The 44103-nt window shown below is 61.0% G+C and carries 38 protein-coding genes and 4 pseudogenes; 20 read left to right on the plus strand and 22 right to left on the minus strand.

The features are described from left to right. A partial coding sequence (locus tag BG61_RS30130) for a SulP family inorganic anion transporter (protein ID WP_035942518.1) occupies positions 1 to 856 on the plus strand: 856 nt, incomplete at its 5' end. 707 nt (positions 857 to 1563) lie between these two features. Beyond that, positions 1564 to 1800 (plus strand): hypothetical protein, encoded by a 237-nt coding sequence (locus tag BG61_RS30135; protein WP_035938415.1) that lies wholly within the window; start codon positions 1564 to 1566, stop codon positions 1798 to 1800. A gap of 145 nt (positions 1801 to 1945) precedes the next feature. On the opposite strand, the gene BG61_RS30140 is transcribed toward BG61_RS30135, so the two are convergent. Further along, positions 1946 to 2425 carry a hypothetical protein gene (locus BG61_RS30140; RefSeq protein WP_051672880.1) on the minus strand — a complete coding sequence of 160 codons (480 nt, stop codon included), beginning with the start codon at positions 2423 to 2425 and terminating at the stop codon, positions 1946 to 1948. 189 nt (positions 2426 to 2614) lie between these two features. Next, on the minus strand, positions 2615 to 2890 hold the full coding sequence (locus BG61_RS30145; RefSeq protein WP_035938413.1) for a hypothetical protein: 276 nt from the start codon (positions 2888 to 2890) through the stop codon (positions 2615 to 2617). A gap of 161 nt (positions 2891 to 3051) precedes the next feature. On the opposite strand from BG61_RS30145, the gene BG61_RS42250 reads away from it, so the two are divergent. Further along, entirely contained in the window at positions 3052 to 3270 is a 219-nt protein-coding gene (locus tag BG61_RS42250) for a hypothetical protein (protein WP_129572286.1), read from the plus strand. Positions 3271 to 3895: 625 nt separating this feature from the next. Then, positions 3896 to 4168: a hypothetical protein gene (locus BG61_RS30150; protein ID WP_035938429.1), complete on the plus strand. Its 273-nt coding sequence runs from the start codon at positions 3896 to 3898 to the stop codon at positions 4166 to 4168. Positions 4169 to 4334: 166 nt separating this feature from the next. On the opposite strand, the gene BG61_RS30155 is transcribed toward BG61_RS30150, so the two are convergent. Together BG61_RS30155 and BG61_RS30160 are read right to left on the minus strand one after the other, a co-directional pair. Beyond that, positions 4335 to 5528, minus strand: coding sequence for a multidrug effflux MFS transporter (locus BG61_RS30155; protein WP_051672881.1), 1194 nt, complete (start codon positions 5526 to 5528; stop codon positions 4335 to 4337). A gap of 29 nt (positions 5529 to 5557) precedes the next feature. Further along, positions 5558 to 6505 carry a quinone oxidoreductase family protein gene (locus tag BG61_RS30160; RefSeq protein ID WP_035938409.1) on the minus strand — a complete coding sequence of 316 codons (948 nt, stop codon included), beginning with the start codon at positions 6503 to 6505 and terminating at the stop codon, positions 5558 to 5560. A 116-nt stretch (positions 6506 to 6621) separates the two neighbouring features. On the opposite strand from BG61_RS30160, the gene BG61_RS30165 reads away from it, so the two are divergent. Further along, positions 6622 to 7539 (plus strand): LysR family transcriptional regulator, encoded by a 918-nt coding sequence (locus BG61_RS30165; RefSeq protein WP_035938407.1) that lies wholly within the window; start codon positions 6622 to 6624, stop codon positions 7537 to 7539. A 34-nt stretch (positions 7540 to 7573) separates the two neighbouring features. Here the strand turns inward: BG61_RS30165 and BG61_RS30170 are convergent, their stop codons facing one another. Further along, the gene (locus BG61_RS30170; protein ID WP_035938405.1) at positions 7574 to 8362 is read right to left on the minus strand and encodes a hypothetical protein; all 789 of its coding nucleotides are present in this window, start codon (positions 8360 to 8362) and stop codon (positions 7574 to 7576) included. A gap of 515 nt (positions 8363 to 8877) precedes the next feature. After that, the gene (locus BG61_RS30175) at positions 8878 to 9861 is read right to left on the minus strand and encodes an aldo/keto reductase (protein WP_035938403.1); all 984 of its coding nucleotides are present in this window, start codon (positions 9859 to 9861) and stop codon (positions 8878 to 8880) included. Positions 9862 to 9965: 104 nt separating this feature from the next. Between BG61_RS30175 and BG61_RS45230 the strand changes: the two are divergent. Beyond that, positions 9966 to 10171: pseudogene (locus tag BG61_RS45230) on the plus strand (LysR family transcriptional regulator); the annotation flags it as partial. Positions 10172 to 10220: 49 nt separating this feature from the next. Here BG61_RS45230 and BG61_RS30180 read toward each other — a convergent pair. The 6 genes from BG61_RS30180 to catA all read right to left on the minus strand — a co-directional run bounded on the left by BG61_RS30180 (position 10221) and on the right by catA (position 15384). After that, positions 10221 to 10619: a RidA family protein gene (locus tag BG61_RS30180; protein ID WP_035938401.1), complete on the minus strand. Its 399-nt coding sequence runs from the start codon at positions 10617 to 10619 to the stop codon at positions 10221 to 10223. A 38-nt stretch (positions 10620 to 10657) separates the two neighbouring features. After that, entirely contained in the window at positions 10658 to 11434 is a 777-nt protein-coding gene (gene benD / locus BG61_RS30185) for a benzoate diol dehydrogenase BenD (protein WP_035938399.1), read from the minus strand. Next, positions 11431 to 12453, minus strand: a complete 1023-nt coding sequence (benC, locus tag BG61_RS30190; RefSeq protein ID WP_035938396.1) for a benzoate 1,2-dioxygenase electron transfer component BenC — start codon at positions 12451 to 12453, stop codon at positions 11431 to 11433. The genes benD and benC overlap by 4 nt, the downstream gene beginning before the upstream one ends. A 38-nt stretch (positions 12454 to 12491) precedes the next feature. Continuing rightward, on the minus strand, positions 12492 to 12980 hold the full coding sequence (benB, locus tag BG61_RS30195) for a benzoate 1,2-dioxygenase small subunit (RefSeq protein WP_035938394.1): 489 nt from the start codon (positions 12978 to 12980) through the stop codon (positions 12492 to 12494). Then, entirely contained in the window at positions 12977 to 14335 is a 1359-nt protein-coding gene (locus BG61_RS30200; protein ID WP_035938393.1) for a Rieske 2Fe-2S domain-containing protein, read from the minus strand. Before BG61_RS30200 ends, benB begins: the two co-directional genes overlap by 4 nt. Before the next feature lie 113 nt (positions 14336 to 14448). Beyond that, positions 14449 to 15384: a catechol 1,2-dioxygenase gene (catA, locus tag BG61_RS30205; RefSeq protein WP_035938390.1), complete on the minus strand. Its 936-nt coding sequence runs from the start codon at positions 15382 to 15384 to the stop codon at positions 14449 to 14451. Positions 15385 to 15561: 177 nt separating this feature from the next. Between catA and BG61_RS30210 the strand changes: the two genes are divergently transcribed. From BG61_RS30210 to BG61_RS30225, 4 genes are all read left to right on the plus strand, one after another. Further along, a complete protein-coding gene (locus tag BG61_RS30210) occupies positions 15562 to 16485 on the plus strand; it encodes a LysR family transcriptional regulator (RefSeq protein WP_035938387.1) in 924 nt (307 codons plus the stop codon). A gap of 105 nt (positions 16486 to 16590) precedes the next feature. Next, the gene (locus BG61_RS30215; protein ID WP_035938385.1) at positions 16591 to 17745 is read left to right on the plus strand and encodes a muconate/chloromuconate family cycloisomerase; all 1155 of its coding nucleotides are present in this window, start codon (positions 16591 to 16593) and stop codon (positions 17743 to 17745) included. Positions 17746 to 17816: 71 nt separating this feature from the next. Further along, the gene (catC, locus tag BG61_RS30220) at positions 17817 to 18095 is read left to right on the plus strand and encodes a muconolactone Delta-isomerase (protein ID WP_035938384.1); all 279 of its coding nucleotides are present in this window, start codon (positions 17817 to 17819) and stop codon (positions 18093 to 18095) included. A 14-nt stretch (positions 18096 to 18109) separates the two neighbouring features. Further along, positions 18110 to 19321: a benzoate/H(+) symporter BenE family transporter gene (locus BG61_RS30225; RefSeq protein WP_035938382.1), complete on the plus strand. Its 1212-nt coding sequence runs from the start codon at positions 18110 to 18112 to the stop codon at positions 19319 to 19321. A gap of 472 nt (positions 19322 to 19793) precedes the next feature. Here the strand turns inward: BG61_RS30225 and BG61_RS30230 are convergent, their stop codons facing one another. From BG61_RS30230 to BG61_RS30245, 4 genes are all read right to left on the minus strand, one after another. After that, a complete protein-coding gene (locus BG61_RS30230; RefSeq protein ID WP_035938380.1) occupies positions 19794 to 21167 on the minus strand; it encodes an MFS transporter in 1374 nt (457 codons plus the stop codon). A gap of 295 nt (positions 21168 to 21462) precedes the next feature. Then, complete coding sequence (locus tag BG61_RS30235; protein ID WP_051672882.1) at positions 21463 to 22803, minus strand: MFS transporter; 1341 nt, start codon at positions 22801 to 22803, stop codon at positions 21463 to 21465. 517 nt (positions 22804 to 23320) lie between these two features. After that, on the minus strand, positions 23321 to 25531 hold the full coding sequence (locus tag BG61_RS30240; protein ID WP_035938376.1) for a xanthine dehydrogenase family protein molybdopterin-binding subunit: 2211 nt from the start codon (positions 25529 to 25531) through the stop codon (positions 23321 to 23323). Between the two features lie 2 nt (positions 25532 to 25533). Then, positions 25534 to 25995: a (2Fe-2S)-binding protein gene (locus BG61_RS30245; protein WP_035938374.1), complete on the minus strand. Its 462-nt coding sequence runs from the start codon at positions 25993 to 25995 to the stop codon at positions 25534 to 25536. Between the two features lie 872 nt (positions 25996 to 26867). Here BG61_RS30245 and BG61_RS30255 point away from each other — a divergent pair. Next, on the plus strand, positions 26868 to 27317 hold the full coding sequence (locus BG61_RS30255; RefSeq protein WP_035938373.1) for an ester cyclase: 450 nt from the start codon (positions 26868 to 26870) through the stop codon (positions 27315 to 27317). Between the two features lie 251 nt (positions 27318 to 27568). Next, positions 27569 to 28273: a hypothetical protein gene (locus BG61_RS30260; protein WP_051672884.1), complete on the plus strand. Its 705-nt coding sequence runs from the start codon at positions 27569 to 27571 to the stop codon at positions 28271 to 28273. A 222-nt stretch (positions 28274 to 28495) separates the two neighbouring features. Here the strand turns inward: BG61_RS30260 and BG61_RS30265 are convergent, their stop codons facing one another. Next, positions 28496 to 29092, minus strand: a complete 597-nt coding sequence (locus BG61_RS30265; protein ID WP_035938371.1) for a DJ-1/PfpI family protein — start codon at positions 29090 to 29092, stop codon at positions 28496 to 28498. An 89-nt stretch (positions 29093 to 29181) separates the two neighbouring features. On the opposite strand from BG61_RS30265, the gene BG61_RS30270 reads away from it, so the two are divergent. Both BG61_RS30270 and BG61_RS30275 read left to right on the plus strand, forming a co-directional pair. After that, on the plus strand, positions 29182 to 30513 hold the full coding sequence (locus BG61_RS30270) for an aminotransferase-like domain-containing protein (protein ID WP_035938369.1): 1332 nt from the start codon (positions 29182 to 29184) through the stop codon (positions 30511 to 30513). A gap of 673 nt (positions 30514 to 31186) precedes the next feature. After that, positions 31187 to 31969, plus strand: a complete 783-nt coding sequence (locus tag BG61_RS30275) for a bestrophin-like domain (RefSeq protein ID WP_081868226.1) — start codon at positions 31187 to 31189, stop codon at positions 31967 to 31969. 115 nt (positions 31970 to 32084) lie between these two features. Here BG61_RS30275 and BG61_RS30280 read toward each other — a convergent pair whose 3' ends face one another. Next, positions 32085 to 32387: a hypothetical protein gene (locus BG61_RS30280; protein WP_232256408.1), complete on the minus strand. Its 303-nt coding sequence runs from the start codon at positions 32385 to 32387 to the stop codon at positions 32085 to 32087. 496 nt (positions 32388 to 32883) lie between these two features. Here BG61_RS30280 and BG61_RS30285 point away from each other — a divergent pair, with 496 nt between their 5' ends. Both BG61_RS30285 and BG61_RS30290 read left to right on the plus strand, forming a co-directional pair. Continuing rightward, a complete protein-coding gene (locus BG61_RS30285) occupies positions 32884 to 34176 on the plus strand; it encodes a cytosine permease (protein WP_035938364.1) in 1293 nt (430 codons plus the stop codon). A 5-nt stretch (positions 34177 to 34181) separates the two neighbouring features. Next, positions 34182 to 36611 carry a hybrid sensor histidine kinase/response regulator gene (locus BG61_RS30290; RefSeq protein WP_035938363.1) on the plus strand — a complete coding sequence of 810 codons (2430 nt, stop codon included), beginning with the start codon at positions 34182 to 34184 and terminating at the stop codon, positions 36609 to 36611. Here the strand turns inward: BG61_RS30290 and BG61_RS30295 are convergent. Beyond that, positions 36560 to 37285, minus strand: coding sequence for a response regulator (locus BG61_RS30295; protein WP_035938422.1), 726 nt, complete (start codon positions 37283 to 37285; stop codon positions 36560 to 36562). The two genes, BG61_RS30290 and BG61_RS30295, sit on opposite strands and share 52 nt — an antisense overlap. A 184-nt stretch (positions 37286 to 37469) precedes the next feature. Here BG61_RS30295 and BG61_RS30300 point away from each other — a divergent pair, with 184 nt between their 5' ends. Then, on the plus strand, positions 37470 to 38930 hold the full coding sequence (locus tag BG61_RS30300) for an amidase (RefSeq protein WP_233469245.1): 1461 nt from the start codon (positions 37470 to 37472) through the stop codon (positions 38928 to 38930). A 20-nt stretch (positions 38931 to 38950) separates the two neighbouring features. Further along, positions 38951 to 40267, plus strand: coding sequence for a purine-cytosine permease family protein (locus BG61_RS30305; RefSeq protein WP_035938359.1), 1317 nt, complete (start codon positions 38951 to 38953; stop codon positions 40265 to 40267). Positions 40268 to 40631: 364 nt separating this feature from the next. Here the strand turns inward: BG61_RS30305 and BG61_RS44860 are convergent. From BG61_RS44860 to BG61_RS44220, 3 pseudogenes are all read right to left on the minus strand, one after another. Beyond that, positions 40632 to 41003, minus strand: a pseudogene (locus BG61_RS44860) (MBL fold metallo-hydrolase); the annotation flags it as partial. Positions 41004 to 41145: 142 nt separating this feature from the next. Then, positions 41146 to 41418, minus strand: a pseudogene (locus BG61_RS30315) (alpha/beta hydrolase fold domain-containing protein); the annotation flags it as partial. Between the two features lie 40 nt (positions 41419 to 41458). Beyond that, positions 41459 to 41602: pseudogene (locus BG61_RS44220) on the minus strand (aldehyde dehydrogenase family protein); the annotation flags it as partial. Between the two features lie 345 nt (positions 41603 to 41947). Here BG61_RS44220 and BG61_RS42265 point away from each other — a divergent pair. Beyond that, entirely contained in the window at positions 41948 to 42268 is a 321-nt protein-coding gene (locus tag BG61_RS42265; protein ID WP_129572285.1) for a hypothetical protein, read from the plus strand. Then, complete coding sequence (locus BG61_RS30320) at positions 42243 to 43628, plus strand: UbiD family decarboxylase (RefSeq protein WP_051672886.1); 1386 nt, start codon at positions 42243 to 42245, stop codon at positions 43626 to 43628. The genes BG61_RS42265 and BG61_RS30320 overlap by 26 nt, the downstream gene beginning before the upstream one ends. Positions 43629 to 44103 lie beyond the last annotated feature (475 nt).

Genomic DNA, 44103 nt, shown 5'->3' on the forward strand with positions numbered 1-44103 from the left:
AAGATGCCATCACCGGGCGCTTACGATCATCTTTCCGTATTCGCTTGCCATCGCGGTGGTCGGTCTTCTTGAGTCGCTCATGACAGCCGCAATCGTCGATGACTTCACGGACACACCCAGCGACAAGAATCGTGAATGCCGCGGTCAGGGTTTGGCGAACATTGTGGCAGGCTTTCTGGGCGGCATGCCCGGTTGCGCAATGATCGGCCAAACCGTCATCAACGTAAAATCCGGGGGGCGCGGCCGCCTGTCTACATTTGTTGCGGGTGCCTTCCTGCTGGTGCTCGTTGTTTTCCTCGGACCCTGGGTCAGGCAGATACCGATGCCTGCGCTTGTTGCGGTGATGATCATGGTGTCGATCAGCACCTTTAGCTGGCGTTCGATCCGCAACCTGCGGACTCATCCAATAAGCTCGTCTGTCGTGATGCTGGCAACGGTCTCGGTCGTCGTGGCAACGGGAAACCTGGCGATAGGCGTGCTTATCGGCGTCCTGCTAAGCGCGCTCTTTTTCGCCTCGAAGGTACGTCAGGTATTGATCGTTGAATCGACACTAGACGAAGCACACAATCAACGCCGCTATCTTGTGCGTGGACAGGTTTTCTTCGCCTCCTCCGAAATGCTTGTATCGGAGTTCGACTTCAAGGAACTGGTCCAGTCGGTGCGTCTCGATCTGTCACATGCGCATTTCTGGGATATCACGGCAATCGACGCGCTCGACCGGATCGTGAACAGGTTCCGTCGTAACGGCATCGCCGTCAACGTTACAGGCCTGAATCGAGCAAGCGCCAAAATGATTGAGCAATACGCGACGCACGACAAAGATGGCGCGTCAGCAGACTTCGAAACTTCTCACTAGGCCGCCATCCACGGAGACATGCCTATTCGAGCATGTGGTGATGGACCTGAACAGATACGCCCCTAATTCGCTTAACCATTCGCGTGACAATGACGCACCTTACAGCAGTTATACGCCCGTATAACCAGGTAATGCTAACGCGGTATCTCCGTATCCGAGCATAGAGTAGATTCGCCCTTCGGCAAAACCTATTCTTCTTTCATCGAGAAAGCGTTCGCTGCTTGCACATGGTGCGAGTACGAGTCAGTGGCGGTTGATCAACGCCTCCGAATCACCGACGAAGCGCGCCGGGCTCGCTGATAGGGAATGCCACAGGAGATTGCCATGTTCATCTATTCGATCCGATATCGCGATGGCTTCGGCCGTTGGACGGTTGGCTTCGCACAGGCCGCTTCACAGTCAGACGCTGAAGGGATTGCAACCTGCCGTTATGGCGTTTTCCATTCAGTGAGCCGGGTCAGATTGGCCCCTTCACATGCTTAGCCTGGTAACTCCGACAGCCAAGCTGGGATGAAGCGGCGATCTAGCGCATCGCGTCGCGTGCAAGAGTTCCTGGACCGTTGTTTTCGAGACGTCACAAGGAACGCCTTTAATCACCACCATTAGTGCGTCAGGCGCTGAGCGCCAATAGACACAAGGACGCCCTCCAGCGCCGAGGCGCATTCAGATGCTGGAGTGGTACAAGCGAAAGCCACTGGAGAATCAGCATGACCGTTGAGATCATCGTCCGTGAAACGAAAACCGGCCTCGAAATCGTCAGTGGCCAACGGCGGCTCGATGCGCTGCTCGCCTTGCGTGACGAAGTCGTGGTGATGAGCCCCGGCATCGGCGAGATCGTCATTGCGCGCCTTCCGGACGGGCGCCTGCAGGCCTCGGCGAATCCGGAGCACGTCAGGCTGTTCCGCCAGCCGGAAGCGGCGTCGGGCCACAAGAGTTTCGCCTGAGCGGTTCATTGCCCTCATGGTATCGGACGTCGAACGCCGCCCGCTGTTTCACATATTCATCCAAGGGCCGGTCTTGTCGACGACATGAACAGTGCGGACGCAGGACAATCGTCTGACCTTTCCCGCCGAAAAGCGTCGAGAGCGTTCATTCGGGGCGGTCATCGTATTTGCGCTCGTCGTCCTCTCCGGAGTCAGGCGGCGCTGGCGGTCGCGGCCGGAACCCTGCCAGTTGCGTATGCGCCTCGGCCATAAACACCTTGGGCCAAGTGCCGACGAGGATATCGAGCGCTGCACACGCATCAAGTAACAGCGTGGAGATCCGCGCATCATCCAGGCCTTCACCCCACAGCGCACGCTGCACCATCTCGACCGCGCCGCAGTCCGCGATGCACTCTATTACCGGGATGAAGCGCTCGTCCGTGAGTGACGAGCCGTACACATGCGCCAGCGCGGTTAGCACCGCGAGTTCGGTGCGCGTCGGCTTGATCGGCCGATTGGGTGCCGCCCCGCAGTACGTAGAAAGCCTCGCAGCGCTGGCACGTCGGCGCTGGGTGACGGCGTCGTCGAGCAGCAGCGTGACGCGTGCGACTTCCGCATCAGAAAACCGGCTGTTCCCAGGTGACACGTGCGCTCCTCTCTCCGTGAATTTTGTACTCTCCGATAATAGGCCCAAACGCGACCAAGCTTCGGCCCATTCTCGCTATTCACTCGAGCGGTCGCGCAACGCGTGTTCCACCGCTTAAGGATTGAACTGAAAGTGTGCCGCATCTCGCATGACGGAGCCGCGAGGTCAGCCCCGCCGCGGGTTGCCGGATTAGCCTTCCTGGCTGGTGAATGGTCCACTAAAGAGGTCCGACGTTATGTCGAGCGCCTGCTGCGGAACCAGCACCGAGCCGCTGCGGACTTGCGAGAGAATATCCGGCGGCAGCCAAGTGTCTTCGATGGCACCGATGCCGCTCTCGATCATCTGCTGCAGGAAGAACGACTGCTTGCGCCCCGTGACTTCTGCCAACAGTCGCAGTCTCTGCTCAATCTGAGGATCGATCCGTACCGCAACCACCTTCAGCTTGTTTTCGGCGGTCCTTCTCACTGAATGCTCCTGTAACCTGTGCCGCGCCGGAACCGGGCGTGTCCGCTCGGTGCCTATGTCATCTTGACGTGCGGCCTCTCTATTCGTTAAAGAATGGCGCTCTCCCACCACGTATTGATTTCGTCCGCGGCGGCGCCGAGCGTCGCGAGAGCGGATTTCTGATGCATGTCGGCACAACGTCAACGCCTCGCAAAGGCTGGGATCAGTTGGCTTCCCGCGTGCGCGGCCCTGCCGCCGGTCCGCGCGGTGAGCGCTTTTCCGGTACCTTTGTATTTTACGATCAGTTCGCCCGCAGTCATTTTGGTCAGCGCGAGCACGCCGCGGCGATGAACGGGAGAATTGCGAACTACGATACGACGCATGACCGTGCAGTGTGGTGATTGCTATCAGATGAACGGGATTCCCCGGAAGGGCGTGGTCCCGCTACGATGACGGCATCATGAATTGCTGGGACGTACCGATGGCCTTCCCTCCCCTTCGTAAGCATGAAGCGCAAAACCGTGCGCGGCACTCTTGCGCGATTTGAGGTGCGTATCGTCGAAGTGCTCGGCGGCGCGCGGTCAGCGTGTGATGATTCGCTCGCTGCACCCGGACGGCGTCGAGCGTCAAACCGCTGTGAAGTGTCCATGGGACGGCCAATTGTTTCATGTGACCGGCGCACGCTGGCCTACGTCCCGGAGTGCACGGGCCTGCAGCTGCGCTGCTCCGTGTAAACCCCATCCGAGAGGACGGTTCTGTTCACTCTCAGTTCGGCAGCTCACCTTGTGTCAAGCTGGCGTGGGCCGCGCCGCTGACCGCGCCTGCCTCAGACCCCACTCCGAAGGATCTTTCAAGCCAACGTGGTGTCCCGCTCAGTCTGATGTACAGTTATCGCCTGATCTTTGCTAATCTTCATCCGGTGGTACGAAGAAAGTGCTGTCGGAGGCCAGCCGGCTCGTGACCTCCGCGTCATGTATTCAATATCGGCTAAGGGATCGGATCGTCGGGCGACCGGAGGGCTACACCATGCTGCGGTGGATCACAAATTGGGCGATACATAACGCACCCACTCCCGAGAAGCAGGCAGACAAGGCGCTGGGCGAAATGCGCCTCCTCCTTTTCCAGGCGGAGCAGCGTGTGCTCGATGCACAACTGCAAGCCGATTACTACCGGGCTCGGCTGGCCTTTCTGGAGGAAGTCACGAAACGTGGCATCGAGCACGTCTCTGATCAACGCAAGGCTCAGCAGGAAACCTCACAGGCGTTGCGTCCGTCAGTCAAGCTCACGGCAGCGCAATAGCTCGAATCGCGGGTTCGTTGGTGCGATCGGGCGGCGATGCATGAATTCCATCGCTGCGTCGGAGGTATGCCGTCGCTTCTGCTCATCGGCAATACGGTTTGTCATCTGCCGGAGTCGGCAGGGATCTGCTTGCGATCGAGCGTCTCCCGTAGAGCCCGACTGATACTCACTCCATGGCCGGAGATCTGGATGATCGGACGCGGCCGACTTTTGCCGACAGCACGACCAGCATCGCAAGCGCCGCGCACGCGGTCATTACGCCGCTCATCGCCAGCAGTCCCACGGCGGGAAACAGGATCGCTACAAGCGAACTCGACGCCGCGCCGCACAGCATCTGCACTGACGTCAGCAGGCCACCCGCCGCGCCCGCAAGCTCGGGTAGCGGATCGAGTGCGCCACGTGCGGCGCTAGGGGCGGCAAGTCCGAAGCAGAACGTGCTCGCGACCAGCAACGGCATCACACTTTCGAGAGATACCCATCCGAGTAGTTCGAGCGCGATCAACCCGGACGTCGACAGCGTTGCGAGCGCAATTGCGATTGCCAATAGTCGCGGGCCCGACACGCCGCGTCCTGCCATGAATGCGTTAAACGATGCGCCCGCTACGATCCCTCCTCCCGTGATGGCGAACATCGCGGCGTAAATTGCCGGGCTCACGTGCAGCAACTTCAGCAGCACAAGCGGCGAACCGGCGACATACGCAAACATCCAGCCGAAGCCCAGGCCGTTGATCACGATCGAGCGGGCGACGCTGCGGTGCCGGAATAACGCCGCATAGTCCCGTCGAACACGCGAGAACGCGAAGCCGGTCTTCGGGCCGTGCACTGACTCCTGCAAGCCGATACACGTCACCAGCGCGGCGAGCAATCCACAACCGGCCATCACACCGAAAAGGCCGCGCCAGTGAGTGGCCGCGAGCAGCGCAACGCCGACGGAAGGCGCGACGATCGGTGCGACGTTCGCGACTACGGTGATCGCGGCGATCCGCCGCTGCATCGCCGCGCCTTCGAACAGATCGCGCACGATCGCAAGCGCGATCGTCATGCCCGCGCCCGCGCCAAGGCCTTGTGCGAAGCGTGCGAAAAGCAGCTCGCTGATGGCAGGCGCAAGCCCCGCGACCAAGCCGCCGCCGGTGAAAAACGCGAGGCCCAGCAGCAGCGTGGGCTTGCGTCCTTGCGCATCGGACAGCGGCCCGTAGACGATCGGCCCAATCGCGAATCCCGCCATGAACAGGCTCAGCGTCAGGCCGGCTTGACTGCTGGTCGCGTGCATCGTGCCGCCGATCTCGGCAAGAGCGGGCAACGTCATGTCGATCGAGATCGGTGGAAGTGCGGCAAGCACGCCCAGAAAAATCGTGAACATGACCGTACGGGGTGCGAGAAAGCCACGTTTCATGGTGTCAGCACGACACGGCCCGCCGGTTTGGCGAGCACGGCCCGATAAGCGGCCGGTGCATCGACGAGCGAAAAGCGTTCGGCAATCGCCGGCGGCCGATAGCTGCCGTCGTCGAAACCGGGACGCAACGCTTCGAGAATCGCCGCGGTGGCAGTCAGATCACGCTTTAGCGTATCGACGCCGATCAGGCGGCTTTCATTGTGATAGAAATCGGCGAGGTCGAAGGTGACGAGACGGCGATCGGTGGCCGATATTTCCACCAGACGTCCACGCACTGCCAGCATCTTGTGCGCGGTCTCGAACATCGATCCGCCGACTGTATCGAATACCACGGTTGCGCCGCCCCCAGTCAGCGTACGCACGTATTCGATTGCGTCGTCCTCGCGATTGTCCACGATCGCATCGACGTACGGATTGGGTTGTGACCCGCGCGTCATGCCGATCACCTTGGCGCCAATACGCCGCGCAATCTGTGCCGCCGCGCCGCCGACGCCGCCGAGTCCAATGATCGCCACAGTGTCGCTGGCCGTGACCCGAGCCGCTTCGACAAGCGCGCACCACGCGGCAACGAAGTTCACCCCGATCGACGCCGCCTGTTCATGCGAAAGCGTGTGCGGCATTCTTCGAAGACTCGCGACGGGCACCGAAATTTGTTCCGCGTGCGACCCATCGCGCGTGAAGCCGGCATCGCCGCCGGACCCCCAGACAGCTGCGCCCAGCCATTCGGCCGGACCCTCGATCACGACGCCCGAATAGTCGCGTCCCGGCGTGCGCGGCAGCGTCGTTTGACGCATCTGGCCGGCGACGTTCTTTACGTCGCTCGGATTGATCGACGCGGCGAGCACCTTGACGATCGCGGTGTCGGCGGTGGCCGCACGTGCTGGTATGTCAGCGGTAAAAAGTACGCCTGGCTCCCCGTGCTGTTCGAATCTCAATGCTTTCATGATGGTTTCCGAAAGAGTCCCTAAAGGGTATGGAGGCATTATTCGCGACGCATGGGTCCTCGAACAGCCGTCGAGCCGGATAGAATCGTTGCGTCAACCGGAAAGATGAGGCCGACATGGTCGATGAGGTGAACGATATGCGCGTTTTCGCGCAGATGATCGAGGCGGGAAACCTGTCGGCTGCCGCACGGGCGTTCGATTCGTCAACGGCCGCAATGAGCCGGCGACTCGCCGCGCTCGAGCGACGCCTCGGCGTGCGGCTCGTGACACGCACGTCGCGCCGTTTCGAATTGACCGTTGAAGGGGCGCAGTTTTACGAGCGGGTGCTTGCCATCCTGAGCGCAATCGAGGAGGCCGAAGCCGAGGCCAGCGCGCAATCGCAGATGCCGCGGGGTTTGCTGTGTGTCGGCGCGCCGTCCGAGATCGGCCGCAAGCAGATTGCGCCGATGATCACGGCGTTCTCCGATCGTTACCCGGAGGTTGAAGTGCGGCTCGTACTGTCGGATATCGGTATCGACGTGATCGACGATAACCTCGACGTCGCGTTGCGGATCGGCTTGCCCCCAGACACCGGAGTGATTGCGAAAAAGCTGTTGTCGAGCCGACGGGTCGTGGTTGCATCACCAGATTATCTGGCGCGTCGTGGTACTCCGCATTCGCCTGCCGATCTGGCCGAGCACGACTGCATCAGGCTGGTACGTGGTCAGCGCGTCTTTGATCGCTGGCGTTTGCTGGAAGAGGGTCAGCCGCGTGATGTGCCGGTCAGCGGCACGCTGTCAACTGCGAACGGGGAAGTGCTGCATGACTGGGTTCTTCAGGGGCGCGGGCTGGCGCTAAAGGCACTCTGGGATATTCAGGAAGATCTGCGCAGCGGCGCTCTCGTCGAATGCATGCCCGAGCATCAGTGTGACCAGATTGAACTTTACGCGGTGTTTGCCAGCCGTCGTCACCTTGCGCCGCGAGTCAGGGTGTTTCTTGATTTTGTCCAGCAGGCATTTGAGCACTCCTGCTCGCACGGCGGGCAACCAGATTGACGGTAACGAAGAGAGATTGCTGAACTGCACGCGTCTAGCCCGCGATAATGTCCCCGAGATTCGTGAAACCATTATTGTCTTTGCGGAGAAATCCCAATAAGGACGTGGCGTCGATAGCTTTTCCATCGACCAATAAGCCATGAGGAATTAATTTGCGAAGAATTTCCGTCAATTCACCAAACAATAACTGAATTATATTCAGATCGTTCTTGATTTTCAGAAATTTTTCGCTATTAGTGTCTTTCACCATTTTCAGGACTCCCGGAGCAATCGGCCCGCTCTGGAACAGGACTTTGAGCGCTGCAGCCTGATAGCAATAGGTGGCAAACGAAGAACAAGTCCAACCCTTGATGCTCACAGGAACGCCTGACTCGTGCCTTGCGAGGACGCGCAAGGCACGGAACAACGAACGGACATCCCAGTCATCGAAGTTCTGGGCTCTGTCATGTACCAACCGACCCTGGTTAAACGGGATTTTCAGATTAAAAGCATCGCCGCTGGCTTTGCCGACGGTGAACAGGTCGTCCGATTTGCTCGTGGCCCATTCAATTGCAAATTCAGCAGCCTGCTTTGCTATACGGGTGTCTTCGCAGCGAAATACCGCGAAGTGCGTCATCTCGCCCTCGGAATCATCGTCGGAGTTATTTTCACCGTTAATTCTTTTAGTAATTTTGCTTTTTGAATGCCGAAATATACCCGCATAATCGCCTGTATCGACATTCTCGACAATTTCCTCGTTACCACCGACCCAGATCATGAAGTGATCGTCATCATCCAGGTCGGAGATCAAATCGCCGGGCTGCATCTCGCTTAATTTGGGCATGAGTCGTCCTTCATCATTTGATCAGCCTCACACGTAGCATTCGTCAGCAAGACAATTGGTTACCGATACTATTTAGAGGCGCTGCTGTAACGGGAACAGATTCCGCTATGTGCTTCTTTGATGAGCAAATACACCATGCCCTGTTATGCGTTCCAGCTCGTCACCCGCGCCATGCAGGCGTTTGGAACGCCTGACAGTTCTTGGGTGTCAGTACTTTTTCAACTACCTGGCACGGATTTCATTTTATATGGCATCCGACAGCAATACTTCAATTTTTCCTCGAATCGTTTTCACCAATGAAAGTGCAGCGTCCGGGTTGTCTTGCCTTATGGGATCGAGGTTGTCCAAAAGGTCGGCCGCTGCGAGCGGTCGCCATTCAAGCCTTAGCACGCTTGGCCCTTCGCATCGCGTGTATGCACCGCCCTCCGTCTCGCTTTAGGTGCGGTTTCATACTGAATTGCGCCACTCAGCGCCGACACGGCACTCGCGAGCGCCGCGCCGAGCGTACCCGCACGTTACCGATCCACACGCTTCTGAAGATGCGCCGGATAGCGATCGCCCACCACCTCGATCTGCTGCAATGCCGCCTCGATGGCGCCCAGGTCATCCGCCGACAACTCCACCGCCGCCGCGCCGACATTCTCTTCCAGCCGATGCAGCTTCGTGGTTCCCGGAATCGGCACGATCCACGGCTTGCGCGCGAGAAGCCACGCAAGCGCGATCTGCGCGCGCGTCGCGCCCTTCCCCGCGGCGATCTTGCCCAGCACCTCGACGAGCGCCGCGTTCGCCTTGCGGTTCTCCTCGGAGAAGCGCGGCACCACGTTGCGGAAGTCGGATTTGTCGAAGGTGGTGTTCGCGTCGATGGCGCCCGTCAGGAAGCCCTTGCCGAGCGGACTGAACGGCACGAAACCGATGCCAAGTTCTTCGAGCGTCGGCAGCACGGTCTGCTCCGGCTCGCGCCACCACATCGAGTATTCGCTTTGCAGTGCCGTAACGGGTTGCACGGCGTGCGCCCGGCGGATCGACTGCGCGCCCGCCTCCGACATGCCGAAGTGCTTCACCTTCCCTTCCGCGATCAGATCCTTCACGGTGCCGGCCACATCCTGGATCGGCACGTTCGGATCGACGCGATGCTGATAGAACAAGTCGATGCGATCCGTCTTGAGCCGCTTGAGCGATGCCTCCGCGACAGCGCGAATGCGCTGCGGGCGGCTGTCGAGAGGTTTCCTGGAGTCGCCGTCCTCAAAGCCGAACTTGGTCGCGATCACGATCTGGTCGCGAAATGGCGCGACGGCCTCCCCGACCAGCTCCTCGTTGGCGAATGGGCCGTAGCACTCGGCGGTATCGAAGAAGGTGACGCCCCGTTCGAACGCAGCGCGGATCACCTTGACGCCTTCGCTCTTTTCAGTCGCCGGTCCGTAGCCGAAGCTCAGGCCCATGCAGCCGAGTCCGATCAGCGACACTTCCAGGCCGCCGTTTCCCAGTTTGCGTCTTTCCACGTTGCTTTTCCTTGCTTGCCGATGAACAAAGATGAAGCTTAGGTTGTTGTAGCGCGCTCAACAATGCGTCTTGAATTGCATGAGGTATTGAGAGAAATTCATCTATGTCGCGTGCGAGCTGGTCTGCACTGAACGTTGTGTCGCGATCGCCGGGCAGCGCGGCCGCGCGCACGCCGGGCGTGTCGCCCTCGGCGCTCAATCCCGCGTTGCGCGGTTTCGAAGCGCGGCGCGTCGTCCGGTTGCGTTGACCGAAGCGGGCGAGCGGTTCCCGCGCCGCGTCCGGCCGGCCATAGCCGACCTCGAGACCGCTCACGAAGGCCGTTTTTCGCAATTGAAATGACCCGAAGAAATCGGGCAGGTCACTCAGCCAATACAGCCACAGCCTTGACCTCGACGATATAACCCGCCGAACCGCCGAGCATATGAGCGCCCACCGCCGTCCAGGCCGGCAGCGGGTCCGTCGTGAGGTAGCGGTCACGCACCTGCATGAACAATGGCAAGTCGCGCATGTCAGTGTGAAACGTGGTCAGGTCAACCACATCACTCAGTGATGCACCTGCAGCTTCCAGTACCAGCTTGAGATTCTCGAATGCCTGCACGATCTGCGCTTCGCGTCCTTCGACCAGTTGCATCGACAGGTCACGGCCGATCTGCCCGGACACGTAAATCGTATTGCCAACCTTGAGCGCAGGCGCGTAGCGAATCTTTTCGTACACGGCTTCCATTCCGACGGGAACGATGGCTTTGCGTTCATTCATGAAAAGCGTCTCCTCAAAATCTCGATGATATTCATAGCTCAGCCCGTATCCCCGCCAGCTACTGGCAACACAGTTCCTGTGATATAGCCTGCCTCGTCTGACGCGAGGAACAGAATCGGCGCGACCTGCTCGTCGATGCTGCCGTAGCGCTTGAGAAAGGTCGATTCAGTGACCTGCTTCACCGCTTCGCCCATCCAGGCCATTTCCTGCTCGGTGTCGCCAGCAGTATTGCGCGGGACGCGTCGTGGAGGCGCGTCGGTTCCACCTGGCGCTGTCGCCACCACGCGGATGTTGTGCTCCGCGTATTCCATCGCCAATGACTGCGTCATGGCGTTGACACCGCCCTTGGCCGCCGAATAGGGCACGCGACGGATACCGCGCGTGGCGTTCGACGAGACGTTGACGATGGTTCCGCCGCCGCGCTCGATCAGGTGTGGCAACACCGCATGGCACGCGTACAGCGTGGGCATCAGGGAACGGCGAATTTCCGCGTCGATCTGTGCAGGTTCGAACTCGGCGAACGGACGCATCCGAATCGCGCCACCGACGCCGTTGATCAGAATGTCGACGCCACCGAATTTCCGCGCCGCACATTCCATCGCGGATCTCGCGCCTTCGTACGTTTCAAGGTCGGCGACGAAACCCGCCGTGTCCGCGTCCTTTGCTTCGGCGGCAACTTCGGAAACAAAGTCCGCGCGATCGACGAACAACACCTTGCCGCCTTCGGCGGCCGCACGCAGCGCCACACCACGACCGATGCCCTGCGCCGCGCCGGTCACGACGATGACCTTGCCAGCAAATCGTTGCGTGTTCATGCGGTCCTCGGTGCTGCGTTGGGTGTGAACTTCTCGTAGTGGAAGCTGTTGGGCTTCACGCCGTTGTCGTCGAAATGCCTGCGCACCGCATCGACCATCGGCGGCGGCCCGCACAGGTACACGTCGACATCGCCGTCATTCAAGGCTTCGGCCGGCATGTGCTGCGTCACCCAGCCCTTGTGTGGATGGTTCGAATCCGCATCCGCCACGACGGTGGTGTAGGTGAAGTTCGGAAGCTTCGCCACGTAGGCTTCGATGGCATCGACCTGCACCAGGTCGAGGTCGCGTGTCACGCCGTAGATCAGGTGGACCTTCTGCTGGGAATCAGTACGCGCCAGCACTTCCAGCATCGAGAGGAACGGTGCCAGGCCGGTGCCGCCAGCAAGGAACAGCAGCGGCCGCTCCACGGCGCGCAGATAGAAACTTCCGAGCGGTCCGGCTAGCTCCACCTTGCTGCCCGGCTGTGCGGACTCGAGCCAGGTGCTCATCACGCCGCCGGGGATCTTCTTGATCAAAAAGCTGATCTTCGATTCGCCCGGCGCCGATGAAAACGAATACGAGCGATATTGGCCGCTTCCGGGAACGTCGATGTTGATGTACTGGCCCGGCAGGAACACGGGCGCAGTTGCATCCACGTTCATGTCGAGCACGACGGCTGCATCGTTGTGCTGCTCGATCCTGGACACCGTCGCCGCGAACTTGCTCTGCTCGGTCTTGCATACAGTGGAAGATGCCGGCACTGCAATCACGCAATCGCTTGTCGGCACCATCTGGCAGGTGAGCACGAGGCCGCTGTCTTTCTCGTCTTCGCTCAGCGCGTCTTCGATGTACTCGTCGCCAAGGTCATAGCTGCCGCTCTCGGCGCGGCATTTGCAGGTGCCGCACACACCATCGGAGCAATCCATTGGCAGGTTGATTTTGGCGCGAAAGGCGGCGTCGAGCACCTTCTGGCCCGGCTTGCATTCGACGAAGCGGGTCACGCCGTCCTCGAAGTTCAGTGCAATGTTGTAGCTGGACATGTTGTCTCCTGCTTCCAGTTTCCTTCCTACACTCGACGTCACACGTGGTAGACGTCGAGCACCTGGCGGATGTAGTCGTTCTTCAGCACGATTCTCTTGCTGGAAATCAACAAGCCATCGTCGACCTTTCTCAAGGTGACGAACATCGTGCCGAAAAATTGATCGGTCATTTTGTAGCGGTGGCTGAGCGTGTTGAAGTTGTAGCGCACGTCCACCTCGTTATCGCGTTCGGCCAGCACTTCCACGTTGGTGACGTTGTGGCTGGTACGCGGCTCAGGCATCGAAGCGCCGCTGCGTTCGGTCTTGATGCGAAACACACGGTCTTCCAGGCCGCCACGGTCCGGGTAGTACATGAGCGAGATCTGGCTCTCGTGGTCGTCGATAAGCTGGTCGTCGTCATCCCACGCCGGCATCCAGTAGGTCACGTCCCCGGCATAGCAGGCAAGCCAATCGTCCCACTGGCGGTCATCAAGCAGACGCGCCTCGCGGTACAGCACCGCGCAGATCTTTTGGTAGTCGAAGCTCATGCCAGTGCCTCCGCCTGTTCCTTCTTCAGTGCATCGCGCATCACATGCACCCAGTATTCGTGCTGGCACACGAACAGGCCTTCGTCTTCGCTGCGCTCGCCCGAGATCAGCGGCTTGAGGCCCATGTTCTTCGCGTTCGCGTCCGGGCCTTCGACCCACAGCGGCGCTCCGCGTGAAAGGTCGTTCCACAGCGCGGTGGTGCCGGCGTAGCCAACCTGGCAAGCGCGGAACTCTTCCAGGTCGTCTGCGGTGCCCATTCCAGAGACGTTAAAGAAATCCTCGTATTGGCGGACGCGGGTAGCGCGGTCCGCCGCGCTCTCCCCCTTCGGTGCGAAGCAGAAGATGGAGACTTCGGTCTTGTCGACGCTGAGCGGGCGCACCACGCGAATCTGCGTGCTGAACTGGTCCATCAGGAACACGTTCGGATACAGGCACAGGTTGCGCGTCTGGTTGACGATGAAATCCGCCTTGACTTCGCCGACACGCGCCTTGATTTCATCGCGGTATTGATAGACCGGCCGCACTTCCGGATTCATCGTCTTGGTCCACAAGAGAATGTGGCCGTGGTCGAACCCGTACACGCCTGCTACCGACTTGCTCCAGCTGTTCGCATCCACCGCCTTGGTGCCGTCGACCTTGCGACGGTCCATCGTCGCGGCGTAGTTCCAGTGCACGGTGCTGACGTGGTAGCCGTCGCAGCCGTTTTCCATCTGCATCTTCCAGTTGCCGTCGTAGATGTACGAGGAATTGCCGCGCAACACTTCCAGGCCGTCCGGCGCCTGGTCGACGATCTGGTCGATGATGACCTTGGTCTCGCCGAGATAGTCTTCCAGCGGCATCGCGTCCACGTTGAGGCTGCCGAAGAGGAAGCCGCGATAGCTCTGAAAGCGCGCGACTTTTTTCAGGTCATGCGATCCGTGAGTATTGAATTGCACCGGATATTCCGTGGTCTTCACATCCTTCACTTTCAGGAGCTTGCCGGTGTTGGAGAAACTCCAGCCATGGAACGGGCAGGTGAAGCTGCCTTTGTTGCCGTGCTTGCGCCGGCAAAGCATTGCACCCTTGTGGGCGCAGGCGTTGATGACCGCATGCAGTTCGCCATTCTTGTCGCGAGTGACGACGATGGGCTGACGGCCGATCCACGTTGTGTAGTAGTCGTTGTTGTTGGGAATCTGGCTTTCATGCGCCAGGTACACCCAGTTGCTCTCGAAGATGTGCTTCATCTCCAGTTCGAACAAGTCGGCGTTCGTGAAGATGTCGCGGCGGCAACGGAATACGCCGGCTTCCTTGTCATCCTGGACGGCTGTATGCAGCAGTTCATCCAGTTGCGTGGCTTTGTCGGTAATGACGGACATGTGTGCTCTCCCCATGCGTGCCCCAAACGATGGAGCCCTTGCATTGATATCGGATGATTCTTGCGAAGAATTGGGCGGCGGCAGTGTGACGACGCAGCCGCCGCGTCGGGCGGTTACGCCGTGGCTGACGCACGCAGGCGATGGACAAGCTGGTTGTCCTTGCCCTGCACCAGCGGAGTCAACTCGATGTTGAACTCGATGTCCTTGTACGTATCGGCCTTCATGCCGAGCGCAGTGCCGCCGGTCTTTTCGACCACATGCGGAATCAGGTCTTCGCGAGTGGCGTAGGCGAAGTCGTCCCAGATCAGCGGATCGCCTTCGATGTTGATCTGCGTCGTCAGCTTGCGGTACTTGTCGCTGGTGACGAAGAAGTGCACATGCGCCGGACGGTTGCCGTGGCGGGCGAGCGCGTTCAACAGTTGCTGGGTCGCGCCCTGGGGCGGGCAGCCGTAACCTACCGGCATGAGCGTGCGGAATTCGTACTTGCCATCGGCATCCGTTCGCACCGCACCGCGCAGATTGAAGCTGCTTTGCGCGCCGGTCGGGTCGAAGTGCGAATAGAAGCCCTTCGAGTTGGCGTGCCAGCATTCGACCAGCGCATTGGCAACGGGCTTGCCGTGCGTGCCGGTTACGGTGCCGCGGATGATCAGCGGGCCGGAATCCGCATCGGGGTCGAGATCGATCTTCGATACGCCCTCGCGCTCCGGCGCACCGGCGACATACAGCGGGCCTTCGATGGTACGCGGCGTGCCGCCGTTGATGTCGGCTTCCCGGTCCGCTGCATCCATGCGAATGTCGAGATACTTCTCCAGCCCGAGGCCGGCGGCGAGCAACGCCGCTTCGCCATCCTGGCCGAGCTTGTTGAAATAGTGGACGCCGGCCCAGATTTCATCGGGCGTCATGTCGAGGTCGTCGATGGCCTTGAACAAATCGCCCAAGAGGCGCTGGACAATCTGCTTGGCGCGAGGATTGCCGTCCTGGCTCCCCAGGTTGGTAGCGGCCTTCAGCAGCTCCTGCACTTCCTTCGTCCCGAACACTTTCACGCTCATGATCGTCTGCTCCTGAATCTCTTTTTGGGTGGGGTTAACCCTTCATTCAGCATGGGCCCGGGTATGTTTAGAAGGTATAATCGGGTGCTGAAACTGAGTGTGAATGAAGAATAATGGACGCCCGAAAGGCCCGTCCAACACTGATTTAGTATTGGGCCATATCCAGGAGGTATCGAGATGGAGTTGCGGCATCTGCGCTATTTCGTCGCTGTGGCCGAGGAGCGCAATTTCACGCGGGCAGCGCAACGGCTGCATATTGCGCAGCCTCCTCTGAGCCGTCAGATACAACAACTGGAAGAGACCCTCGGCGTACAGCTATTGGAGCGCGGCTCGCGCCCGCTGAAGCTGACGGAGACGGGGAAGTTCTTCTATTCCCATGCCACGCAGTTGCTGGCTCAGACGGCCGAACTCGAATCCATGACGAGGCGCGTGGGCACCATCGAGCGCAGTCTCTCTGTCGGTTTCGTGGGTTCGACGCTGTACGGGATGCTGCCGAAAATCATCCGGCGCTTCCGCGACGAGAACACCACGGTCGAACTCAGCCTCCACGAAATGTCGACGATGGATCAGATCAGGGCGCTGAAGGACGGCCGCATCGATGTCGGGTTCGGCCGCATTCGACATGAGGACGCAAACATACGCCGTGTGATTCTTCGCGAAGAGAAGATGATCGTTGCGCTCCCCGAGGGCCATCCGCTTTCCCTCGCGAAGGCCGTCCTCGCTCTTCGCGACCTGCTCAACGAGACGCTGATCGTCTTCCCCAAGGCACCGCGCCCCAGTTATGCGGACCAGGTGCTTTCGGCATTCAAGGACCGTGCGCTCGAGCCTCGCAAAATATATGAAGTACGTGAGTTACAGATAGCGCTGGGCCTCGTGGCCGCGGGGGAAGGCGTCTCTGTGGTTCCGAGCAGCGTGTACGGCCTGAAGCGAGACGATGTGAGCTACAAGGAGCTGGACGATCCGACGCTCGTCTCGCCAATCATCATGAGCATGCGCATGCTCGACGAGTCGCGCGACATTCGAGAGATGCTCGAACTCATCTACCGGCTGTACGAAGAGGAAAAGATACCCTACGTGCCCCGCACCGACCGTGGGCGGTGATGCTGGATATACCCCGGGAGTATGGCACTAGACGTTATCGGTCTTGGACAAGCGTTTATCGGGCGGGCAATACTGCAACCACCCAACCACTCCGCCCTTTCAGGTATGAACGCCCAAATCACCTCCGTCGAAGCGATTCTGGTTGATCTTCCAACCATTCGCGCGCATCAGCTAGCCATGGCGACGATGCAGCAACAAACCCTGGTCATCGTCCGCCTTCGCTCGAGCGATGGCATCGAAGGTATTGGTGAAGCAACGACCATTGGCGGTCTGTCCTACGGCGAGGAAAGTCCCGAAGGCATCAAGCTCACCATCGACACGTACCTCGCGCCCGCGCTCGCCGGTCTGGATGCAACGAACATCAACGCCGCGATGGCGAAGCTGAACAAGATTGCGCGCGGCAACCGCTTCGCCAAGAGCGCGCTCGAAACGGCGTTGCTCGATGCGCAGGGCAAGCGCCTTGGCGTTCCCGTCGCGACGCTGCTCGGCGGTTCGGTGCGCAAGACGCTGCCGGTCCTTTGGACGCTCGCCAGCGGCGACACGCAGCGCGACATCGAAGAAGCGGAGATGCTGCTGGCCGAACGCCGGCACAACACCTTCAAGCTCAAGATCGGGCGTCGAAGCGTGCGCGACGACGTGGCGCACGTGTCCGCGATCAAGCGCGCGCTCGGCGATCGCGCGAAGGTGACGGTGGACGTCAATCAGGCCTGGAACGAAGCCGATGCTGCGGCCGGCATCGCCATGCTCGAAGCGGCGGGCATCGACCTGATCGAGCAGCCGACGCCACGCGAGCAACGCAGCGCGCTTGCGCGGCTCGCGGCACGCTTTGTCGTGCCGATCATGGCCGACGAAGCCGTCACGGGGCCCGAGGATGCGCTCGAACTCGTGCGAGGCGCATGCGCCGATGTCTTCGCGCTCAAGATCGCGAAGTCGGGCGGTATCTACGGGATGCTGCGCACGGCGGCCGTCGCCGATGCCGCCGGCATCGCGCTGTATGGCGGCACGATGCTCGAAGGGAGCGTCGGGTCCATTGCGGCGGCGCATGGCTTCAGTGCGTTGCCGCAACTCGCGTGGGGCACGGAGTTGTTCGGGCCGCTGCTGCTGAAGGACGACATCGTGACCGCGCGCCCGCAATACCGTGACTTCGATCTGCATTTGCCGGAGGGACCGGGTCTGGGTCTTGCAATCGATGAGGACAAGCTCGCCTTCTATCGCCGCGACAGCGATCGCGTCAAGCCGAAACTCGTAGCATCCAACTGATCCAGCGCTTTTCATGACGTGCGCCGGCCGCGGCACCGGGCCGGCGCACGCACGCACTTCAAGGAGACACCATGCTTTACCTCGTAAGAATGGACGTTCATCTGCCGCATGACATGCCCGGCGCCCAGGCCGAAGAAATCAAGGCGCGCGAGAAGGCTTATTCGCAAGACCTGCAGCGGCAGGGCAAGTGGCAGCAACTGCATCGCGTGGTCGGCGAGTATGCGAACTACAGCGTTTTCGATGTAGAGTCGCATGATGAACTCCATACGCTGCTGTCGGGACTGCCGCTCTTTCCTTATATGACCATGCAGGTCACCCCGCTTGCGCGTCATCCTTCTGCTATTCGCTGACATATCGACTATTCATGAGCGTTCACGGCCGAGAAAAGGTAGCGGGTAGCAGCCTGCGGGATGACTGGTCCCTTTCTGCGGTAACCGCGGGCCTTTTGGCCGTGCTCATCTCCTATGCGGGGCCGCTGGCGATCCTCTTCGAAGCAGGAAGGTCGGCTCACGCCAGCAACGCGACGGTTGCATCGTGGGTGTGGGGAATCTCGATCGGATCGGCGGTCTGCGGCATCACGCTAAGCTGGTTGCTCAAGCAGCCGATCATCACTGCATGGTCCGCACCCGGCACGGCGCTCCTTGTCACGCTCTTTCCCGCGCTACCGCTCAACGAAGCAGTGGGCGCATATATCACCGCTGCGCTGATCATCCTGGCCCTGGGTGCTTCAGGGTACTTCGACCTCGTCATAAGGAAGATTCCACCGGGCATCGCGTCCGGGATGATGGCGGGCATACTGTTTCAATTCACGACCGGCGTCTTCAAGGCGGTATCGGTCGACCCCGTGCTCGCGCTAGGCATGGTAGCGGCCTACGTCATCTTCCGGCGGCTGCTTTCGCGTTATGCCCTCATCCTGGTGTTGGTGTTTGGCAGCGTCTTCGCCGTCGTGCACGGCACGGCGCATTTCGAATCGGTGAGTCTTCAGATCACGCGGCCCGTATTTACAATGCCGCATTGGAGCTGGCAATCGACTGTCAGTCTCGCGCTGCCTTTGGTGCTCGTTAGCCTGACCGGTCAATTCCTTCCGGGGCTCGCCATTCTAAGGGTGTCCGGCTACCAGACGCCCGCGCGTCCCGTCTTGATGATGACTGGCGCCGTCTCGATGCTCGTTGCGCTGTTCGGCGGGATCACCGTTGTCATCGCCGCCATTACCGCGGCGCTTTGTACGGGGACTGATTCACATCGCGATCCGGATAAGCGTTACATCGCAGGTATCGCCAATGGCGTCTTCTATCTGCTCGGTGGCACCTTTGCGGGGACAGTCGTTCTCCTTTTTTCCGCGCTTCCGAAGGGCTTCGTGGCGGTGCTTGCGGGTCTCGCACTGCTCGGCGCTACGCTGTCGAACCTGATTGCGCTCGTACAGGATGAACAGCATCGGGAAGCGTCTTTCATCACCTTTGTGGCCACTGCTTCGGGCATGAGCTTTCTCGGCCTCGGGTCCGCGTTCTGGGGCATCGTGATCGGCTCCTTGGCTCATCTTGTCCTGGGCGTGGCGCACAGACAGAAGCGCAATTAGCCGCCGGTCGGGTACTAGCGGGGTGCGTTCGACTCGTCGCTGGCGCATGGTTCGTATCGACCAGTCGGACGCAATGCAAAGCCGCTTCAAAGGCTCACTCGATTGACTCGCCATTTCCGCGAAATGCGCTACCTCTTCAAAAGGCGGAGACAAGACCAGAAGTTTCGCGGGCTCAGCTCGTTGGTCGGGTGCTAGTTTCAAGAGGACGATGCACTAAGAGTTCGAGAGCCTCCGACAAAGATGCGTGGGCGAGCGAGACCTTCGCTTCAACAGGGACGTCGGTAGTAGATTCGTTACTTGCAGAGCAAGGCTCTTCGACGGCGCGAGTCGGTACTGGCACCTCGACCGTCTCACGCGCCATGTGGAATAAGTATCCGTCATCCATATCCCACCCTTTGCCGCAGTTTCCAGGAGATTCATGGAGGACTTTGAGGGGCACAAGCGGCCGTCAGGAGGGGATGTGCCGAATATCTCAGTTGCGTACAGCAGCAGCTTCGGTCAGCGCCGGAGCCGCGTTGCCTGCAAGGTCGGCGTTATCGTGCTGGGCGGATCGACGCTGATTGATCAGGGAAACGGCAAGCACAGCGATGACACCCGGGACAGCGATCGCGAGGAAGTTGTGCTGAAGCGGCAGCGCCATGCTGACGAGCACACCGATGACGATCGGCGCGAGAATCGCCCCGCTGCGCCCGACTCCGGACGCCCAGCCGATGCCCGTCGCCCGCACCGCCATCGGATAGAACTGGCCGGCGAACGCATAGGTCACGATCTGCGTCCCGATGGTCGATGCGCCCGCGAGCCCGACCAGCACGAAGAGCGCCCACGTCGGCACCTTGAACCCGAGCAGGCTGATCGACACCGCCGCGAGCGCGTACATCGCGACCAGCACGTACTTGATGTTGAATCGATCAGCCATCCATCCGCCGCCGATGGCGCCGATCATCGCGCCGAAGTTGAGCACCAGCACGAACGTCAACGCCGAGCCGAGACTGTGTCCAGCGCTTGCCATGAGCTTGGTCAGCCACGAACTCAACGCATACACCATGAACAGGCACATGAAGAATGCGATCCAGAGCATGACCGTGCTGAAGCCGCGACCGTCGGTGAACAGCTTGCCGATGGGCGGCGCATGTCGGGTGTCTTCGCCGGGCAGCGCGAAGCGGTCGCTCTCCTGCGGCTGGTAGCCGGGCTCGATGCGCGAGACGATTGTCTTCAGCGTATCGATGCGGCCCGACCTGATGAGAAACGGCATCGACTCGGGCATCCACTTCAGGATCGCCGGGACGAGCAGAATCGGCAGGCCGGCGGCGATGAACACCGACTGCCAGCCGAAGCGCTCGATCAACCCTTTGCCGAGCAGCGCCGCAAGCATGCCGCCCACCGAATAGCCGCTGAACATCAGCGTCACCATCGTGCTGCGGATCTTGCGCGGCGAATATTCGGTCATCTGCGCGACGACGTTCGGCATCACACCGCCGATGCCAAGCCCCGCGAGAAAGCGCGTGACGCTGAACATCACGGGATCGCTGGTGAAGCCCGCGGCGGCCGTGAAGACGCTGAAGAGCACGATGCAGATGGCGATGGTACGTTTGCGGCCGATGCGGTCGGCGATCGTTCCGAGGAATACGGCGCCGAACATCATGCCGAACAGCGCGGCGCTGACCATGAAGCCTGCGCTGGTCGGCTGGACGCCCATGTCCTTCATGATCGACGGCAATGCGATACCGGCGACGGCGAGATCGTAGCCGTCGAAGATGATGATCAGCGCGCACCAGCAAAGCACGAGTGCGTGGAAGCCCTTGAAGCGGGCATCGTCGGCTAGTTTGTGAACATCGATTTGACGCATGCGATATCTCCTTCGCTGTCGGTCTGAAACGCTAACGGGCGCTTGATAGAACCCTGGAGGTCCCCGCCTTGAGGGCACGATAAAGCCGTGGGCGCGAGGCAAAGAAGCGCTCACGCTCACTCAAGATCTGGAAAGGTTGCTGAATTGGCTTTGAACGTCGGCTCTTGTTCGCGCCGTCAAGTAACGGTGCTTGCCGATTTTTTATGATCGTCTTGGCTTGAAACTGACAAACTCCGGCTGGCCGATTCTTCGATCGATTCCAGCCGGCTCTCAGGCTGAACAGCTCGCTACGAACTCAGTGCGCCGCCGCAAGATTGCGATCGATCACGCCGGGACTCGTGCGAATCGCGATGACCGCCAGCAGCGCTGCGACGAGCGGCAAGGCCAGCGCCATAAAGAAACCGCTCGGGCCGCCAAGCGCCAGCACGCTGCCACCGACCGCCGATCCCGCGATCGCACCGACGCGCCCCATGCCGATGGCCCATCCGGTGGCGGTGGCACGCAGCGTCGTCGGAAAGGCGCCGACCACGAGATAGTTGAGCGCAATCTGCTGGCCTCCGATGCCCAGCCCCGCCGCGCCTGCCAGCACGAACACGAGGCCCCACGAGGTACCCGCATACGAAAGCCCGATCGCAATCGCGATGCCAAGCGCGAGGAGCGCGATCAGCAGGCGCCGCGTGTTGATCCTGGGAAGGAGAATGGAAAGCGGAATCGCGCACACGATGAAGACCGCGTTCACGACCACCGTACCCATCGGCGCCTGCGCGGCAGGGAGCCCTGCGGCCTTGAGGACGGTCGGCAACCAGGAGAGCAGCATGAACCACGCGATCCAGTTGAGCAGATAGACGGCCCAGATGGCGATCGTGTTGCGTGCGTTGCCATTCGTGAAGAGTGCTGAAACGCTTGCGCGCGAGGCCGCCGCCTCCGGCGCCTTGAATGCGATGTCGGCGGGCAGCGCTGCGGGCACGATCCGGCTTAGCACCCGTCGTGCCGCCTGCATGCCGTTCGTGCGCGAGCGGCTCACGAGGTAATTGAGCGACTCGGGCAGCGCAAAGTAAAGCACGACGAGCAGCACGAGCGGCGCCGCGCCGCCCACGACGAACACGCCTTGCCATCCGATGACCGGCATCATGCGCGCAGCAAGCAGTCCGCCGAGCATCGCGCCTGCGGGCAGCCCCAGCAGCACGCCGGTCATGATCGCGCCGCGATGCCGGGCGGGTCCGAATTCGGCGGCGAGCGCGAGCAGCACCGGCGTGCAGCCGCCCATGCCGAGCCCCGCGATGAAACGCAGGATCAAGATGTGGCTGGTGCTCCCGGCGAACGCGGTCAGCAGCGAAGCGACGCTAAAGAGCGCGACGCCGCCAAGCAGCGCCGGGCGCCGTCCCACGCGGTCGCCGAGCAGGCCGAGCGTCATTGCGCCGATTGTCATGCCGAGCGTGCCTGCGATGAGAATCGGCGCGAGGTCGCCGGGCCGCAGGTCGAATGCCGCGATGATCGCGGGTCCGGTGTATGCAATCGCCTGGGTATCGAAGCCGTCGAACAAGGTCGTGACGAAGCAGAGGATGAAAATCATCCATTGGTACGGGCGAATAGGCTCCCGGTCGATCAGCGACGATACGTCGAGTGGCGTGCTCATTATGTCTCCGTGCGTTTGGCGCTTTGTTCTGGTTGGCTTGATGGATCACTGCCGGGCCAGAATAGGCGAGCCAAACACACGCCGTCCAATACTGATCGAGTCTCGGTCCATACCCAGAGGGCATGATGGGCTAGTCGTACTTTCCGTGCGGTTTCTGGCGGTTCAATCCTTGATTGAAGCGGTCTTCAGGCTCGCAAAGGAGGTCCATGTCTGCTTCGATTGACCGTTGACGTTTGCGAGTAGTGGATTTGCGTCGGACAGCAAGTTGCATTGCCGCGACTTGAAAGCGGCCTGTAGCGGTGACGTTTTACGGGAGGCGAAAGCGAATACATGGCCGCCGGGACGCGATTGATCCGTGGTCCGCGGACGATAAGCTATTGGGAATCCGGCGATTTCTTCTGCGAGAATCCAGGAACGGTCACGGCTACGCGCTCGGGAAGGTGCCGCGCTTCCCGCGTGGCCAGCACGCGGGAAGCGCAGTTCAACACGACGCGGCGCGTCGTCTTCGGTCGGTCCGTCAGGCGGTTTTTTCCGAAGCGGCAGGGAACGGCAGCGACTGAATCCGCCTGCCGGTGGCCGCGAAGATCGCGTTCGCTACCGCCGGTCCGACGGGAGCGACACCCGGCTCGCCGACACCCGTCGGCGCTTCGCCCGACTGCACGATATGCACCTCGACCTTGGGCATCTCGGCGAACCGCAGCACCTGGTAGCCGTCGAAGTTGTTCTGCTCGACCTTTCCGTCCTTCAGCGTGATCGCGCTGTGCAACGCCGCGCCGAGACCGAAGCCGATACCGCCTTCCATCTGTGCGGCAATGACGTCGGGGTTGATCGGCGTACCGCAATCCACCGCACAGACGACGCGTTCCACTTTCACGTTCCCGTCCTTGTCGACGGAGACTTCCGCGACCTGCGCGACGAACGTCTTGAACGCCTCGGCCACCGCAATACCGCGCCCGCGGCCCTTCGGCAACGGCTTGGCCGGGTCCCAGCCCGCTTTCTGCGCGGCGAGTTCGAGCACGGCCCGCATGCGCGGTTCGTGCGCGAGCAGATCGCGGCGGAAGACGAACGGGTCCTTGCCCGCGGCGTACGCGGCTTCGTCGATGAACGCTTCGACCGCGAATGCCGTGTGCGAGCTGCCGACCACCCGCCACCACAGCACGGGCACGCCGGTCTGCGTGGTCGTCAGTTCGACCGAGACGTTCGGAATCGCGTAGGCCACGTTAGCGGCCCCCTCGACGGACGTCCCGTCGATTCCGTTCTTGACCATCACGCTCGCGAACGGCGTGCCGGCAAGAATCGACTGGCCGACGATGCGATGCCGCCAGCCGACGAGCTTGCCGTCCGCGGTCAGGCCCGCGTCGAGCTTGTGGAAGTACATCGGCCGGTAGAGGCCGCCGTGGATGTCATCCTCGCGGGTCCACTGCAGCTTGACCGGCGTGCCGTTCGCACCCAGCGCCTTCGCGATGGACACGGCCTCGACGATATAGTCCGACTGTGTGTTCGCGCGCCGCCCGAAGCTGCCGCCCGCATACAGCGTGTGAATCTTCACCTGCTGCGGATCGAGCCCGGCTGTGCGCGCAGCGTTGCCCTGATCGACCGTCTGGAACTGGTCGCCAGCCCAGATTTCGCAGCTGTCAGCAGTGAGCTTGACGACGGCGTCGAGCGGCTCCATCGGCGCATGAGCGAGATACGGGAACGTGTAGGTGGCGGAGATCTTCTTCGCCGCGCCCGCGAGCGCCTGCGTCGCATCGCCGTCCTTGCGGGCGGAAGCGCCCGGCTGCTCGGCGAGCTTGCGGTATTCGGCCATGATCGCGTCCGAGCTGCGCTTCTCGGCCTTTGAATCGTCCCATTCGACCTTCAGCGCGTCGCGGCCCTGCTTCGCCGCCCAGAATCCCTTCGCGACCACCGCAACGCCGCCCGGCACCTGCACGACCGAGACGACGCCCGGCACCGCTTTCGCGGCCGACGCATCGAACGATCTGACCGTCGCGCCGAAGAGCGGCGGACGCTGCAGCAGCGCGACCAGCATGCCGGGAAACGTCACGTCGAGCGTGAACTGCGCGGTGCCGTTGGTTTTCGGCGGCACGTCGACGCGCGGCAGCTGATGGCCGATCAAGCGGAAATCCTTCGGCGACTTGAGCGCGACCTTGTCCGGCACCGGCAAGCGGGCCGCGGCCGACGCGAGCGAGCCGTAGGTCGCGGTGCGGTTCGTGGCCGCGTGATGAACGCTGCCGTCGCGTGTTGTCAGCTCGGATGCGGGCACGTGCCACTTCGCGGCGGCGGCGGAGACCAGCATCGCGCGCGCTTTTGCGCCGGCTTCGCGCAATTGCATCCACGAGTTGGCCATCGCCGAACTGCCGCCCGTGCCCTGGATCGTACCGAACGCGAGATTCGCGTAGCGCTTCGCATCGGCGGGCGCGCTTTCGACACGCACGTCCTTCCAGTTCGCATCCAGCTCTTCCGCGACGATCGTCGCGATGCCGGTGTACGCGCCCTGGCCCATCTCGACGTGCTTGGCGATGACCGTGACGCTGTTGTCCGGCGCAACGCGCAGGAACGCATTGGGCGCGAAGGCGGCATCGGGCATCGTCGCGGCGAGCGCGCGGCGGCCCGTGCCCGCCCATTCGAAGCCGATGGTGAGACCGACTGCCGCGACGGCGCCGGCTGCTTTCAGGAAGGTCCGGCGCGACGGGCGTACCGCATCCGTGAGATCGAGATCGGTCGTCATGGTCAGGCCTTCAGGGTCGCAGCGGCTTCGTGGATGGCCGCGCGGATGCGGGTATAGGTCGCACAGCGGCAGAGATTGCCGTTCATCGCGGCGTCGATGTCGGCGTCGGTGGGCGTGGCGTTATGTTCGAGCAAGGCTGTCGCGGACATGATCTGTCCGGACTGACAGTACCCGCACTGCGGCACCTGCAGCTTGACCCACGCGGCCTGGATGGCTTTCGCGGGCCGGCTTTCGATGCCTTCGATGGTCGTGATGCGCTTGCCCGCGATGGCCGCGAGCGGCAGCACGCATGAGCGGGTGGCTTCGCCTTCCAGATGAACCGTGCAGGCGCCGCACTGCGCCATGCCGCAGCCGAACTTCGTGCCGTGCAGGCCCGCGTTCTCGCGGATTGCCCAGAGGAGCGGCGTGGTGGGATCGGCATCGAGCGTAACGCTCTTGCCGTTGAGAACAAACGAGGTGGACATTGAACCTCTCCGAGGGGAAAGCCCGAACTTGGCGCCGGGTCTAGGCGGCATTTTGACCGACCGGCTGGCATTATCGCTTACACAATCCTGCAAAAATATTGATCAATGCTGCAAATCCTGCAGCCCAGATCAGCCGTGCAACTCGATCACCACTTTGCCTGCCAACGGCGGTCAACTGCAACCCTGCTTGCCCCGCGCTCGGCGAACGGCCGCTTCCGCGCGATTCCCAGGGCCGGAGTCGAACCTGAAGAGCCAGCCTGTCCCGAACGGGAGATGTTGCTGCGACCAACTCCCTTACGACTCATCAGCCCCGCACTACTTCACTGGCTCTTTGGGGACGACGTCCGCCAGCTGGTCAAGGGGCGCGGTTTCGTCTGGTTCGATGATGGTAGCGAGACCGGTCTCTGATCCGGCATGGCGTTCAAATAAGGCCAGAAGTTCAGGGCGAAGTCCGTCGCCGCGTTGGGCAGCGAGAGCGTGAAGCGAGAGAAATGGCAACATAGTCGAACTCCAGTCGATGAAAGACAGGTCAACGCGATGTCGCTGAAAGAATTGACATATCGGGTGCGTGTCGAACGCACCTTGCGTCGTCCGCCGACCTCGGCTAATGCGGGATCGAATGATCGATTTATGGCGGCAGCTCGATACACACACTCGCTTTCTTGCTATTTGATTTCTGTAAACGGAAATCCTCGCTTGACGCATACCGTTTTGTCGCTCTTGACCGCTCCCGCCTGATGCTCCGCAGCTACGCGGAGGGCGAGTAATACGGCAAGAAACGGGGGGCCGTTGACTGCTTGCCTCGATATTGTTCAGGCAGAGAGAGGCGATCGTGCTTCTCTTTTACGACCACAGTCAATGAGGAATTCACCATGTCCAAAGAAGATGACAACAAGGCCATCGTAGGCCGCTGGTTCACCGATTTCTGGGGCAAGACCTGCAACCTCGACATCGTCGACCAACTTGCTGCGCCTGACATGCTTCTGCACTACTCGCTGCACGAGCCGCGTCGTGGCCGCGACGACATCAAAGCATTCATGACCGGTTTCCGCGAAGCATTCCCGGACCTCAACTTCTGGGGTGCCGCTGATCTCATCGCCGAGGGGGACTACGTAGTCGGCCGTTGGGAGGGCGGTGGCACGCATAACGGTCCGGCGTTCAACGATTTCCTCGTCGGATCGTTGCCGGCTGCGACCGGCCGGAAAATGCGATTCACGGGCACGACCGTGCTCCGGCTCAAAGACGGCAAGATCGTTGAAGAAATCGGCCTGGATGACGGTGTGACCGCGCTGCAGCAGCTCGGACTCATCAAGGCGGCGTGATCGAAGGCGCAGCGCGTCCGATATCTTTTGGCAACGCCGGGTGCATCCAACGCGACAACGGGCCTGGGAGCAACCCAGCCCGCTTTATGAGCATGACGACAACCGTGAAGGTCAACCCTGAAGCAAAAAGCCGTCATTCGCAGCGACAGCGTTGACCTTCGCTTCTTGGCCCGATTTGCGCCGAAGTGATCCCTTGGAGTCGTTACAATGATCGAGATGAGTCACCCTCTCAACTGCATCGAGTACGAGCCATGCTGATCTCCTCTTTCTGGAGTGGAGACGCCATCCGCAGTCGCCGCGTTAGCGACGTCGTACTATCAGGCACCGTCGACGTGCCTGCGCCCCCTGCACGTCTGCTTGCAGATTGGGAAAGGGAGACATCGTCGCGCATGGTCCTGGAGCCCGGTGACGTCGAGGCGATGCCTTTGGCGCGAGCGCGGGCACGCTGGCCGGACTACAGGCGCTGCGTACAGGCAATGTCCGATTGGACATGCGCGCTTGGACTGCCCGCGGTACTTGCATCAAGTGATGTAGCCCTTATGGCCTGCCGCGGCGCGAGGTACCACCATGACGGTGTGCAATACGGCGGTGCGGCCTTTTGCAATCTCTTCCTGAGCGAGGACAGGGGACTGGACTTGCATTTTCCCTCTTTGGGCCATCGCATTCCTCTGACCCGGGGAACCGCAGTGATATTCGATACTGGCCAGCCTCATGGCGTCATTCAGCGCGGCAGCAGCGGTTTTAACGCGGCCGACTTCGCACCTGACCAGGATTGCATCCAGCTATTCCTGACCTGGGAGCTTCCCATCGAAGATACCCATGTTGGGCACGCACTGAAGGTTGCGTTCGACATTGACCCGTCGACGTCGTTACAACTGGATGCGGAGCAAGTCCGGCTGAACGGCGAACCGGCCATCGTGTGCCCCGATTCCGGTCGCTGGTGCCGCGTAGACTGATCGTCAGGATCACACCCCTGCGTTACGCTGACCGGGTGGACAGGCCTTCACGCCATGCGACGGACGAATGTTCCCTTCCTCGTCCGATTGCAGGCGCTGGCAAAGGACTGGTTGCGTGTCGGCCATATGTCGCCGTCCGAATTCCCCTGGCAAGAACATCCGTGTCTTGCCGGTTCAATGTGTGAACAGCTTCGGTTTTCCCAAGTCGAGGCTTAGCGCGCATCAGAGAAACGGCGAAATATTCGCCATCGCGCGCGTTACGTAGACCTCCTTCTCCCCTACCGGCGCCACATAGTGAATCGCGCTACGTGCAGCCTCGACGCCTGCCAGACGTGCGATGAACCACGCCGCCAGATACTGCGACGACAGGCACCCGCCAGCGGTCGCGACGTTTCCCCTGGCGACGAACGGCTGATTGAGCACAGCCACACCGGCCTCCTCGACCCACGGCCTGGTGGTCAGGTCCGTGCAGGCCGGAACGTCGTCCAGCAGGCCCAGCCTGGCAAGGATTAGCGTGCCCGAGCACTGCGCGCCCAGCAGCTGGCGCGTCGGGTCGAACCTCAGTTGCGACATCAACTTCGCATCGGCGACGACGTCCCGCGTCCGTATCCCGCTACCCACCAGTACAGCGTCCGCTTCGCAGGCGTCCGCGAGCGACGCTTGCGCCTCCATCACCACTCCGTTCATCGAACGCACCTTGGCCGCCGGACTGGCGATCGACACCCGCCAGCCGGGTTGCTTGACCCGGTTGAGGATGCCGAGCGCGATCAGCGAGTCGAGTTCGTTGAAACCTTCGAAGGTCAGGATGGCGATGTGCATGGGGCCTCGCGCGAATGGAGTCGTTGAATTGCGCCATCGTAGAGCCGATAATCAATACAATCAAATAATTGTCATGGATACATTCCGGTATGCCTCAACCCCGCTACAAGCAACTGGTCGACCGGCTCGCGGCCGATATCCGTGCGGGTCGGCTGCGTCCCGGGACGCGGCTGCCAACGCACCGCGATCTTGCGGCTCGCGAAGGACTGGCGCTGGTCACGGCCACGCGCGTCTACGCGGAACTGCAAGCGATGGGCCTCGTGAGCGGAGAAACCGGTCGCGGCACGTTCGTCAAGGAGGCGCTCCCTCGCGGTCAAGGCATTGATCTGCATGCATGGAGCGCTGATACCGTGGACCTGAACTTCAACAATCCCTCGTTGCCGGATCAGGCAGACCTACTTCGGGCAGCGCTACGCCAGCTCGCGGCAGCAGGCGACCTGGAGGCCCTGCTTCGATACCAGCCCCACGGCGGGCGCGAGCACGAGCGGGCGACCGTGGCGCGCCACCTCGGTGGCCGAGGACCGGCGGTATCGGCTGAAACCGTATTGCTCGTGAGCGGTGCGCAGCACGGGCTGACGACAACCGCCATGGCCTTGTTCGAACCCGGCGACGTGGTAGCCGTGGATGCCCTGACGTACCCGGGATTCAAGCTCGCCGCCGAGGCCAACCGGCTGGAACTCGCCCCAATTCCCGCCGCTGGGCGCGGCCCGGATCTGGACGCCTTGGCGGCGCTGTGCAGGCGACGGCGAGTACGCGCCGTGTACGCGATGCCGACGCTCCATAACCCGCTCGGCTGGGTGATGAGCGCAAGGCGACGCAGGGAGCTGGTCGCCATCGCCCGGCAGCATGGGCTGATCGTCATCGAGGACGCGGCCTACGCGTTCCTGGCGGAAGGTGCTCCGCCTCCGTTGGCATCGCTCGCTCCAGAGACGACGGTCTATGTCTCGAGCTTGTCCAAGAGTGTCGCGACCGGGCTGCGCGTCGGCTTCGTCCGTGCCCCGCGTGAATGGACGCCCAGGCTCGAACGAGCGATCCGGGCAACGACCTGGAACACCCCGGCAACGATGACCGCTATCGCCTGCGGCTGGATCGAGGACGGCACCGTGGCAAGGCTTGAAGCCGACAAGCGGCGCGATGCCACGCTGCGTCAGGGCCTTGCCACTGAAATCCTGGCCGGGCTGAAACGGGTCAGCCATCCCGCGTCGTACTTCGTCTGGCTTCCTCTGCCACAGGAGGTTCGGGCAGACGCGATCGCGATGGCGTTGATGCGCGAGCACGTTTCCGTGTCGACGGCCCATCCGTTTTCGACGTCGGCGCATGTGCCTCATGCCATTCGCCTGGCACTCGGCTCCGTCAGCCTGTCCACGCTAGAGCGGTCCTTGCAAACGGTGGCCCGCGTCGTTGCCGACCAGACCTATTGACCCGCGGATGCCGCGGCGCAATCCGACAGACATCGCCCGCCAAAGCGCGACGAGAGATTGTGGGCGCTTCTTCGCACATGGCGAATTCATGGCGCGACGCCAGGTTTCGGGTTCCTGGTCCTGCCGGGTTTGCGAGACGAGTATTCCGAGGTGCATGGTCTTGCTCCAGACCTAGGTGTCGGAGACGTCCCGCATCGCGCTTGCAGCGACGACCTTATGTTCCGGGACGAGTTCGTCGCGTACAGAGCTTTGCTCCGATACGCTGTCTTTTCGCTTTTGGTTGAGACGGTCGTCGCATGTCGACCCGTTGCGATCCTTAAATTCGAGCGTCGCCGCAATCGCGGATGTGAGTGCAACTCCCGGTCATTGGATCGCGCGCTGACCTTTCGACAGTCGGAGAGGCGTCCATCGAAGCTGGAAGAAAGATAAACGGCGGCAGTCCGTCGCTCGAGAGACTGCGCGTGTTGATTCAGACCGAACGGTCGCGGATGGGATCTATCGGGCAGTGGCGCATGACCGCCATGAAAGCGCCCGGCGTTGCGCCCGCGCGTCCCGTCGAGCGTCGGACCATGCTGACGATGCCGCGGATAACGCCTATGCTTAACTGCATTCGCCGTTCCGTTGATACGAAGAAGCCTGATGCCATTCCTGTCCGCGCATGGAGCAAGCGCCAATGATGAACACCTGGTTGCATGACCTGCCATTGTGGCAAATGACACTCGTTACTTTTGGTGCGACATTTCTCGTGGGAACGGCGATCCACGTCGTCACCAGCTGGCTTGCTGCCGGTCAGCATGGGCGGTCATTGATGGCGATTTCGCCCGGCTTGCTGTCTCCAATCGGTGTCATCTTCGGCTTGCTCATGGCGTTTACTGCCGCGCAGGTCTGGAACGATACGGAGCGCGCCAATGTCGCCGTCGCGACGGAAGCCGGTGCGCTAAGATCAGTTGTCGTCCTGTCTGCCGTCTTGCCAGAAGAGGCACAGAGCCAGCTGCGAACGCTGGTTCGGGATTACATCGAGTACACGATAGCGACCGAATGGCCAATGATGGCGCAAGGAGCCGTCACACTGAAAATAAGTCCCCCTGCGTTGAACAAGGCGCTTCAGTTCACGCTTTCCCTGGTGGCAAATACGCCTGGACAGCAGACCGCGCAGCGCCAGGTGGCGACGTCCCTGGAACAGGCCCTGGACGCTCGTCGCCAGCGTATTCTGGTTAGCCGCTCCGAAGTTAGCGGGGTCAAGTGGGCATGCCTGATTTTTATGGCCATCTGCCTGCTGTTCGCAATCGCCCTGGTTCATTGTGAGAACCGGCTGACCTCTGCCGTAGCAATCGGGCTTTTTTCAGCGGGACTCGCAACGACCATGCTGCTGATCCTTTCGCACGATCGCCCCTTTTCCGGTGTCGTCGCCGTGGCGCCCGAACCGCTATTGCAGGTCATGCCTGCGGATCGCTGATCATTTGCGCGTGTTTGGGCTCGTTTCGGACTAGAAGACTAAAGCCCGGACGTGCCATTTTCAGCAGATCGGTCGACGGCCAGGCGGTTGCGCATCAAGCGGATCGGCATCGAAATTACGAAGGCAACTCCGACAATACGATGCGTTCTCCGTTCTCGGGCCGGTCACTTTCGTGAACAGCACGTCGGATCCGCCGCTTGCCGAGTTCAAACGCAAGCGTCATTTGTTTCGCTGACTCGTTTGCCGCTCCGAGTTGCGCGAGCACCGTCGGCGCCGGCAGTGCGTATGCAGCGTATCCCCAGCCAAAGCCATAGACGGAGAACCATAACTCGGACGGATCGACAAGCATGGGTGCAGTGACTTGAAGGTCAGGCGATAGTGCGCCCGGCACTGTCTGATCAATCGATGGCTCGTTCATCGCCGTCTCCGTGCAGAAATGACATGAGCGCCTCTTATACCCTATCTCGGCCCCACCTTGCAGCAACGCCCGGAGAGTGCAGATTTGCGCGCGCTAGCGAAAGGAATGTAATCAGAGCATAGGCGACGGCGCTGTCCGGATCGCTAAAACCGAGCGGATTTCGGCATATGCGCCGGGGTGCAATTGCAGGCACGGGTGCATGCTCGTGCGGCGGCCGGAACGGTATGGATGAAATAATTGCTTAAAAACAAGCGCGCCACCCGTGCAGGGCGCACTGCGGCGGTGGTGAGCGAGATGCACATCGCCGTGTGGCTGCGTGTTCGTCACAGATCCTTTGCGGCCCTCAACGACGCAAGCTTGTGAACCGTGCGCGTTCCGTCGAGTAAGCAGTGGAATAACTGATGCCCGTCATGCGGCGCGGTCCCGACCTGGAAGTAGTGCGACTCCCGAACGGAGGAGACTATTATTGGTTTCATAATTATCGGATCACGCAACCATGAATATCCGTAGTGAATCGAATGACAGCGCGGCCGTCCAGCCAATACCCCTATCACGACGCCGCGGACTCGTCTTTCCTGCATTCGCCTGGTTGGGATTCACATCGGCATTCGCCTCCATCGTTATTGGTAGTCTTCTGCAATCGAAGCTTGGAACGCTCGATGCACTCGCCGCAGCGATTCTCGGCAATTGGATTCTCTTCGTGTATTCGGCGGCAATAGGATTCGCCGCCGGCCGGTGGGGGCTGAGTTCCCAACTCACACTGGCAGCGGTCTTCGGCCGATGGGGCGCCCTTGTCCCGGGAATCCTGCTGGGATCGCTGGTAACCGGCTGGTTCGCCTTTCACGTCGTCCTCACCGCGACGATCCTGCTGAATGCACTGCACTTTTCCGGCGCCCCTGCGATCGTCATCAGCGTCATCGGTGTGGCATTCGCGGCGCCTGTCATCGCCCGGCTCAGCCATGGTTTCAATATGACCGCCATCGCATTTCCCGCGATGATCCTGTTCGGCGGCACCGTCATCGCACATTACCTGATGCCGAAATGGACCGTGCTGCTGGACGGCTCGATCGGCGGAACGCTGCCTTTCGGAACGGGCGTTTGCATCGCGTTTGGCATATTCGTCGTGAGCGGCACGATGACCGGTGACATCGTTCGCTATTGCCGGACCGGCAACGAGGCCGTTCTGGCCACCGCGTTTGCCTTTCTCCTGTCCAATTTGCCGTTCCTGATCCTGGGCGTGCTGATCGCGGCGGCCGGCATCAAGGTCGGCGATCTCTTCGCGGGCAATGACGCGCTCTCGTTTTTTCTATTGGCGCTCGTCGTCGTATCCAACTGGACGACCTGCGATGCCTGCATAAGTAACGCGAGCGTTACGCTGAAGAGCGCATTTCCAAAGCTGTCCTGGATCATTGCGTCGGCCGCTGCCGCGCTATTGGGGATTCTCATGGCTGTGATGGACGCGGTCGGTGATGTATTCGGCTGGGCTCTTTTCCTCTCGGCGATCGTTCCGCCAATCGGCGGTGTGATTGTCGCCGACTACTACGTGCTGCGAGTGCGCGTGGGCTTTTCGCGCTTCCGGGCGGCGCCCGTGAACGTCGCAGGATTGGCGGCCATCGCAGCGGGCGTCGGGGCGGCGTTTCTTGCTCGCCAGATTGTTCCCGGCATGATCGCACCTTTGATCGGCGCCCCTTTGGCCGGCAGCGTGTATCTCGTCCTGGCAAGGCTCGCCCCGAGCCGTCTGGGAACGGACCTCGGTGCCGCCCCTCACGGAACGGAAGCGCTCGATTGACGGCCATGCTCTACACAAAGGCCAGACCGGTCACTTCGCGACCTCCTGCCGAGTCGAGGACGGCAATCGTCGCGATCATCCTCATCTCGTCGCTTGCGTTCCTGCTCTTCCGCGCCCGCGACGAGGTCCTCATGAGCCTTGCACTCCATGAAGCGCGGCTCGCAACCCAGTTCGCTCTCGTTGAAGCGCGTCCCGACGGGACCGGCATGCCTGAGATCATCGATAGCGGTGCCAGCCGCCGGTCGACCGGCAACGCGCCGACTATCGCGGCATGGCCCGGTCAAACGACAATTGCGATTCCCCTTGCGTCGGATTGCGACGGCATTGCCGCGTGTCGAAACATGTCGGCGATGCGAAGTGAGGATACGAACGGCAAGTTTGTCATCCGCAACGGCAGGCTGTTTGCGGCAAGGCGCGACGGAAAGTCCGTCATTCTGAGCTCCGCTCCCCTTTCAGCGTTGACGGCAGGGCTGTTGGGCCGGCTCGCGCTGGATATTGCCGGCGTGTTCTTCCTGGGATGCTTGCTTCTGCTCGTGCGAGAGAGCCGTTTAAGCGACTACTCGGTCCATCGCCTGCTGGACGCATCGCCGATTCCCCTCATCCTCATCGATGCGGATGGACGTCTCGAGTTCGCCAACCAAACCGCACTTGATCTCCTGGCCGCGGATAGCGTGCGATCTCTTGCAGGACTTCAGGAAAGCCTCCGGCGCCATCAACCGCTGTTCGCCTGGCTGGTCGGAGGACAGGATGCAGCCGGCCTCATCGAAACCAGTGAGTTCGAGATCGAGCATCATTCCGGTGCCATCCGTCATCTCCTTGTCTCGAGGCAGTCGCTACGGGTGCGCTCAACGAGAATGATCATTGCAAGTGTCGCTGACATCACCGTGAGGCGTGAAGCCGAAACCGCACTGATCAAGGCAAAGAACGCAGCCGAGGCGCTGGAGCGGATGAAATCGGAGTCTCTCGCGATGATCAGCCATGAGCTCAGGACACCGGTAAACGGAGTGCTGGGCCTCGCGCAACTCCTTGTCCAGTACGAACTCCCCGATGCAGCCGCGCTGATCGTGCGCAGGTTGATCCAGGCGGGGAAAACGCTGGCCGTTATCATCAACGACGTCGTCGACCTTGCGCTGCTGGAAGTTCGGCAAATCCGGCTGGACCGGCGTCAGTTCAATCCGCAGGAAGTGATCACCGGCGCCGCCAGTCTGGCCAGCGCCGCGGCAGCCGAAAAGGGGCTGAGGGTTCGCGTAAGCGGCGTCACGCCGCTTCCACCGTCGGTGTTCGGCGACCCCGCAAGACTGCAACAGATCGTGGTCAACCTGGTGGGCAACAGCATCAAGTTCACACAAGTCGGCCAGATCGAGCTGACGACCGACGTTGCAGCCCGTCACGACAAATCGATTGAAATCGCCATCACGGTCGCGGATACAGGAGTCGGGATAGCCGCCGACGTGCTTCCCCGGTTGTTTCAGCCCTTCTCGCAGGCCGAAAGCGGGCACGAAAGGCGCTTCGAAGGAACCGGCCTTGGCCTTGCGATCAGCAAAGGCCTCGCCGAAGCCATGGGCGGCACGATCTCAGTGCGAAGCGAGATCGGGCGCGGTTCGACTTTCCTTGTCAGGTTGCCGTTCGACCTGGCGGAGAACGAGGAGATGCGCTCTGCCCGCCTCGCGGTATCGCGGGTGCTCGTCGTCGACGATGTCGAGCTCAATCGCGATATCGTGACCGAGTTGATCCGCGCCGAGGGTTGTGAAGCAACTTCCGCCTCTTCCGCGCAGGAAGCACTCGAGATTCTCAAGACCGATACATTCGACCTCATCCTCATGGACATCCGCATGCCCGGCATGGACGGGCTCGCCGCCACGGCGGCAATCCGCGCTAGCCGGGAGCCCAATCGACATACGGGTCCCATCCTCGGTCTTACCGCCAATCCCTTGCCGACCGACAGACCGCTGTATCGACTACGCGGAATCGACGGGATCATCGAGAAGCCGGTGGAGATCGACAAGCTGCGCATCGCGTTGAAGGAGTCGCAGACGCCACCGTCCTCCGACAACGCGATCTTCACTACCGAGCCCGAGCGCATCGGCCGGCTTCGCGAGTCGCTGGGGCAGGAGCGCACCACTCGCATCGTCCGGTCGTTCATGGAAGTCGCCGACCAGTCGATCGAGACGATCGCGAACAGTTGTGCGCGCACCAATCTCGAAGAGGTTGCAGAAGGCGCGCACCGACTGTCCGGCGCCGCGTCCAATGTGGGCTTCGAGCAACTCGCCGACGCCGCGGCGGAACTGGAGCGGCTGGCCCGAACCGGACGTGTGCTGGATGTGTCGGAGGTGGCGCTGAATATGATCACGATCTACAGAGACGCGGCGCGTTGCGTCCACACCTACTTTCCATCGCTGGCGCTCGGGCCTGAAAACAAATACCCGGTCCCGTGAACGGTCGTAATCAAGACCGGATGGTCCGGATCGGTTTCGAGCTTGCGCCTCAGGCGGCGCACCAGCGTATCGATCGTCCTGTCCATCGTGTCGAAACGCCGACGACTCGTGGCACCGATCAGGCGCTCTCTGGACATGACCTGCCCCGCGTTCCTCGCCAATGTGTACAGGAGGTCGAACTCGGCGGTCGTGAGGGAAACGATCTTCCCGGCTTCATCGGTGAGGCTCCGGCGTCCAGTGTCCAGCAGAAACCGTCCGAACGACATCGTCTCGGGCACCGTCACCGAACGACTGTGGCCCACGCGGCGCAACAAATTGCGAACTCGCGGCAGAAGCTCGCGCTCGTCGATCGGTTTTGCGATGTAGTCATCCGCGCCGTATTCCAGGCCAAGAATACGATCGACCTTGTCGTTTCGTCCCGTGATCAGGATGATGCCGATCTCCGATTTCGCGCGTAGCTCGCGCGTCAGGGAAAGGCCGTCCCGCCCCGGCAGCCGGATATCCAGCAAGACGAGGTCGACCGGGTTGACGCGCATGATCCGCTCGAGTCCGTCGGCATCGGCCGCACAGAAGACGTCATAGCCCTCGGCCTCCAGAAACCCCTCGAGCGTCTCCCGGATGGACGGGTCGTCGTCCACTACGCCCAATCGCTGACCAGCCTTGTTCTGCTGCACGTTGGCACCTTGTCTACTCGTTTTCGCGGCACTCACGCAAACCGATCGGCGCTTTTTTTCCTGCACGCCGGCATCGTGTTCACAAATTTTAACAAAATGCCATACACCATTCAATCAATGGGGCGGACTCGTTCACAAGATATCCGGATAGTCGTCTTCACTCAGACTAGACAAGGAGACGACCGTGGCAAACTCAAAGCAGGTCTGCGCAATGGATGCAATCGCGCTCGCATCGGCCATCCGCACCAGGGAGATATCGCCGGTGGAAGTGGTCGAGGCGCATCTGGAGCGCATGGAGATGCTCGAGCCTTCGATCCACGCATTCTGCACGGTGACAGCCGATGCAGCACTTGAGCAGGCGCGCGAACTCGAAGCGCGAATCCTGCGCGGAGAGAAGGTCGGTGCGCTCGCGGGCGTACCCGTGGGCATCAAGGATCTGGTCAGCACGGCCGGCATCAGGACAACGTCCGGTTCGGCGGCCTACAAGGATTTCGTACCCGATGAAGACGACGTCGTCGTAGAGCGCTTGAAGAAGGCCGGCGCGATCATCGTTGGAAAGACCAATGTGCCCGAATTCGGCTACAGCGGCGTCGGACACAATCCGATTTTCGAAACCACCCGCAACCCCTGGAATCTCGATCTGACGCCGGGTGGCTCCAGCGCCGGATCGGGTGCGGCCGTTGCGGCTGGAGAGGTGCCGTTCGCTATCGGAAGCGACGGTGGCGGCTCGATCCGGATCCCCGCTGCCCATTGCGGCATCTACGGAATCAAGCCGTCGATGGGACGCGTCCCGCTCTATCCCGGTTGCCGCGACGAGCGCTATCCCGGCGTTTCCAGCTGGGAAAGTCTCGAGCACATCGGCCCGATGAGCCGAACCGTTGCCGATAGCGCCCTCATGTTGTCGGTGATCGCGGGCCCGGATCCACGCGACCGCCATTCGCTGCCGCCCGCTGACTTCGACTGGATGAACGCGCTTGACGGCAATATCAAGGGGCTGCGGATCGCCTACAGTCCGGACTGGGGCTATGCCGCTGTCGATCCTCGAGTCCGTTCGGTCGTCGATGAGGCCGTAAAGGTTTTCGAGCGCGATCTCGGGTGCGTCGTGGAGATTGCGCATCCCGCATGGAGCGACCCCTTCGATGCGTTCTGGGCCATCGTCGCAATGGACACCGATCTCAAGGGCATGCGCGCGATGGTCGCCGAGCATGGCCATGAGATGTCGCCGCATCTCGTCGCGTTCCTCAATCACCCGTGGACTGCGGAGGACTTCACGAACGCCATGCTGACACGCAAGGCCGTCGTCAACAAGATGTGGCGGTTCATGAACAACTACGACCTGCTGCTCACGCCGACCCTGACTGTCCCGCCCTTCCCCATCCATTGCCAAGGTCCTGAAAAAACTGACGGACGCATGGTCGCGTCCACGCAGTGGCTCTCGTTCACCTATCCGATCAACCTGACCGGCCAGCCCGCGGCATCGGTTCCGGCGGGCTTCACGAAGGACGGGTTGCCGATCGGTTTGCAGATCGTCGGACGCCATCTCGACGATGCATTGGTGTTGCGTGCCTCGGCGGCCTTCGAGCAGGCGCGTCCGTGGCGCCACCAATGGCCTCCCCTGCTCAGGAACGCGGGTCTCTCACAGTGAATCCGGAGAAGGGGAACATCATGACCAAGACAACCGACCAACACTTGCTCGACGAAGAGTTCGAGCACCTGCCCGTCCCCCTGTCGCATCGCCACTCGCTGTCGTCCGTGGCTGCGGTATGGTTCGGCTTTCCGATGATCATCACGAATGCGGTGTTCGGTGGAGTCATCGCCTACAACCTCGGCTTCTCGCAGGCGCTTCTGGCGATCATGATCGGCAACGCCATCCTTCTGGCGTATGTCGGCGCATTGAGCTACATCGCCGGAAGCACCGGACGCAACTTCGCCCTTCAGGCCGAGCGCACCTTCGGCAAGAAAGGCTACGCGATCACATCCGGCTTTCTGGCGAGTGTGGTCGTGGGCTGGTACGCCTTCCAGACCGGCCTCACCGGAACGACGGTTCACGCATCCTACGGCTGGAACGAGACGGTGACGATCATCGCGGCAACGGTGCTCTATACCGGTGTGACGTTCATCGGCATTCGCGCACTCTCGATCGTCGGCATGATCGCCGCGCCAATGTATGTGATCCTCGGGATCGTGGCCCTCGTCCTGATCGGCTCCGAGCATTCGCTATCCGGGGTGTTCCACTACAACGGTCTTGGCGCAGGTAGCGCGATGTCGCTGGGTAGCGCGATAACGCTCGTCGTGGCGACCTTCGCCGATTCGGGCACGATGACGGCCGACTTTACGCGCTGGTCGAAGGACGGAAAAAGCGCAGTCTGGGCGATTCTTACCGCGTTCCCGGTGGCGAACGTCACTGCCCAGCTCTTCGGCATTCTGATCGTGTGTGCCGGCGCTGCCGTCGCTCCCGCTTCGAGCGGGGGTGATTTCATGCCTGTCCTGACAGGGCATGGCGGCGTTCTGTCCGTGATCGCGCTCGTTTTTGTCTTCGTCAATCTCGGATCGGTGTGCACGCATTGCCTGTACAACGGCGCTGTGGGCTGGGGTCGGATTTCCCGGAAGAAGATGCGAACGATGACGGTCGTGCTGGGCCTGTTGGGCGGGATTCTGGCCGTCGCTGGCGTGTGGAGCTTGTTCCTTGACTGGCTGAACCTGCTGGGCATCTTCGTGCCCCCGATCGGAGCAATCATTATTGTCGACCAGATCCTGGTCCGGCACTACTCCGATACACAGGCGGTGCCAGACTTCCGTGGCAGCGCCTTCCTGGCGTGGTTCGTTGCCGCTGTGATCGCGAGCCTTGTTCACTACCTGGCGCCCTCGTTCTCCGAGGCAGTCGCTGGAATGCTGGCGGGTGGAGTGCTCTACTTCGCATTGTCGCAGTGCGCGAATCACATCGTACGTCGACGCGAGAGTCGTGAGATGTCCGCGACATAGCAAAGAAAAGTCCGCCTATCGACGGCGCTGTGGTTGAAAGGTCGAAAGGCCGCATGAGGAGCGGCCTGCGATCAGACGACCGGCTGAGGAAACGACTGACCGGCCGGCGCCGATGCCATGCCGGCCATCGGCGCGTACCGCTTGCGACGCGGGCAGGGAACGTTACCGACGTTCGCCCGATCGGTTCACCCGTGCGGGTGTTTCGCTGTTCTACTTGCCCGCTCTTTCCGGGCGCCTTGGCTTCTGCCTCCGCGCTAAGCCAGTTATCGGCATCGCGCCGGTCTACGTAGACAAGCGCATTCGGAAACACCCGCTCACGGCCGACGCTCAAACCGCCCGAATGGCCGCCATGAATATGCGTGAGCAGGATCACGTCGATGTCTTCCGGACGATAACCGGACGTGCGCAGGTTCGCGACCAGCTGGCCGGACGTCGCGCCGAACAGCTCGCCGGCGCCCGTGTCGACCTGCATCCTGTGGGTGCCGGTGTCGATCAGAAAGCCGTTGATCGACAGTTCCACGGGAAGTGCCACGTGCGCCGCGGCATACGCGTCGCGGACCTCATCCGGCTTGCTCATGATTTTCGGCACGTTGCGCGGCGCGGTGCCGTCTGACAGGACTAGCTGCGCAATCCAGCCTGCGGAAGACGCCGCCCGAGCCCGTGGCGCATCTGACGCGGCCCATATCGCGGAAGTTGCAGCGATCATCGCTGCGGCGAAGACAGAGATGAGTTTCATGGCAATTTCCTCATACCCAGTTGCGGACCAAATTACGGTTCCGTTCGAGTCGGTCTTGACGATGTCGAGGCACGTGGCTTGTCGCGAGCGTGCGAACCGGGTGGAGCGGTTACCTCATGCGCGAGGCTCCGCCGTCCTGGCGTCATTGCTTCAGCGCATCGCGAACGGCATCGCTCGCCTGACGGATCGCGGCCTGCGCGGCGGGCACATCGTGGATCCCGTTCAGCAGGACGAAGTCGTGAATGATTCCGTTATAGCGGGTCGCCGTCACCTGCACGCCGGTTTCCTTCAGCTTGCGCGCGTACGCTTCGCCCTCGTCGCGCAGCGGGTCGTGTTCGGCGGTGCTGACGAGTGCCTGCGGCAGGCCGCGAAGCTGATCGAGCGTCGCGCGCATCGGCACCGCGTACGGGTTGCTGCGGGTCTTCTCGTCCGGCTACAGTTGCGTTTCGTTCCTGCTCTAGCCCACCCTCGCAAACGTTCTTGATCGTCGTGTAGTCATCGAGGCCATAACGCGAGCCTTCGCGCCCGTAGCCTGACTCTTTGACCCCGCCAAACGGCGCGGCCTCGCTCGATACAACACCCTCGTTCGCGCCCACGATCCTTCTGGTCTCCTGGCCTGTGCGATCCGGGCTGCATGACTGGGTTTTGGGGGCAGGTGCGCGGCGTAATGCCTTTCGCATGCCGTGTTGACTCGGTGGTCTGGACTTGCCGAGGTGGCTGCGGAATTCGTCTCGGGCAAGACAGATGCCGGATCTCTACTGAGCGATCCGCAATCAGACCTTGCGCAAATGGTCTTTTATGCTGATGTGCTGCCTTACTGGGTCAGCAGATAGTCGGCCCTTGATTACTGAAGACACGCCGTCTATGGTTCAAAGGCTATCGGGGTGAGCGCCGGCGCGCTGCGTGGACAAAGACCTCTGGACTCAACCAAGGATCGAACACTCATGGACGGATTGACCGAAAAGATTGCAGCCATCGTCGAAGAGGCGAACGAGGATGAAGCCTTTCGCCAGCAGTTACTCGACGAACCCCTGGCGTGTCTAAAAGCAAGGGGCTTGGATATATCCGATTCTTCTCTTCTGGAGATTTCATATACGGCCGGTTATGGCGTTTTCCTGGGCATTGATATACGCGCGCTCTCGGATGCACCCAGCCAGCAAAAAGAGCCAAGAGGAAAAGACATCAATTCAGATCATTTCCTGGATTGCCTGAATGTCAACTCACGCAATGGAATTCAGAATGAGCAAAATAAACAATCTTCGTGACTGGCTGGAATTCCTTGACCGCACCAAGCGTTTGATCTGCCTCGAAGGCAATATCGCGCTCGAATATGATGTTCTTCGATATATCGAGCATTTCGAAGGCAAGCAGGCCTGCTTTTTTTCGCGACCCGGAGGACATGAGGTACCGATTGCCGGAGGATTGCTCGGGCAGCGGCAATGGGTGGCTGAGTTGCTCGAGCTACCTGTCGATCAGATCCTGCCCGCATTTCAGAGGGCATTGAAAGCCCCATTGGAGTGGAATGTGGTCGAGCAGGATTCGGCTGCTGTCCACGAAGTGACGCACGACAAGGATATCGATTTAAAAAGGATCCTGCCCATCATTACCTGCCACGAACGCGATGGCGGCCCTTACATCACCAGCGGCCTCGTGCATGGACTGAATCTGGAAACAGGCAAGCAAAACCTCTCGATAAACCGTCTTCAAGTGCAAGGGCCTGACAGGCTGAGCATCCTGATGCTCCCGCGCGATCTGTTCGCTTATTATCAGGCCGCGGAAAAGCTGGATAAGGAATTGCCGGTTACCGTTACCATCGGCCACGATCCAGTGGTCGAATTGGCTTCGCAGGCCATTGCGCCGCGCGACGTGTGCGAACTGACCATTGCAGGCGCACTCAAACAGCGTCCGATCGATGTCGTAAAATCATACACCAACGATGTCCATATTCCTGCGGACGCCGAGATAGCGATCGAGGGGTTCATCATTCCACATAAACGCGTATTGGAAGGCCCATTTGGAGAGTTTCCAAAATACTACACCGGTCAGGACCTGCTTCCCTACATCAGGATTACCTGCATCACCCACCGCCGCAATCCGATTTATCGCGTCAACAATCCCTCCGGGATCGAGAACGTCATTATCGGCGGAATCCCCCGGGAGTCGTCCATTCTGGAGCGAATGCAGCTCAATTTTCCTAATGTACTGGATGTTCGCCTCACGGCGGGAGGGCTCGGACGTTTTCATTTGATCGTGAAAATAATAAAGAAGCAGTATGGCGAAGCAAAAAACGTTATCGCCTGTGCATTTGGCTGCCATTACGACATCAAACTGGTGACCGTCGTCGATGAAGACATCGATATCAACGACAGCGAGCAAATCGAATGGGCAATAGCAACCCGTTTTCAGGCTTCTCGCGATCTGGTCATCATCCAGCACGGTCTGGGTTCCAAGCTCGATCCTTCGGGAGACAAGCGCGGATTGAATGACAAGATGGGCCTGGACGCGACCAAATATCTGGGCGATGACGAACGATTTTATGTGTCTCGCATCCCGCCTAGCCTGGGCAACGTCTATGACCGGCTAGCGAAGGACAGTCAATCACTCGCCAGCTATTTGAGGTCGTAATGGGTACACGATGGGCGAGTTCGCCGGCACTTACATCCCTCCTTTGCGGTCGAGGAACGCCCGTCGCCTAGCCGTGCGCTGGGCCGCCACGCTTTTGCTGGTGTGGCGTGCCTGTACGGCGCGAACCGTGTCGGCTGTATGTATTCGGCCAAGCGGTTACCGAGCGCGGGCGTCGGCGTGCAGTACGTCCTGAAACCTCCTCACGGCATCGTTGCCAATATGGAGTTCGCGTTCGGAAAGGAGGACGACAAGGCCGTCCACTTCAAGATGGGATACGCATCCTAAGCCGATCGCGGTCTTCGGCCAGCTTCAATCGTCCCTGCTTCGCCGCTCAGCCGCAATTGCTTCGTTACCCCAGATCATCTATCAATCACTGATTTCAGCTGTGGCCAGATGACCCGGCGTGGAAGGACGCTTGCTTTCGAATTCCTTCGGAGAACGGCGAAAGAGTAAGCGTTGCGCGAGCACCGTCTAG

The organism is Caballeronia glathei (assembly GCF_000698595.1).
Classification (GTDB): domain Bacteria; phylum Pseudomonadota; class Gammaproteobacteria; order Burkholderiales; family Burkholderiaceae; genus Caballeronia; species Caballeronia glathei.

Bases quoted from the DNA above. Each gene is read 5' to 3' on its own strand.
- BG61_RS30135 (WP_035938415.1), top strand. From the start codon at position 1,564: ATGACCGTTGAGATCATCGTCCGTGAAACGAAAACCGGCCTCGAAATC.
- BG61_RS42250 (WP_129572286.1), top strand. From the start codon at position 3,052: ATGCATGTCGGCACAACGTCAACGCCTCGCAAAGGCTGGGATCAGTTG.
- BG61_RS30150 (WP_035938429.1), top strand. From the start codon at position 3,896: ATGCTGCGGTGGATCACAAATTGGGCGATACATAACGCACCCACTCCC.
- BG61_RS30155 (WP_051672881.1), bottom strand. From the start codon at position 5,528: ATGTTCACGATTTTTCTGGGCGTGCTTGCCGCACTTCCACCGATCTCG.
- BG61_RS30160 (WP_035938409.1), bottom strand. From the start codon at position 6,505: ATGAAAGCATTGAGATTCGAACAGCACGGGGAGCCAGGCGTACTTTTT.
- BG61_RS30165 (WP_035938407.1), top strand. From the start codon at position 6,622: ATGGTCGATGAGGTGAACGATATGCGCGTTTTCGCGCAGATGATCGAG.
- BG61_RS30170 (WP_035938405.1), bottom strand. From the start codon at position 8,362: ATGCCCAAATTAAGCGAGATGCAGCCCGGCGATTTGATCTCCGACCTG.
- BG61_RS30180 (WP_035938401.1), bottom strand. From the start codon at position 10,619: ATGAATGAACGCAAAGCCATCGTTCCCGTCGGAATGGAAGCCGTGTAC.
- benD (WP_035938399.1), bottom strand. From the start codon at position 11,434: ATGAACACGCAACGATTTGCTGGCAAGGTCATCGTCGTGACCGGCGCG.
- benC (WP_035938396.1), bottom strand. From the start codon at position 12,453: ATGTCCAGCTACAACATTGCACTGAACTTCGAGGACGGCGTGACCCGC.
- benB (WP_035938394.1), bottom strand. From the start codon at position 12,980: ATGAGCTTCGACTACCAAAAGATCTGCGCGGTGCTGTACCGCGAGGCG.
- BG61_RS30200 (WP_035938393.1), bottom strand. From the start codon at position 14,335: ATGTCCGTCATTACCGACAAAGCCACGCAACTGGATGAACTGCTGCAT.
- catA (WP_035938390.1), bottom strand. From the start codon at position 15,384: ATGAGCGTGAAAGTGTTCGGGACGAAGGAAGTGCAGGAGCTGCTGAAG.
- BG61_RS30210 (WP_035938387.1), top strand. From the start codon at position 15,562: ATGGAGTTGCGGCATCTGCGCTATTTCGTCGCTGTGGCCGAGGAGCGC.
- BG61_RS30215 (WP_035938385.1), top strand. From the start codon at position 16,591: ATGAACGCCCAAATCACCTCCGTCGAAGCGATTCTGGTTGATCTTCCA.
- catC (WP_035938384.1), top strand. From the start codon at position 17,817: ATGCTTTACCTCGTAAGAATGGACGTTCATCTGCCGCATGACATGCCC.
- BG61_RS30225 (WP_035938382.1), top strand. From the start codon at position 18,110: ATGAGCGTTCACGGCCGAGAAAAGGTAGCGGGTAGCAGCCTGCGGGAT.
- BG61_RS30230 (WP_035938380.1), bottom strand. From the start codon at position 21,167: ATGCGTCAAATCGATGTTCACAAACTAGCCGACGATGCCCGCTTCAAG.
- BG61_RS30235 (WP_051672882.1), bottom strand. From the start codon at position 22,803: ATGAGCACGCCACTCGACGTATCGTCGCTGATCGACCGGGAGCCTATT.
- BG61_RS30240 (WP_035938376.1), bottom strand. From the start codon at position 25,531: ATGACGACCGATCTCGATCTCACGGATGCGGTACGCCCGTCGCGCCGG.
- BG61_RS30245 (WP_035938374.1), bottom strand. From the start codon at position 25,995: ATGTCCACCTCGTTTGTTCTCAACGGCAAGAGCGTTACGCTCGATGCC.
- BG61_RS30255 (WP_035938373.1), top strand. From the start codon at position 26,868: ATGTCCAAAGAAGATGACAACAAGGCCATCGTAGGCCGCTGGTTCACC.
- BG61_RS30260 (WP_051672884.1), top strand. From the start codon at position 27,569: ATGCTGATCTCCTCTTTCTGGAGTGGAGACGCCATCCGCAGTCGCCGC.
- BG61_RS30265 (WP_035938371.1), bottom strand. From the start codon at position 29,092: ATGCACATCGCCATCCTGACCTTCGAAGGTTTCAACGAACTCGACTCG.
- BG61_RS30270 (WP_035938369.1), top strand. From the start codon at position 29,182: ATGCCTCAACCCCGCTACAAGCAACTGGTCGACCGGCTCGCGGCCGAT.
- BG61_RS30275 (WP_081868226.1), top strand. From the start codon at position 31,187: ATGATGAACACCTGGTTGCATGACCTGCCATTGTGGCAAATGACACTC.
- BG61_RS30280 (WP_232256408.1), bottom strand. From the start codon at position 32,387: ATGAACGAGCCATCGATTGATCAGACAGTGCCGGGCGCACTATCGCCT.
- BG61_RS30285 (WP_035938364.1), top strand. From the start codon at position 32,884: ATGAATATCCGTAGTGAATCGAATGACAGCGCGGCCGTCCAGCCAATA.
- BG61_RS30290 (WP_035938363.1), top strand. From the start codon at position 34,182: ATGCTCTACACAAAGGCCAGACCGGTCACTTCGCGACCTCCTGCCGAG.
- BG61_RS30305 (WP_035938359.1), top strand. From the start codon at position 38,951: ATGACCAAGACAACCGACCAACACTTGCTCGACGAAGAGTTCGAGCAC.
- BG61_RS42265 (WP_129572285.1), top strand. From the start codon at position 41,948: ATGGACGGATTGACCGAAAAGATTGCAGCCATCGTCGAAGAGGCGAAC.
- BG61_RS30320 (WP_051672886.1), top strand. From the start codon at position 42,243: ATGAGCAAAATAAACAATCTTCGTGACTGGCTGGAATTCCTTGACCGC.